The following is a 57,671-nucleotide window of genomic DNA, read 5'->3' on the forward strand; positions in this document are numbered from 1 at the left end:
GGGTTGACCAGCAATTCGTTCTCCGCGAGGCCCGCGTCATCCACGACCCTGAGGGCAAGCGCCTTGGATTTCAAGATTTCCACCGCACTCGACATGCGATTGTCGATCTGCTGGCTGGTCTGAGCGTTCTGCTCTTCCTCCGCATAGCGGGAAAGATCGTCGTCCACCAGGATCTGGGTCATGGCCGAGTACATCGGCTGCGCCATGAAGAGATAGAGACCGGCCAGAACCACCGCAGCTCCGACGCATGCCGCGATTACGCCGGCACGGCGCACTGCCGCAGCCCAGAGCTTGTCGAGATCAATGAAGGTATCGTTTTCCCGAGGTTCGCTCGGAAACACCGCTCTCGATCGGAAATTCACCTGGTCCATGGCCATTTTACCCTATGGGACTCTGTTTTGGGGATGACAGGTTATCCCTGTCATCCCCTTCGATTGCGGAATGCCGTCAGGCGGCCTGAACCCGCGTTTCGTGCGAAGCCAAAATCTCCGGAAGGGATACGGAAAGCTGATCCCTCATATCGGCGCGCAGCATGGAAAACGCGACATTCGCCTCGATGAAGCCGCGCTTGCTGCCGCAATCGAACGTACGGCCCTGATAGGGATGGGCGTGGAACGATTGCGTCTTTGCAAGACGCTGCATGCTGTCGGTCAGCTGGATCTCGTTGCCTGCGCCGCGCTCCTGTCCGGCAAGCAGTTCGAAAATCTCCGGCTGCAGGATGTAGCGTCCGTTGATGTAGTAATTCGATGGCGCTACGGAGGGGTCCGGCTTTTCAACCATGCCCGTTACCTCGAAACCGTGCTGTACCGACGTACCCATTGCGACGATGCCGTAGCTGGAGGTTTCCTCCGGCGCGCATTCTTCCACCGCGATGACATTGCCGCCGACTTCCTCGTAGAGCTCCATGAGACCTGCCATGCAGCCCTGGCGCCCATAGGAGACCATATCGGGAAGCAGAAGCGCGAAAGGTTCGTTGCCAACCAGCTCCCGCGCGCACCATACCGCATGTCCAAGCCCGAGCGGCACTTGCTGGCGCGTATAGCTGACGGTTCCTGCCACCGGCAGCATCTTTTCGAGCTGTGTGACCTGCGTAGTCTTGCCCGAACGGGTAAGCGTCGCGATCAGTTCGGGCGCGCTGTCGAAGTAGTCTTCGATTGCGGTTTTGTTGCGGCTCGTCACGAAGATGATGTGCTCGATACCGGCTTGCATCGCCTCATCGACCGCATATTGCACGACCGGACGATCGACGATCGTCAGCATCTCCTTGGGCATCGCCTTGGTGGCCGGCAGGAATCGGGTTCCGTTTCCGGCGACCGGAATGACGGCTTTCCGAACTGGTCTGTTCTGCTCCATTGCTTAGTCCTTTCTTGAAGGGCTGCCCTTTGTCCGGGTGGCAGTTCAGTGAGCGCCGGCCGCTCCTATCAACCGGCGCATGCGAATTGCGATCGGCATCCGCAAATGCCGGAGGGCACGCGGATTTTCGAGCGCGGTTTTCAAAAAGCCGCCGATGGACCGCTTCTTGATCTCGTTGACGAGCGTAAGGAAGGAGCTCGCCTCCACCAGGCTGCTGGTGCGTTGATATTGCGCCGCCATTGCCTCGGCATCCAGTTTGAAACGCGACAGGAACACCTTGTCCGCGGCGAGCATCGCCTCGACATGGCGGTGCTCGAGTACCCGCGAAATCGACCCTTGGCGGATATGGTAGATGTAGCCGACCTCCGGCTCGATGACGCAGAGTGCGCCGCTTGCAAGCGCCGAAGCGAAGAGAATGTAATCCTCGCCGATCCTCAAGGCCTCATCGAAGCCGAGGCCGTGCTCAACAAGGAAGCCCCTTTCGAAGATCGGCTTCATATAGCCGAAATTGAAGGTGGATTCGAAAATGACGTTCGAGCGAATGAAATCCGGAAGGGTCACCACCCCACGCCGTTCCAGATCGTCCGATGAGAACATCGTCGTCCTGGAGCCGTCCATGGAGACGACGTCGAGATTATCGACGACGATCTGAGCGCCTGCCGCCTCGGCCCGCGCGATCATGCACGCCAGGCGGTGGGGCAGCACGGCATCGTCGGAATCGAGGGTCGCTATCCATCGCCCGGATGCTGCGGCAATGCCGGCATTGCGCGCCGCGCCCGGCCCGCCGTTGCGAGCCTGTAAAATCAGCCGAACCCGCGGATCGGGATATCTGCGGACGAGATCGGCGGTGCCGTCCGTCGAGCAATCGTCCACGACGATAACTTCGACGGTCACCGCTTCCTGAGCGAGCGCGCTGTCGATCGCGCGCTTAAGCGTATCCTCCGAATTATAGGCGGCGATCACGAAGCTGACATCAGGGAAAACCGTGCTCGCCGTCATGCAGCCTCCGCAGTCCCGTATTGCCGAATTTCACGTATTCCAAGAACACCGCTCAGCGTACCCACATGCAGGACGCCCCGGAGAAAATTGCGGTTGCGGCGCACCGGCGAAAGGCAGGTCACCGCCATAAAGACCGCGCAATAGGCCGCTTTCAGCCCTGCCACGACCGCATGCTTCAGCACACCGAAGGAACTGCTCTTTTCCGCGAGAATGCGCCCATGCGTCTGGCCGAAGCGGAAGCGCCGTTTGACCAGCCAGTTCAGGCTCGCACGCGTAGCCGGCACAGGTTCGTAGACCAGCGCGCCCTCGGCAAAGGCGATCACACCGCCTGTTTCGAAAATATCGGAGAAGAACTGCGTGTCCTCTCCGCCGCTCTGACCGAGAGCCCGGGAGAACCGCCGCGCTTCGACATCCGGCGAGCGCATGTCGAGCAGGACATTGCAGGTATAGCCGGTCCTGATGGTCTTGCCGACCCAGACCGGCATGGTCGAATGGAAATCACCCTGACGCATCCAGTCGGGCGCTTCCGCATCATAGAGCGAGCGAACCGGTCCGAGCACGGCGGCGGCTCCGGTTTCCCTCGCGACCTTCAGAAGCTCGGCCAGCCATTGCGGCGACGCCGTCTCGTCGTCGTCTATGAAAACAAGATAGTCCGCATCGCATTCGGCAAGGCATGCATTGCGCGCGATCGAAATATTCGATTTCGGGCAATGGACATAGGCGATCTGGAAGGGCGACTGCTGCCGCAGGCCATCGACCAACGACCGGGCGCTCGGGCCGGCATCATTGTCCGCGACGATCAGGCGGATTCTGACGCCCTCCGGCACACGGAGCGCGAAAAGCGACAGGAGCGTGTCTTCGAGCCCCGGCCTCCGGAAAGTGCAGATGCCGATATCGATGCGGGTTGGCGCTTGCAGCTTGATCAGCTCGCCCATCCGGTCGTCCTCCGTGAGGGTATGCGCAGAGAAGGTATGCGCAGGAGTTCCAGCCAGAACCCGGCAGACCAGGCAAAGTGCATGATCATCGCCGAGATCGCGGCAAGCGGTCCGTAGGCATTCCTTTGGCCGATGGCGATCCAGAAGCCGTAACCGAGGCAGGCGGCCGCCCAGAGAAGAAAGGGTATGGCGGCCGACCAGTGCAGGACGGCAAGACAGGCGCCGATCGCGACCGGCACCACCGCCAGCGGCAACGCCTGCCTGAGCTTCGGGATCGCGCGATGCTTGATGAGGTTCCTGGCGCGCCCGCGCCCATAGCCGAGATATTGCCGGAAGAGCTTGCCCGCGCTCGAACGCGGGTAGTAGATCATGTAGGTCTTTCCGGTCATCCAGATCCGGAACCCTGCCTTTCGCAGCCGGAAATCCAGTTCCGCATCCTCGTTATGGCTGAAGCTCTCGTCATAGCCCGCAACCGTGCGGAACGCCGCGATGCGCATCAGCGCGTGATGGCCGTGGTCTACCCATTGGCCGGCTGCGCCGCTTCGATGTTTCGAGCCGCCATTGCCGAGCTTGGAGTTCTGGGCGACGGCGGTCGCCTTCTGGAAAGCGCCGAAGCCGATCGTATCCATCGCGACCACGATGGAATCGGCGCCCGTATCGACGGCTTCCTGGAGAAGGACCTGGCAGAAATCCGTCGGATAATCGCCATGCGCATCGATGCGGATCAGATAGTCCCTTCCCTCGCCATATCCCTCGACGGCCAGGTTGACCGCCGCACTTTGGAGGCGCTTCGGATTGTCCAGCAGAACGAGATCGGGAATTTCGCCCTTCAGGTCGCTGACGATCTCACGCGTGCCGTCCGTGCTCCCGCCATCGGCCACGACGATCAGGAAATTCATGTTGCCGCGGCTGTCGGTCAACTGTCGCAGGAGGCGAGCGATATTGGCCGCCTCATTGAGGCAGGGAATGACGATCAGCGCTTTCATATCGGGCAGAGGACGCGAGATCATGACTTCCACCTCAGGATTGGACGGTTGAGACGACCGGGCTGGTTGCCCGTGAGGATCGCCCGGAGCCGAGCGCCGCGAGCTTGCCGACAAGCGCGCGGCATTCCGCCGGTCCGGTTACCCATTGCGAACGCTCCACCGATGCGAGGCGGGTAAAGAGCGTTGCGTAACGGGCGGCATCCATCGTTTCAAAAAGTGTCACCAGTTCGTCAGGATCGGCACTTTTCAGTGTCAATCCTATGCCCCGCTCCTGAACGAAGCGTCCGGTTTCGGTCCGGGAGAGCGCAATCGGCACGGCGCCGTGCAGGCCGCCTTCGTAAAGCCTGTTCGGCAGAAGCCATTCGGAATTCAGCCCTTCCTCGAAGAAATCGATCGCCCAGGTGAACTGAACGTCGTCATAGATCGCCGCCAGATCCTCCGGGTTTCGATAGGCGCCATGGAATTCGACATGAGGCGCTGCCTTCACGATCGCGTCGAAATCGGAAAATTCACTGTAGGCGGGCCGACCGCGCAGAACGATCTCCACGCGGCCGTCCATCCGTCTTGCAAATTCCACGAGGCGTTCCAGCGACTTGCGGCAGCGAAGCGCTCCGAACCAGCCGATGCGCCACGGCTTTCCCGGAGCCGGCGGCCGGGCGGCCGGCGGGCTCGGCGCAGAAGAGGAATCGAGTTCGAGCACCTTGTTTTCAAGAAGCAGGACCGGCAGGTTCAGCGCGGAGCGAGGTTTAAAGTAGTTTTCGACGAAAGCCGGCGAACTGGTGATCAGCAGTCGCGCATGCCGCCCATAATACCATTCCGCCAGCCTCAGAATGCGGCCCTTTACACCTTCGTCGAGCAGCAGCCGGTGAATGTCGAGGCATTCGTAGACGATCGGAACGCCGCCACCGAAGAGCGAGGCGGCACTGCCGGCAAGCGCCAGCGTCTCGAGGTTTCGCGCGATGATGACATCCGGTTTCGGAACGCCCGCAAGAAGGGTTTTCAGCTTCGAACGGGCGGAGACCACCGCACCGATCCGCTGAGCGAAGCGGCCGTCGGCGGTCCTGCCGAGCTCGATGGTGGTGACATCCGGATCCTCCGCCAGCAGGCTCTCCCCCCGCACGAATCCGGCGATGGTGAGCGTCGCCCCTCCCGTCTTGAGAGTCAGCACGCGCCGCCGGATGGCCGCATCGGCGAGATCATGTGCCAGATAGAGGATATGCATGGTCACTCGTTCCAACTCCATTCTTCGTGGGGAGAGCCGACCCGTTCAGTCGAGCTTGCAGACTACGGATTCAGGAAAGTGGCAGTCTTCTCCGAGCGCCGTGAACGCCACGCGGTCGATGCTCATGGAAACCGGGCCGTTATAGGAGAACGGCCCCATCCAGCTCGTCAGCGTATCCGAACCCCATAGGCTCAGGAATATCTTCTGGGCGTTGGAGGGGATCTTCGCCGGATCCGTCACTTCCTGCACCAACTCGCCGTTCACGAAATAGCGCAGACGGTTCTCTTCCCAGATGAAGGCATAATCGTTGAAGTCCTTGTCGGCGCCGTTGGCGACAGGCACGAGCTTTTCATTGCCGCCCTTGCCGGAGATGTACTGATTGACCTGCACCTCACCGGTGTTCTTGCCGAGGACTTCGAAATCGATCTCGTCATGCGGCTTCTGGTCCACCGGACCGATATAACCGAAGAAGGCGGAGTTCAGGCCGGAGCCGGTGGCCGTCTTCATCCGCACCTCATAGGTGCCGTAGCCAAAGCGGGCTCGGGTCTGTATCTCGCCGCAAGCATAGTTTCGCTCGCCGGCAGCCGCCTCGACGAACCCGAGCTGAAGCACGCCGTTTTCGACGCTCACCTGCTTTTTCGACCAAGTGCAGTTCTGATGGCTGCCGTTGCTCCATCCATCGGAGACATACCAGAACGAGGTATCCAGCCGATCGAAATTCTCGACGAAGGACGTTCCGTTCGCGTCGTCTTGAGCGGACACAGCCGGAGCCGCAATGCCGAAGCTTAGAGCAAGAGCGAGGGCGCCCGATTTGCAGGTTCGTCGAAAATGCGGGGAGTTCATCATGGCGTTCACCTCTGCTGTTGTACTATTGCCTCGCCGGCCACGCTCGGGCCGACGGGTGTGCGTTCTTCGTCTGACCCCGGAGGCAAACGCTTGCGCCCCCGGCTACCCGTCAGCACCTGGTAGAGTGACGGCGCCATGCGCAGAACGAGGCGGTTCGAAACGATGAGAACGAGAAAGACGAGAGAGATCGCGCCGACATAGAAATAGGGATAGGCGTCTTCGCTGCCGACCCGGTTCCAGACCATCCAGAGAAGAACCAGCAGCGGATAATGGCCGCAGAACATCCAGAAGCTGAGACTTCCGGTGCCTGCGAGCTTCTTGCCGACCGAACTTCGAATGAGGAAGGAAGACATCAGCCAGAACCCGATGGCGCCGACGATCGCGAGTGTGTTGCGGCCAAGCTCGAGCCAGAAGGGGAAATCCGGACCGGTATGATATTGCCCGATGGCGAGCAGCATGGCCGCGGCCAGAACCGCGATGGAGCCCACGAGCGCGTATCCGTCCAATGCTTTCGGATCGAATTGCCGGAGGGCAAGGAAGATGCCGAAGGTGAAGCTGAACAGGATCGACTTCTTCAGCACGATACCCATGGTCACATCCGGCAGGATCGCCAGCAGGAACAGCACGGACAGGGTGATGGCCGCATAGCGGCGCACCAGAAACGCCAATATGGGAGAAAGCAGAATGCAGACCACCAGGTCACGCAGGAAATAGAGCGGCAGGTTGATCGGGAAACCTTCCGCTGCCACGGCATGGCTCGCGAATTCGCGGGGCGAGGCGCTCCACAGGTCCGGGAAATAGCCATCTCCGATTCCCACGTGTTGCATCGCCAGGACGGTGGCCAGAAGCACGCCGTTCCAAAGGAGAAACGGAAGCAGGACGGTCTTCGCCTTCGAACGCAAGACCTTTCCATAGTCGAACGCCTGCCGCCCCCGCTGGAACAGGAGATAGCCGGAAATTACGCTGAGGCACGGCACGCCGATGCGGAACAGGCTATCGCCGATGAAAACCCGCAACCAGTCGAACAGGCCATTCGCCCCCAGGAAGGGGCTCGTTGCCGGATTGTGAGGCACGTGTACGAAGACAATGCCCGAGATCAGGACGATCCGCATCAAATTGATACGGGAGGAGATGTTCTGATCGACAGTCAAAACGAGTCACTCCTTTTGGGGCTGTGCCTCCCGTCACCGCCATTTCAATCAGAGCAGACTTGAGCCCGCAACGAAAAGGATCATATCCAGTTTGGTACAAAATGTGGCGGTGCAGCAAAAATTGTAGGGGCTTACGAAAACGGCCGTCATGATAGTGTCACCTAACGCATCGACCGATGATCTAAATCGCTCCTCCAGTCGCATGAGAACGCTTGGAACCTCGATTAAATTCGAAAGTGCTTATTTTGCATTCTACCGCACTGCAGCATCACCAAAAATAAATTTCCGGTGATGTGGAAAAGTTCCGTTTCGAGCCCGCGGGAAGACGCGCACGCGCGCCATCGCGACTCAAATGTGGCGAAATGTGGGCAATTGAGAGGCAAACTCAAGCCGAAGAGATCGCGCTCTCCGGGGCAATTCCACGCCGGCGAACCATCTGGAAAATTTTTCGCAGCAGCGCCCGTTCGGTGACCAACACCAGCACCCCATAGAGCACGGCGCCGACGATCCCGCCCGCCGCCACCTGCAGATAGGGATTGGTTAACTGTGATTCGAAGGCATGCAGGAAGAACCGAACGCCAAGCCCCATCGCAAGCGCGGTCACCATGGAACGGCTGGTGGTCATCAGCCCCTTGAAGAATGGGATGTCGTCGACCCTGAAGACCGCCCAGGAATAACCGAAGAGGGTGATGGCGTTGACGACGCAGAGCGCGACCATGGCGTCGACGAGATCGCCCCAATAGGCGGCCCCGGCGATCGCCACCGTGGTCGCGATCGCGCGGATGACGGCCGACCAGAACAGGACCTGCCCGTGCCCCGTGCCCTTGAGATAGGGGATGAAGGTGCTGCAGGGCGTGACGATCGCCTTCGAAACCGCCAGCAAGCCGAGTACCGGCCAGGCATAAGCCCATTGGGGACCGAAAAGCACCAGCATGGCCGGTTCCGCGATGGCCCACAGACCGAACATCGCCGGCGCCAGCAGCACCGTCGTCACCTGCGTGCTCAGCATCAGGGCATCCGAGCGGCGCTTGCGGTCATCGCCCATGAGGCTGAATGCCGGAAAAAGCACGCCCATGACGGCCGAAAGAACGACCTGGTTGGGAATACTGGCGAACCGGTTCGCGGCGGAAAAAGCGCCAGCATCGCTGAGGCCGAGAAGACGCGCGATAACGATCATCGGCGACTGGAAAGTAACGAAATTGGCGATTTCGGAGCCCATGATACCCGAAGTGAAGGACAGCAGGGGAACGATCTTGCGCGGCTTCATGACGAAGCGCGGCACATAGCCCGAGACGAAATAAAGGCCGACGAGCCGGATCAGCGCGGAGGAGAAGAGTTGCACCACGAGCGCCCATACTCCGAAGCCGAAATAGGCGAGCGCCACGGCGAGGAGCGCGGCGGCGCATTCGGAAACCGTGCTGAGAACCGCATCCTTGCTGAAATTCATCTGCCGCGCGAGCAGCGAATAGGCGACATCACCGGCAAGCTGGAGCGGAATGAGCAGTGCCATGATCCGCAAAAGATAGGCGCTTTCGGCCGCTCCCATCAGCACAGCAAGCTCGTCGGACCACCAGAAAAGCGCAAGCGCCATCAGGCAGGCCATGGCCAGATTCGCCCAGAAGACCGTATGGACGGTCTCGTCATCCCCTTCCCTGTCGACCACCAGGGCGGACGTCAAACCCGCGCCGCCGATCATGGCCAGAAACTGCACCACGGTGAGCGCAACCGCGACCGCGCCAAAGTCCTCCGGCGTCAGCAGCCGCGCCAGAATAGGCACCGTGACAAATTTCAGCCCGAATGTCGCGGTCTTTGATAGCACGCTCCAGCCGACGTTGGTCGTGATCGTTTTCACGCCTTGCGTTGGAGGCATATCTAGATTCCTATAGCTGGAGTTTACCGGAATACGGCACGAACTGCCGCTTACCCAAGCCCGACGAGGTCCTCGGCGGGCAATTCTTTGAAGAAAGCAGGGGCGAAAGAATGGCGACGTTCACGGTTGTTATCCCATTTTACCAGAAAGAATCCGGAATATTGCGCCGCGCGCTGAAATCGGTCTTCGAGCAAAGCTTTCAGGATTTTGATATCATCGTCGTGGACGACGAGTCACCCCTCCCCGCGGATATCGAGCTTCAACCTCTTGAAGAAGAGCAGAAATCCCGCATCAAGGTGGTCAAGCAGGCGAATGCCGGCCCGGGCGGCGCGCGCAACACGGGCCTTGATAACGTGCCGGCCTCCACCCGTTTCGTGGCCCTTCTCGATTCCGACGATCTATGGCTGCCGCATCACCTGCAGAACGCTTACGACACCATGACCCGCTTCGATGCAGAGTGCTACTGGGCCTCGATGCAGGCAAGCGACGATTTCTACTACCACTTCGGCATGGCGGAACTCGAGCGGCAGGAAGGCGGCACACGTCTCAGCGAAGCCCCGCTGGTGATCGAGATGCCGGACCTCGCAAGCGTGATGCTGAAGAACTGGAGCTTCCTGCATCTCTCCTGCATGGTGATCGGACGCAAACTCTTTGAGAACGTCCGCTTCGAGCCGTCGCTGCGCCTTGCGGCCGAGGACGTGCTGTTCTTCTGCGATTGCATCCTCAAGGCGAACCGCACCCTGCTGTGCGACGAAGACGGTGCGACCCGCGGCAGGGGCCTCAACATCTTCCACAGCATCGACAACCAATCGCCCCAGTTCCTGCGCCAGCAATTCAATACCTGGGTCGCGCTCGACACCCTGGAACAACGTTTTGCGGCACGTCCGAAAGACGTCGCGTCGATCGCCTCCTACAAGAACACCACGAGGCGGCAGGCCCTGTGGAGCCAGGCGGGCCTCGTCAAGCGCCGTAGGGTGCCCGATTTGAGCCTGCTCGCACGCTGGGCCGTTCGCGATCCCGGCCTCTTGCGGGCCGCCTTCGAACTCGGCGCCGGAAAGTTCAGCCGCGCCGGGCGCTGACCGCATGGCGACATCCAGTCATCCATTCTTAGAAACCCTCCCGAGGAGGCCATCATGAAGCCCTACTACTGGGAATCGCATCACGGAAACTTCGGCGACGACCTCAATCTCTGGCTATGGGATTTCCTCCTGCCGGGGTTCCGGGAGGTGCAGCCAGATATGCTGCTTGTCGGGGTCGGAACCGTTCTTACCCCTGATCTTCTGCCGGCCGGCACCCGCAAGCTGGTGATCGGCAGCGGCACCGGCTACGGTGCGCAGCCGGATGTGAGCGACACGACGGAATGGGACGTCCGCTGCGTGCGCGGCCCGCTGACCGCCAGCAAGCTCGGGCTTCCGCCGGAGCGCGCGATCACCGATCCAGCGGTCATGATTTCCGACATGCCGGAATTCCAGAACCTGCCGAAGCTTCACCAGAAAACCTTCGTTCCCCACTGGGAATCGGCCGAATTCGGCATGTGGGAGGCGGTTTGCGAGCCAGCCGGCCTCACCTATCTCGATCCGCGCGGCGAAGCGAAATCCGTCATCCGCCACATTGCGCAATCGGAACTCGTGATCGCCGAATCCATGCACGGCGCGATCCTTGCCGACGCCTTCCGGGTGCCCTGGATTGCGGTCAGCACCTCGCGCGCGATCAACAGCTTCAAGTGGACCGATTGGGCAAGCACCGTTGGCGCGACCTATAGGCCCCGCCATGTCCCGGTTTCGACCCGCGCGGAAGCGATCGCCAAGCGTTCGCGTTTCTGGGGCATGCGCTTCGATGCCCAGGGAGCCGCAGCAGCCCCGAATACCGGCCACCAGCAAAGCGATGAAGTGCTGACGCGGCCTGCGCCATCCGGGCCCGGCCTCAAAGGCATGGCGAAGCAGCTGCTCGCAGCCCCTTCCGTGCTGGCGCTCTGGCAGGCGAGCCGCGCTGAACCGCAACTGAGCTCCGACGAGGCGCTGGAACGCCAGAAAGGGCGTTTCCGCGACGTCCTGGAAGGTATCCGGCGCGATTACTTCTGAGTCGCCGGAACCCCCGGCAGCAGATAGCGGAGGTTCTGTGTGGGAGCGGGTCTGTCGAGGCCCGATCTTTTGCGCAGAGCCTCCAGCTTGTCGGAGAGAATACCCGTCGCGATTGCCGGAACCGCCATCGGCCGACGCAATGTCCAGGCAATCGCCGCCGCCTTGCCGGACTGCGCCTTCGTGTCGAGAAATGCCCGCAATTCATAGCGTTCCCGGATATGCCGCTCATGGCGGGCGATCGCCGCCCTTCCCTCAGGCGATAGCAGGCCCGGTACCGCCTGCAGCGCGCGATCGGCCTCGTAGAGCCGTCTGAGGTCTTCGGTGCGATGGCGGCCGCTGAGCGAGTCGTGGCGGACGATCGCGCCATAGCCGCAGTGTTCGATCACCGTATAGCGCGCGCCTTTCGCCAGCGCCTGGACATAGAATTCGTAGTCCTCTCCAAGCCGCAGATCCTCGTTATACCGAAGGCCGTGCGCCTCGAGAAACGAGCGGCGGATTATCGGCTTCAGAAAGCCGATCTCACCGCGCTTGAGCCCACGCTTGGAAATGTTTCCCTCAATGAACTCGACCAGCGAGATCCGGCGAGGCCGGGGTTCGAAGCGGGCCGGCTCCACGGCCCCCGAGGAACCGTGGATGAAGGCGATATTGTCCGCAATCAGATCCCAGCCCTGCTCCTGCAGCATCGGCCTGAAGCGGCCCGGAAAGAAGAAATCGTCGGCGTCCAGAATGGCGATCAGGGGCGAGCGCGAGACCGAGATCGCGTGATTGCGCGCCGCCGAAGGCCCCCTGTTTTGGCTGAATGAGACGACGTTGAGCCGCCCCGATCGGTCATCCGCGCGGCTTGCCGCAAGGGCCGTGTCATCCGATGATCCATCGTCGACCACCACCACTTCGGCAACCTCCGGCTCCCGCAGCGCGGAACGAATGGCATCCCCGATAGTGCCTGCCGCGTTCTTCGCGGCGATGATGACGCAGATTGCTTCGGTCGAGGTGGCGTTCATGTCACTTCCCTTCGCTTTTGTCTCGCAGACTATGAAGTGAGGAAAATGACGACTGTATGGAGGAGACCGGGGTTATGTCCACCGGCTGGGAGATTCGCGTGCTTTGCTTCAGTGATCGCTGATCTCGAGCTTGGCGGCGGCTTTCGCCGGAAGCTCGTCGTGCCGGCTCGCATCCCCCTTGCGCCTGATTGCTGCCGAATCCGGGGCATTTTCCTGCCGCGACATCTTTTCGCGACGTACAAGATAGAGGACGCCAATAAAATACCCGATCTGCAACAGAACCGCACAGATCACGGTCTGTATAAAAGTCGTCAGGATGGACCCATTGATAAAATACGAGGCGATCGCGAAAGCGAGGAGTGCCACAGTCATGCTTACAAAAACACGTGGTGCGTACATGAACTTTCCTCCCAAACCGATATCTTCTCAGTTTGTCGGTCCTCTTGGCTCCTCTCATCGAGAACCATATTGGGATGACTGCGATGTTTCAAGGTTTTCGACCCATCTCATGCCACGCATTTCGTGAAACTTTCGTAAGCTTTCATCGCTTTCTTGGCTACGCGAAGAACATCACGATAAGATCTTCGCCGCATTTTTGCCATCTTATCGCCCCACTTGGCCGCATTGTTGGGGCTATCGCGGGCTCAGCCGCGGAGTTCGTCCGGAACTCCGATCAACTTTTGTTACAAACTTCTGAGCCGGCAAACTGCCTCTTTGCACTGCAGCATTGTATTGCAGTGCAAAAAACTTAGGCCTTAGGTCCTAGCGGGAAGATTCTTTGGTCGGAATTCCCTGCAACAAGCAAGCGATAAACTTGGCTTACCCATACAAGAAATCGGGGAAACACCCTTCGATCTCTCAAGACCGACCATGTTTTTCAGGAGCTTTACGCACCCACTCAAGTAATCATTTAGACGTAGGCGAGTTTTAATCGACCCGATACGGGTACAAATGCGTCTCTCGGAACCCTCCCATACCTCCAAGAGCACCTGCCCCGAAAAAAGAACATTCGCATCAAATTCAGAACACAGACATATTATCCCATCGTTACGGCATGATGCCAGCGACGGCACCGACTATCGCAAAACCTAAATGGAGTTTTCTCTATGAAGTCCGCGACACGTTCGGCAGATTCTCCGTTTTCGACCGACGGCGAGGTTGAACTCTCCTTACCCATTGGTGGTATCGCAAAACGCAGTTTCGATGTGACCATGGCCGTTCTGGCCCTGGTCCTACTCAGCCCCATCTTCCTGATGATCATGGGGCTGGTGAAGTTCACCGATGGAGGCAAGGTCTTTTACGGCCACCGCCGGATCGGTCATAACGGCAGGTATTTCAAATGCCTGAAATTCCGCACCATGGTCGTCAACGGCGACGAGGTCCTGCGGAACCATCTCGCGACCAATCCGCAGGCCGCGGAAGAGTGGCATGCGACCCGGAAACTGAAGAACGATCCACGCGTCACGGCGGTTGGAACCGTTCTGCGCAAATTGAGCCTCGATGAGCTTCCCCAGCTCATCAACATCATCCGGGGCGAGATGAGCGTTGTCGGCCCGCGGCCCGTGGTGGATGAGGAACTCGGCCTCTACGACTCCTCCGCCGTCTATTATCTGCGCACCCGCCCGGGGCTCACCGGTCTGTGGCAGATCAGCGGCCGCAACGACGTTTCCTATGAACGCCGCATCGCTTTCGACACGCACTATGTCGAGAACTGGTCGCTGCGGCGAGACGTCTGGATCATCGCCATGACCATACCTGCCGTTTGCCTCTCCCGCGGCAGTTACTGAACATCGGCCAGGCCGAAGCAGAATGCACAATTCAGATCAGGCTCACGGCCCCTTAGCGCGGGGCCATACCCGCGCTGAACGAAGGAATTCTTTCATGATACGCCACTTCACTACCGCCCGCAGTTCCGGACGATTGCGCATTGCAGCGGGCTTCCTTCTGCTTGCCTTCGCCTGCCCGGCTGCGGCAGCGGAGGATACTTCCTACAAGCTCGGCGTCATGGATAAGATCCGCGTCCGGGTTGCCGAATGGCAGCCTGCCGACGGTAGCGTCCGCAACTGGGATGTGATCGGCGGCGAATACACAGTAGGCCCTCAGGGCGCCGTCTCGCTTCCCTTTGTCGGCGACCTGGATACCGCCGGTAAAACGACTTCCGAAGTGGCGGCTGAGATCGGGAAACGGCTGCAGAGCGAGTTCGCCCTGCGCAATCTCCCCTCAGCCTCGGTGGAAGTAGCGGAGTTCCGGCCGATCTTCGTGGCGGGCGACGTCCATACTCCGGGGGAATACCCCTTCAAGCCTAACCTTACCGTGCTGAAGGCAGTGAGCCTTGCCGGAGGGCTGCGCAGATCCGATGCGGGCCAGCGGTTCGCCCGTGATTTCATCAATGCTCGCGGCGATGCCGCCGTATACGATTCCGAACGCAGCCGTCTTCTGGCGCGCCGCGCCCGGTTGCTTGCGGAGGTTTCAGGCGCCGGCGAACTGAATGTTCCCAAGGAACTCGAGAGTGCAGGTAACGCCAAGGAACTCATCGAGAGCGAAGCGGCGCTGATGAAATCCCGCCGGGAGCGCTATGAGGCGCAGCTCAAGGCACTCGCAGACCTGCGCGCTCTTCTCGAGACCGAGGTCGAATCGCTCGGCCGGAAGGCCGCGACCCAGAAGCAGCGGCTGGAACTGGTCACGCAAGACCGCGACAGGGTCAGCCGGCTCACCGAGCAGGGCCTCGCCACGAGCGCCCGGCGGCTCTCCGTCGAGGAGGATGCCGCGGATGTCGAATCGACGCTTCTCGATATCGATACCGCCACCCTGCGCGCCAAGCAGGATATAACCAAGGCGAACCAGGACGAGATCAACCTGCGCAACGACTGGGTGGCCCAGCGCGCCAAGGAGCTTCAGGACACCGAAGCCGAACTCGACAAGCTCGGTCTACAGATCACCACCAGCCGCGAACTGATGTCGGAAGCTCTGGCGCAATCGGCCGAGGCCCTGAAATTCGACCCGAACGGCCAGGCCGCGACGATAAAATACGTCGTTGTGCGCGACGAAGGACAGGGACCGAAAGAGGTCTCCGTCGATGAGCACGTGCAGCTTCGGCCCGGCGACGTCGTGAAGGTCAGCTCCGAACTGCTGATGCAATGAGGGTGGCATGAAGATCGCCAAGTCGGTTCTCATCGAACCTCAGCGTAACGATCTCTACGGGATGGCGGCAATCGCGCTGTCCTTCTTCGTCTTCGCCTATTCGAGCAACTTCGGAGCGGTTTCCATTCTGGCCTATTATGCCTTGTGGTTCCCCCTCCTCCTGGTCGATTATCGTCGCGTGGCGGGCAATTCCTTCCGCTATCTCTGGATCTTCGGCTTCGCGCTCTTCTGCTTCCTTTCGGTGTTCTGGTCTCTTGCGCCTTCGGTTTCGATGCGCGCGGCCATCCAGTATATGACACATCTCATCTGCGCGCTCATCGCCATGCGGACGATGTCTGTCGAGACCCTTTGCCGCGGAGCGATCCTCGGCTGCGGGCTCGTGCTCGTCTATTCGCTTCTGTTCGGCGGTTATCACTACGACGCACTGGACGGCACATACAGCTTCGTGGGCGCCTTCGCCTCGAAAAACCAGCTCGGCTTCTATGCCTCGCTCGGCGTTTTCTTCTCCTTCGCAACGGTAGCGGTTTTCCGCGCACGCAATCTCTGGCTCGCAGGCTGCGGGGTGGTCGGACTTCTCTCCGCCTATTCGCTTTTCGCCTCCCAATCGGCGACTTCCGTCATCACGACGCTGGCCGTCGTCGCCCTCTGCGCCGGCCTCTATGCCATCATGATGCTCGCTCCCCGCAACCGGCGGCTATTCTTCGGCGCAGCACTCGTGCTTGCGGCGGGCGCGGGCGCTGCCGCGCTGCAATTCGGGGCTATGGATGCGATCCTTGCCATCTTCGGCAAGGACTCCACCCTCACGGGCAGGACCTACCTCTGGCAGCAGGGTATTGCCGCCGCTGGCGAGACGCCGTTCTTCGGGGTCGGCTATCAGGGCTACTGGGTTCCGGGCTTTGCCGAGGCGGAGAGACTGTGGCAGGAGTTCTATATCGGATCGCGCAGCGGCTTCCATTTCCACAATACCTATATCGAGGCCATGGTGGAAACAGGTCTGGGCGGAACCCTTATCCTGTCATTCATCCTGCTTTCGACGCTCACCGGCCATCTGAGACGTTTCCTGACCGTGGAACGGAGCCCGGAATCGCTCGTCCTCCTCGGTGTGGCGAGCCTGCTTCTCGTCCGTTCCTTCGTGGAGGTGGATATCATCCACCCCTATCACATCGGCTCCTTCCTGTTCTATTTCGCTGCGGGAAAGCTCACGGTTCCCGAGCGCCGCACCGTCCGGACCCATTTCGAGCCCTTCGTTTCCGGCCCCAGCAGCGCGCAGCCTGGCTGAAGGATTTAGCCGCATGCCGACGCTCTATTCTATCCAATATCTCAGGGCATTCGCGGCAATCGCGGTGGTTGTCTTTCATGCCGCCCACCGCATGGGCCTGCCATTTACGATCGGTGCTGCCGGCGTCGATATCTTTTTCGTCGTCAGCGGCTTCATCATGATGGCGATCAGCGACAATCGCGCCTCATCTCCAGCCAGCTTCCTCCGCAACCGCGTTCTGCGCATCGCACCCACCTATTGGATAGCGACTGTGGTGATGGTCCTCGGCGCGATCCTCGGCCTCTTTCCCAACCTGAAGCTCGACCCGGCACACATCGCCGGATCATTCCTGTTCATCCCGGTCGCCTCGCCCAATTCCGGAAACCTCTGGCCGGTGCTTGTTCAGGGATGGACGCTGAACTACGAAATCTTCTTCTACGCCGTCTTCGCGCTCGTCCTTTTCCTGAAACCGGCATTGCGATTGCCGGCGCTGGCGCTTCTGTTCGGTCTGCTCGTCGTCGGCGGCGCCCTGCTGCAGCCGGCAAACCCGCTCGCCGGTTTCTATACCGCGCCGGTGATCCTGGAGTTCGTGGCAGGCGCGGCGATCGCGAAAGCCTGGCAGTCGGGACGCCTCCCTTCGCCCGGGATCGGCCTGCTTCTCGTTTGCCTATCGATAGCGGGCTTTGCCGCGATACACCTGCTGCGGCTGGAATTCGATGCCTGGACCTGCGGGCCATTGGCGATCATGCTCGTCACCGGAGCGCTCGCGGTGGAGGTCGGCGCCAAGCTCCCAAAGTTCCCGGCGCTCACCTATCTCGGCGACAGCTCCTATTCCATCTATCTCTGGCACACATTCGCGATCTCGGTCGTGGCCGAGATCGGGGCCGCGCTCGCGCTTTCCATCCCGGCCATTGTACTTACCGCCGTCGTTATCGGCACGATGGCCGGCATTGCCGCCTATGAGTGTCTGGAGCGGCCGATCCAGCTTCTCCTTAAAGGGAAACGCTCCGCGCTGTGGCGCCTGCCCCTGCGCAACCAAGCCGGGCGGACGCCTGCGCAATAGTTCCGGCCGTCAGGCGAGGAAATCGGCCCGATGCGGCGTGAAGCTGTCGATCAGCCTGCCGGCCTCCAGCGCCACGACGCCGTGCACCACGTTCGAAGGCACGATGAAGCTATCGCCGGCCGAAAGCGTCGCCTTCTCCTCACCCACGGTTACCTCGAACTGTCCCTCGGCGATATAGCTTGCCTGCACATGGGGATGCGAGTGCAATGCACCCACGCCGCCCTTTTCGAAGGTGAATTCCACCATCATGAGTTCATCGGTGTGAAGGAGGACGCGGCGCTTGTTGCCGCTTCCGAGATCGGTCGTCTCGCCTTCATTCTGCCGGGAGAATAACTTAGTCGCCATATCGTTTCTCACATCAAAAAGGATTGGAGCCGGGAAACCCGGCCCTACAAAAATCACCGCAGGACATCCATCGGCACGACCTCGACATCGGTGTAATCGACATTGTCTCCCGCCATGGCCCAGATGAATGCGTAATTGGCGGTACCGCAGCCGGAATGGATCGACCACGGCGGAGAGACCACCGCCTCCTCATTGGCCATCACGACATGGCGCGTTTCGGTCGGTTCTCCCATGAAATGGAATACCCTCGCCGTGTCCGGCAGGTCGAAATAGAGATAGGCTTCCATCCGCCGGTCGTGCACATGGCAGGGCATGGTGTTCCATACCGAGCCGGTGGCAAGCTGCGTCATGCCGACCACCAGCTGGCAGGTCTTGGCGCCTTCCGGATGGATGAACTGGAAGATCGAACGCTCGTTCGATGTCGCCTGGCTGCCGAGGTCGAGGCGCTTGGCATCCCCGATGCGGATGAGCTTGGTCGGGTGTTTTTGATGCGCCGGCGCGCTGAGGAGGTAGAATTTCGCCGGACTTGACGCATCGTCCGAAGAAAAGCTCATGTTACTGCCCATGCCGGCATAGAGCATGTCGCGCGGTCCGAGCGAAAACTTCTCGCCATCCACCTCGATCGATCCGGCCCCCCCGATATTGACGGCGATCAGCTCACGCCGTTCCAGGAAGCTCTTCGTGCCGAGCGGCCGGATCGTTTCCAGAGCCAGCGGCTCCCCAGCAGGCGTCGCCCCGCCAACCACCATCCGGTCGTAATGCGTATAGGTGAGGTTGATCTTTCCGGCTTCGAAGAGCCCGCCGATATGGAAGTTTTCACGCAGCTCGGCGCTTCCCATCCGCGCGGCGGTAGCCGGATCGAACGCATTGCGGGTGGTGTGTCGGATGTGGCTCTCGGTCATGGAATCCTTCTTCCTTCCTGGTATTATGATCGGTCAGCACGCGCATTCGCGCGGCCAAATCGGTATTCGGTCTGCTGGTCGTTCAAGCGCTCCCGATAGCGCTGCTGGCTCGCGGTCAGATGATGCCGCATGGCATTCCTGGCAGCTTCCGGGTCTCCGGCTGAAATGGCCTGGAGGATGCGAAGATGCTCCTGCTGGAGCCCTTCCTGATATTGCCGGCTCAAGGTGCTGTCGGTTCCCCAGGGCGAGGTGATGTCGCAGGGGATGGCTCGTATGCCGAGCGCGTCGAGAACTTCGACATAGAAGGGATTGTTGGTGGCTTCCGCGATTGCCTTGTGGAACATGAAATCACTTCTTCCGGTCGTCTTGCCCTTTTCAAGCAGCCGGTCGAATTCGAAAAAGGCTTCCTGGATCGCCGCTTCCTGCGCGGCATTGCGGCGGATGGCGGCGAGGCCGGCACTTTCGATCTCGAGCCCCATGCGCACCTCCAGGACGTTTATCGCATGGGATATCTTGCCTATGTCCTGGCTGATCGAGCTGAACGCCATGGCCGGCCGCTCGCAGACGAACATGCCGGCTCCCTGCCGTGATTCCACGAGCCCGTCGGCCGCGAGGCTGGCGATCGCCTCGCGCACGACGGTCCGGCTCACGCCGAACAGCTCCGTCAACCGGCTCTCGGTCGGCAGCCTCTCCGCCGGACCGATTTCCCCCGACAGGATTTTCGAGCGGAGAGCGGCGACGATCCGCTCGGAGAGCTTGGGCTTCCGCTCGGCCCTTGATGTCGCGGTCAGGTCGCTTGCCATGTCCATCCTTTACCGGAATACGCTCGGCAGCCACAGCGAGATGGCCGGTATATACGTGACCAGGCCGAGGACCACGATGCCGGCCAGATAGAAAGGCCAGATCGAGCGCATCGCCTGCCAGACGGTTATCTTGCCGACCGCGCAGGCCACGAACTGCACCGCCCCCACCGGCGGAGTGTTGAGCCCGATGCCGAGATTGAGGATCAGGATCACGCCGAAATGCACGGGATCGATGCCATAGGCGACCACGACCGGCAGGAAGATCGGGGTGCAGATGATGATCATCGGCCCCATGTCCATGAACGTGCCGAGCAGCAGCATGAGCAGGTTGAGCAGCAGCAGGATCATCAACGGGTCCTGCGAGATATTGTTCAGCACGTCGATGAGCTGCGCCGGCACCCGGAGATAAGCCATGAGCCAGGAGAAGGACGCCGCCGTGCCGATGATGAGGAGCACCATGGCGGTGGTACGCACGGCACCCAGCGTCGAATGCACGAAGTTCTTCCAGCTCAGCGAGCGGTAGACCAGCAGCGTCACGAGGAATGCATAGAAGACCGCGATGCACGAGCTTTCCGTCGCCGTGAAGATGCCCGAACGCACGCCGCCGAAAATGATGACGATCAGCATCAGGCCCGGCAGCGAGTTGAGGAAGAAATAGCCGACGCGGGCGAAACCGGGAAAGACCTCCGTTGGGTAGCCGCGGCTTCGGGCGACGAAATAGGCCGTCACCATCAGCGCAGCCGCAAACAGCAGCCCGGGCAGGATGCCGGCGGTGAAGAGATCGGCGATCGAGATCTTCCCGCCGGCCGCGATCGAATAGATGATCATGTTGTGCGACGGTGGGAGGAGAAGCGCGATGAGCGCCGCCATGGAGGTGACGTTGACCGCATAATCGGCGCCGTAGCCGCGCGCCTTCATCTGCGGGATCATCAGCCCGCCGACTGCAGCCGCTTCCGCAACTGCGGAGCCGGAAATGCCGCCGAAAAGCGTCGAGGCGGCGATGTTCACCTGCCCCAGGCCACCGCGCATATGCCCGACCAGCGAGCCGGCGAAGGCAACGATGCGCTGGGCAATACCGCCGCGCACCATCAGGTCGCCGGCATAGATGAAAAAGGGAATGGCAAGCAGCGTGAAGACGCTCATGCCGGAATTCATCTGCTGGAAAATGACGAGCGGCGGCAGGCCCATATAGAGGATGGTCGCGAAGCTCGCCACGCCGAGGCAGAAGGCGATCGGTGTGCCGATCAGCATCAGGAGCGTGAAGGTTCCGAACAGGATCCAGTTTTCCATGGTTCAGACCTCCTTGACCTGATCGAGTGCCGGGATCGGTTCTTCGGCCGTCGCATCGGCATCGACGTCGAAGCCGGAAAAGCGCAACACCAGCCGCTCCAAGGCGAAAAGGCTGATGAGCAGACCGCCTCCCACCAGCGGCAGATAGCGAATACCTTCCGGAATGCCGAGCGCCGGCAGGCGTGCCCGCCACTGGAGCTGAACCAGTTGCCAGCCGTAGACGATCATCCCGACGGCAAAGGCCAGAACCACCACATCGGAGATTGCGCGCAGATATTTCTTGCCGCCCGGAGGCAGGGCATAGAGTAGGACATCGAAGCCCAAGTGATAATTCTCGCGCACGCCGACGGCGGCGCCTAGGAATATGAACCAGCTCATCAGCATGACGGCCGTGAGCTCGGTCCAGGTATTCGTCCAGTTCAGCACGTAACGCACGAAAACCTGCCAGAACACGATACAGGTCATGAGGACCAGTCCCGCGCCCGCGATATAAAGTGCACCGTCGCAAATTCTGTTCAACAATCGGACGACGGCGTTCATGCGCGGCCTTTCGGCCGTATCATGCGCCTCCCCGATGCTTTTAGCTTCTGCCATCACCGTTCCCGCTTTTTTCATTGCCTTGTGGGAGACGGGCGGAACCCGTCTCCCGAGCATCGGAACCCGTTACTGGGTTTCCTGAATGCGCTTCACGAGATCCTGCAGCTTCGGATCTTTGACGTGCTTGTCGTAGACCGGCTTCATCGCATCGATGAAGGCCTGCTTGTCGAGCTCGTTGATCTTCGACCCGCCGGCTTCCACCGCGGAGCGCGACTTGGCGACCTGCGCATCCCAGAGCTCGTACTGCTTCGTAACGCTGTCCTTGGCCGCCTGCCTGAAGAGCGTCTGATCCTCCGGCGAGAGCTGGTCCCAGCTACGCTTGGACATCACCAGGACTTCCGGCACGATCAGATGCTCATCGAGCGAGAAGAACTTGGCGACTTCCGCATGCTTGGCGGTATCGTAGCTCGGGAAATTGTTCTCCGCGCCGTCGATGACGCCCGTCTCGATGCCGGTATAGACCTCGCCATAGGGCATCGGGGTCGCGCTGGCGCCGAGTGCCGCCACCATGTCAACGAAGATATCGGACTGCATGACGCGGAACTTCATACCCTTGAGATCGTCGATCGAGCTGATCGCCTTCTTGGAATTGTAGAAGGAGCGGGCGCCGCCGTCATAGAAGGCGAGGCCCACCACGCCATGCGGCTCGAAAGCGGCAAGGATCTCATCGCCGATCGGTCCATTCATCACCTTGCGAGCGTGTTCCACCGAGCGGAAGATGTAGGGAAGCGATGGGATAGTCGTCTCGGGAATCAGGCCGTTCCAAGGTCCCATCGAGACGCGGTTGAGGTCGATCACGCCCGTGCGGACCTGCTCGATCGTATCGGCTTCCTGGCCGAGCTGCGCGGAGTGATAGACCTCCACCGAATAGCGGCCGCCCGTGCGCTCCTTGATAAGCTCGCCGAAATACTTGACCGCTTCCACGGTCGGGTATCCGTCCGGATGGGTATCGGATGACCGAAGGACGGTCTGCGCTGCGGCTGTCCCCGCGAATGACAACGCCGCCACCGCGGCGACCATAGCTAGTTTCTTGAAATGCAACATGGTTTCCTCCCGTTTGCATGGCGCCCTCGCGCCTTCGAAGCCGACACACCTCCACGGCGGATCGGCAGTCTCCCTGATAAAGTCGAATTCCTCTTCACTCCCCTCCCTTCTCCCTGTGCTTGTGTTGCAAGGAGATTGGAGTGCCGGGTGAACGTCCGTTCGGTTCGCGTCGAAAAACGCATGGCGCCGCGGCCGGGCGCTTGCGCCCGTCCGAACCGGTCATGTCATTCAGATGCGAAACACGGTGCCGCCCTCCCTCGGCTCCTCATATGGCTAGGACACAACCGAGGGCGATGTCAACATACAAGATATCACAATTTGTATGATGACTTGTTTCGAGATGGTGGGGCGTTAGCCTAGGCCGGTTTCTGGATCGCCTCGGTCAGCTTCTTGCGCCGGAGCAGCATACCGTAGAGATCGCGCGGCTCGTCCGGATCGGCAAGCAGATCGAGGTTTTCGTAGAGGCTGGTGCCGGCAAGCTTGTCGCGGACGTAACGTAGCGCGGAGAAGTCCTCGGTCGCGAAACCAACGCTGTCGAACAACGTGACCTGGCTGGCGCCGTTTCGGCCCGTCGCCAGTCCTGTGATGACTTGCCAGAGCTCCGTCACCGGATGATCGGCCGGCATCTGTTGGATTTCGCCTTCGACGCGCGTCTGCGGCGGATACTCGACGAAGATATCGGAGCGGAGCAGGATATCGCGGTGCAGTTCCGTCTTGCCGGGGCAATCGCCGCCGACGGCATTGATGTGAACGCCCGGCCCGACCATGTTGTCAGTGAGGATGGTGGCGTTCTGCTTGTCGGCGGTCACCGTGGTGATGATCTGCGCGCCCTCGACCGCCTCCTCCGAGCTTCGGCAGGAGTGGATTTCGAAACCGAGCCCCTCCAGGTTGCGGGCGCAGCGTTCTGTGGCCTGCCGGTCGATATCGTAGAGACGCAGTTTTTGGACACCGAGAAGCGCCTTGAAAGCAATCGCCTGGAACTCACTCTGGGCGCCATTGCCGATGATCGCCATGCAATCAGCCGTCTTTGGCGCGAGATGCTTCGCTGCAACGGCCGAGGTCGCCGCGGTGCGGAGCGCCGTCAGGATGGTCATTTCCGAGATGAGCAGCGGATAGCCGCTGTCGACATCCGAGAGGACCCCGAAAGCGGTCACCGTCTGGCGTCCGCTGCGCGTATTCTTGGGATGGCCGTTGACATATTTGAAGCTGTAGAACCGGCCGTCGCTGGTCGGCATGAGCTCGATCACACCCTCATGCGAATGGGAGGCGACGCGCGGTACCTTGTCGAAGGACTCCCAGCGCCGGAAGTCGGCCTCGATATAAACGGCAAGCTCGGCGAGAAAGGTCTCGACCCCGATGCCGAGTACCAGGTCCATCATGTTCTCGACGCTGATGAACGGCACGATGTTCAAGTTGGGCAGGGCGGGCATATCGGCTCCTATCCTTGGCGCCGAGCGAACGGCGCTTCTCCGCGGCTGCGGCACGCGGTCATCCGGATTACGGAGAAGGACTATGCGGCCGACAGTCTTCCATGCGGTAAGCTGCCATGAATAGGCCGGCATGCCAATTGGATAAGTTGTACTGAGCTGCAGTCAGCCGAGCGCTACCCCATTGGTCGCGACATAGACCGAATAGAGCGAGGTCGTTGCTGTGATGAACAGCCGGTTCCTTCGCGGACCGCCGAAGGTGAGGTTCGCCACCGTCTGCGGTACCAGGATCTTGCCGAGAAGCGTTCCTTCGGGAGAGAAGCAGTGGACGCCGTCCCCCGCGCTCGTCCAGACATTGCCGTGGGCGTCCACGCGAAAGCCGTCGGGAAGCCCGTTGTCGAGGCTGCAGAAGACACGGCCGTCGGCAAGCTTCTTCCCTTCGACAATATCGAAGACGCGGATATGGCGCGGCGCGTTGATGTCGTGGCTGGAGGCGGAATCCGCGACATAGAGCTTGCTCTCGTCGGGCGAGAAGGCAAGCCCGTTCGGCTGACCGAAATCGGTGACGACCGCCTCCAGCCCACCGGTCTCGGGATCAAGGCGGTAGACATTGCGCGTCGGCTGCTCCGGCTCCGCCCTGAAGCCTTCGTAGTCGGATTTGATGCCATAGGTCGGGTCGGTGAACCAGATGCTGCCATCCGAGCGCACCACCACATCGTTGGGCGAGTTCAGCCGCTTGCCTTGGTAGCTATCCGCAAGCACGGTTAGCGAGCCGTCGATTTCCGTGCGCACCACCCGCCTGCCGCCATGCTCGCAGGAAATCAGCCTCCCCTGCCGGTCGCGGGTATTGCCATTGACGAAATTGGATGGCTCCCGGAAGACGGAAACACCGCCGTCCTGCACGAAGCGCAGCATCCGCTGGTTCGGAATATCACTCCAGATCAGGCAGTTGAGATCGGCAAACCAGACAGGCCCCTCTGCCCAGCGGCAGCCGGAATAGAGTTCTTCCAGCCTCGCGCTGCCGACGATCAGGTGCCGGAAGCGTTCGTCGTGGATTTCATAGATGGAAGGGGTCTGCGGCATGATTATTGTCCGATTGAAAGTGGCTCACCGGCCGGCCTGTCGCCCGCCGGCGACGAGGATGACCGCAATGATGATGAGGCCCGTCAGGATGAGGCGGAAGCCGGCGCCGAAACCATAGGTGTTGAGCATCGAAACCACCAGGAACATGAAGAGCGAGGCCCCCCATATGCCCGGAATATTGGAATTTCCGCCGGCGACCGCCGTACCGCCGATCACCACGACGGCTATCGACAGCAAGAGATATTCGCCCCCCATGTTGAGCGCGGCCCCGCCTGAGAAGCTTGCGAGCAGATAACCGCAGATGGAAGCGAGCGCTGCGCAGAGAATATAGGTGACGAGCCGTGTGCCATCGACCGGAATACCCGTCATCCGGGCCGCGAACATGCTCTGGCCGATCGCCGAGATCCAGCGACCGTAAATGCTCTTTTCCAGCAGAAGCCAGGCGACGGCGGAAAGGATCAGCGCCACGATCGCCACGTTCGGAATGCCGAACAGGGTGGAAGTGGTGAAATTCGCGAGGACTTCCGGCGGTTTGATCCGCAAGCCGCGGTTCGCCCAAATCGCCGTCGATTGCACGATGAAGCTCATGGAAAGCGTCGCGATGATGGGCGGTATCCGTAGAAGCTTGATGAGCGCATAGTTGCCGATGCCGATCGCAATCCCCAATAGGACCGAGACGAGCAGGCCGACGACGATCATGCTGTCCTGGACATCCATCAGTTTCAGCGCCAGCGTGCCGGAAAGCGTCATGGTCGCGGGTACGGAGAGATCGATATTGCCGGGACCAAGGGTGATGACGAACATCTGCCCTATGCCGACGATCACGTAGAAGGATGCGAAGGTGAGTGCCGCCTGCGACAGCCCGAAAGCGCTTGCGCCGCCGGTGAACAGCACCGTGACGATCCAGACGATGACGGTGGCGGCGAAGGACCATATCCACGGCTTGGAGGGGAGCGAGAAGAAATTCATCGGTTCTTCTCCCGCTTCTCGAGCCGGTTCAGAAAGAGCCGCAGCGCCAGCACCACGATCAGGATCGCGCCCTGTGCGCCGATCTGCCAGTCGGGCGATATGCGCATGAAGGAGAGGAACGAGCCGGCAAGCGTCAGTGTCAGCGCGCCGATGACGGCTCCTATCGGGGAGACCTTGCCGCCCACGAACTCGCCGCCGCCGAGGATGACGCCTGCGATTGAGAGCAGCGTGTAGCGCAATGCGATATTGGCGTCCGCCGATGTCGTAAGCCCCACGAGCGCGATGCCCGAGAGCACCGCGAAAAGGCCCGCCAGCGCATAAGCCCCGGCACGGATGCGGATCACCGACCAGCCAGCTCGCTCGACGGATCGGAAATTACCGCCGACGCCGCGGATCAGCACGCCGAAGGAAGAGCGCATGATGAGGAAATGCGTGACGACGGCTATGACGACGCTGGCCACGATCGCCATCGGAACGAACGGCGGCCTTGACGTCATTACCCAGCGCGCCCAGCCGGGAGCCTCGCCGCCGGGCGAAGGCAGCATCAGGACCGCAAGCCCGCCCCAGATGAAGCTCATGCCGAGTGTGACGACGATCGAGGGAAGCTCGCGCAGATGTATGATGACGCCCATCGCCGCATAGGCCGCGATGGCGCCAAGAAAGATCAGGATGCCGATCGCAGGCGAGGCCTGCAGGAAGGTGGCCGTCACGCAGGCGCAGAAGCTGACGAAAGTGCCCATCGAAAGATCGAGGTCATTGACCGCCATGATGAGCATCTGCGCGACCGTCGCGAGCGCGATCGGCACCGCCAGATTGAAGAGCAGGTTGAGCCCCGTATAGCTCATCGCCCGCGGCTGCATGTAGAAGACCGCGGCAAGCAGAACGGCAAGCGACAGCGCCGGAATGATGAGGCGGATAGTTCCCGAGGAAAGCTTCATGCCGCCTCACCTCCATGGAAGGATGCGGCAAGCACGTTCTTCTCGGTGATCTCGTCGCCTGTCAGTTCCGCGACGATCGCGCCTTCCCTGAACACGTAGACGCGGTCACAAAGGCGTATTTCGTCCATTTCGGTGGAATACCAGATGAAGGTTCGGCCGGATTTCGCCTCGGCGCGAAGGATTTCGTAGACTTCCTGCTTGGTGCCGACATCCACCCCGCGCATCGGATCGTCCATCAGCACGATCTTCGCGGTCGTGGCGAGCGCACGGGCAAACAGCACCTTCTGCTGATTACCCCCGGAAAGCGACAGGATACGGTTCTCCATGTCGGGCGTGCGTATTTCTATGCGCTTCTTCCAGCCTTCGCCGAGTAGATCCTCGCGGCTCTGATCGACCAGGCTGCGGGAAGAAAGCTGGCCGAGGGAGGCGATACTGAGGTTCTTCAATATGCTCCAGAGCGGAAATGTGCCGTTGAGGCTGCGATCGCCGGCAACGAAGGCGATCTCCCGCCGCCGCGCCGGCAACCAGTTGCTGTTGCCGGAAAGGTAGAGATGGAGAAGTGCATCGGTCTGGCCGTGCCCGCCAAGGCCCGCCAGCCCGATCATCTCACCGCGATGAGCCTCGAAGGGCAGGCCATGCCCCTTTCTCGGCGGCATCGTCAGGACCGCCGCACCGCTTCTCGTCGTCACAGACCGCTGCCATTCCAGCTCGCGCACCACATTGCCCATCGCCTCGACCAGGCTGCGTGTCGAAAATTCTTTTGCGGCGCGATCGGCGACGACGCGGCCATCCTTCATCACCACGATCCGGTCGGAAGTGGAAAGGATTTCGCCAAGAATATGGGAAATGAGGAGCACCGCTCCCCCTTCCGAGACGAAACGGCGGATATAGGCCATGAGCTGCGCTGCAAGTCCCGCATCGAGCGAGGAGGTCGGCTCGTCGAGAATGACCAGCTTCGGACGCTCGCCCGCACCGGAAAAACTGATGGCGATCTCCACCATCTGCCGCTCGGCGATCGAGAGATCGTCCACCGTGCTGTCGCAATCGATGCCGTGGCCGGGAAATATTTCCTCGAGCTGCCGCCTGACGAGTTCGAGTGCGCGGGCGCGCCAGTTCCAGCCCTTGAGTTCGCTATGCGTCACGCGGACGTTTTCGTTCACCGTCAGGTTCGGGCAGAGCGACAGTTCCTGGAAGACGCAGCGCACGCCATTGGCCCGCGCCACGGAAATTCCGTGCTGGCCGGAACCGCCGCCATAGCTGACCTCGCCCTCATGCGGGCTGAGGCCGCCATTGATGACATTGACGATGGTGGACTTGCCGGCGCCGTTATGACCCACCAGACCGACGCATTCGCCGGCATGGATGATAAGGTCCGCCCCGTCCAACGCCTTGACGGCGCCGAACGTCACCTTGATGCCGCGCGCGGCTGCCACCTCTTGTTTCAATACGGCTTCAGTCATGTGGGGATCATGGTCGGTATTCGGCCAGGTGAACATTAGAAATGGCGGGACGGTTTCGGAAAGAAACGCCGCCCCGCCGCACGAGAGTTTTCAGGCTGTCACTTGGCCGCCTCGATCACCTTCTGGGCGTCTTCGAGCGAATATTCCACATTCGCCACGCCGCCCTTCTGGGTGTTCGCCAGATTGGCTTCGAGATTGTCCTGATCGATGCGCAGGAACGGCACCACGAGGTCTTTCTTCACTTCCTTGCCGTCGAGGATCTGCTGGGCCACCCAGAAGGCAAGCGTCGAAACGCCCGGCGCGATGGAGACCGACATCGTCTCGTAACCATCCTTATCCTTCTGGCTCTTCCACCATACCAGCTCGTCTTCGCGATTGCCCATGACGATGGTCGGCGTTGGACGATTGGCGGCCGCGAATGCCTGGGCGGCGCCATATCCGTCGCCGCCTTGCGTCACGACCGCGGCGACTTCGGGAAGGCTCGGAAGAATGCCCGCGACAGCGCGCTGCGCGACGTCCTGGGCCCAGTCGCCGTTGACCGAGCCGACGATCTTGAACTGCGGGTTCTTCTCGACGCCGGCCTGGATGCCCGCATGGATTTCGTCATCCACCGAGACGCCGGCAAGTCCGCGGATTTCAAGCAGGTTGCCGCCGTTCGGCATCTTCTTGGCGAGATATTCGATCTGGCTTTCGCCCATGGCCTTGAAGTCCACGGCGATGCGCCATGCGCAAGGCTCGGTCACGATGCCGTCGAACGACACGACGGTAATGCCGGCGTCGCAGGCTTCCTTGATCGCGCCGTTCAGAGCGGTTGGGGATGCTGCGTTGACGACGATCGCGTCATAGCCCTGGAGGATGAGATTCTGAATCTGCGCGGCCTGCTCGGTCGCCTGGTTTTCGGCCGTGGTGAACGGATCGGCCGCAGCCACGACGCCCTTTTCCACCGCCTCCTTGGTGATCTTGTCCCAGCTTGTCAGCATCGCCTGTCGCCAGGAATTGCCGGCATAGTTGTTGGACAAGGCGATCTTCTTCTCGGCCGTATCCGCGAGCGCGGAAACCGGCCCTGCGATGCACGCGATGGCGACCGATGCAAACAGCATCTTCCCGATAGTCATGATTTCCTCCCTAAAGCTCTCTCGGGGGTCACTTCGGTCCGCTCCTCAACGGCCATCCGAAGATAATGATTGCGCTGAGCCCCCTATGCTCAGTAAAGCCAGCATGGAGGAGAAATCAGGTGCTGTATAGGCGCATACAAGCAAGCCGTTTGCGGGCTTTCGCGCAAAATCTGCGGGTTCCCGCAGGACAAGCGCTCAAAGCTGGCGCTTAATTGTATCCGAAGGACTTGGGAGGAGTCCGCCGATGCTCAATCCGGCGCAGAATTCGCTGTTCGACCGCTATCTCGGCATCTCCCGACTGCTGGCTGGCCAGCTCGATTTTCACTCCATCATCCAGGCCGTCGCCGCGGAGATCAGCCACATCATCCCGCATGAGCACCTCGACGTCTGCATCAAGATGCTGGATGGCAAATACCACATCGCCTACGAGAGCGGCCTGGAGACTGCCTGGAGCAAACATCCGCCGGCCCTCTTGACCGGCAGCCCGATCCGCACGCTTCTTACGGGCGAAGCCGATTTCCTCCTGTCGCCGGATGCCTGTTCCGATCCCCGCTTCCACTTCGAAGGCGCCTTTTCGAGCCCGATCATAGAGCTGTCGCTACACAGCCGACTGCATGTGCCGCTGAAAGCGCAAGGGAGCATCATCGGAGCGCTGAGCTGCTCCAGCCACCAGATCGACGCCTATACGATGGAAGACGTCGAGAATGCCCGCTCGATTGCCGATCTGCTGGCGCCGTATTTCTTCGCGCTGCGTGCGGCCGAACAGGCCAAGCTTTCGGCGATCGTGGAAGCAGAGGCCCGCGCCCGCGAGGAAGGACTGAGGCTTGGTGCGTTGAAGCTTACGGAAGCACTCGAGGCCGAGCGCCAGCGGATCGGCATGGATCTCCACGACCAGACGCTTGCCGACCTTACAAGGCTGACGCGGCGCATGGAGCGACTGACGCGCCTGCCGGACATGCCCGGCGAGACGCTGGAACCCCTGTGCCGCGCCATGCAGCAATGCATGCACGACCTGCGCCAGATCATCGAGGAGGCAAAACCCTCCGTCCTCCAGCTCTTCGGCGTCGCCGAGGCGATCGAAAACCATCTCGACCGTTCGGGCCGTGACAGCGGCCTGCCCATTGAATGGCGGATGATCGATGAAAGCGAAGGGGCGCTTCAGGGCCTCGACCAGACGGTTGCGACTGCCCTGTTCCGCATCGTCCAGGAGGCGGTCAACAACGCCATAAGGCATGCCCAGCCGCAAGACATCCTTGTCCGCCTCCGCAAGCTCGAACGATCCCTCCTGGTCGAGGTGATCGATGATGGCGACGGCATGCAGGACCCGCACGGCCAGAGGGGGCATGGGATCGACAATATGAAAACGCGTGCCCGCCTGATCTCCGCAAAATTCGAGATGGGCCGGAACAATGACGGCAAGGGCACTTTCGTCAGGGTCGCGCTGCCCGTCGAGCCGTAACCATTTCGGAGAATGACCATGAAAGTCCTGATCGTCGAGGATGATCCGCTGCACCGTTCCTACCTGCACGAGGCGGTGCGTGCCGCGCTTCCGGAATGCGATGCCGTGCTTGAGGCGGAAAACGGTGCGAGCGGTGAAATCCAGGCCAGAAAATCCCGTGCCGAGCACGTGGTGATGGATCTGCAGATGAGCGAGCGGAACGGCATCGAGGCGGCCCGCACGATCTGGCGCGAAAGGCCGGACACCAAGATTCTCTTCTGGTCGAACTACTCCGATGAAGCCTATGTCCGCGGTGTTTCCAGGATCGTCCCGGAAGGAGCGACCTACGGCTATGTGCTGAAATCGACCTCGGACGAACGGCTACGGCTGGCTCTCAGAAGCGTTTTCGTGGAGTCGCAATGCGTCATCGACCGCGAGGTTCGTGGCATTCAGCAGAAGAGCCTGGGAAATGCGCATGGCCTGAGCGATGCCGAATATGAGATCCTGGTGGACGTAGCCCTCGGCCTTACGGATAAGGCCATTGCGCAGAGGAAGAGGCTGTCGCTTCGAAGTGTCCAGAACCGGCTGCAGAGCCTCTATGAAAAGCTCGATATCTATCAGTTGCCCGGCGCAGAGGCAGAGGGCTGGTATAATCTCAGGATGCGCGCCGTCACCGTGGCGCTCCTGCGCAAAGTGTTGAACTCCAGCGCCCTGGAACGGGCCGAACGCGAACTGCGGGACAGTATTTCATCCTGAAGACTACACAGCCCTCGTTCTATGGACAGGGCCGCGGCATCATGCGTAGTATGGATTTTAGGCAGCTGCAAAACCTGCCGAATAATTGCACAAAATGGGGATCACCATGAAAAAGACCGCCGCCCTCATCGCCGCCACCTTCCTGATGTGCTCGGCAGCCCATGCTGAGACCGCCGTTTCCATCGGCATCTCGGGCTGGACCGGCTTTGCGCCGCTGACGCTTGCCAAGCAAGCTGGCATTTTCGAGAAGAACGGCCTCGACGTCACCATCAAGAAGATCCCCCAGGCAAGCCGCCATCTGGCGCTCGCCTCCGGCGATGTCCAGTGCGCCGCCACGACGGTGGAAACCTGGATCGTCTGGAATGCCAATGGGGTTCCGGCAATCCAGATCTTCCAGCTCGACAAGTCCCATGGAGCCGATGGCATCGCGGTGCGCAACGACGTTTCCAGCGTTGCCGATCTCAAGGGCAAGACGATCGCAGCCTCCGCGCCGGGCACCTCTCCCTATTTCTTCCTGGCCTATATCCTGAAGGAGAACGGCCTCACCATGAAGGACGTGAAGGTCGTCAACCTAGAACCCGGCCCGGCTGCCCAGGCCTTCGTGGCGGGACAGAACGATGCGGCCATGACCTATGAGCCCTACTTGTCCACAGTCCGGGCAGCACCCGATCAGGGCAAGATCCTTGCGACCACGCTCGAATATCCGGCGGTGATGGATACGTTCGGCTGCACGCCGGCCTTCCTGAAGGAGAACCCGGAAGCCGCCAAGGCTTTCGCAGACAGCTATTTCGAAGCTCTCGAGATGATCAGGGCGGAACCTGAAAAATCCTACGGCATTATGGGCGCCGACGTGAAACAATCGGCGGAAGCCTTTGCCGGCTCCGCCAAGTTCCTCGAATGGCAGGACAAGGCCGCCAACCAGACCTTCTTCGAAGGCGAGTTCAAGACCTTCTCCGCCAAAGCGGCCGATCTCTTGATGGAAATCGGCATCATCAAGACCAAGCCCGATCTTGCAACGATTGTGGATACCTCCTTCATCAAGTAAAGCAGCCGAGATCGGCGGGGCAGCGGCTGCTCCGCCAGCCATAGCACCGGGTAAACATGCGACCTCTCGAACCGATCGGCCCACAGGCGCGCGTCCTGCTGGGCATTCTCTTCTTCATTCTATTCTTCGCCGTCTGGGGTATCGCCACACTCGGCGGCTTCGTCTCGCCGACCTTCCTCGCCGATCCGATCACGATGGTGAAGGACGGCATCTATCTCCTGACCGAGCAGGGGTTTCTTGCCGATATCGGCGTGACGGTATGGCGGGTGGTCGGCGGTTTCGTGCTGGCGGCGGCCATTGCCGTGCCGGTCGGGGTCGCCATGGGCGCTTATAAGCCGATCGAGGCGCTGCTGGAGCCCTTCGTCTCCTTCGCGCGCTATCTGCCTGCTTCCGCTTTCGTGCCCCTTCTCATCCTCTGGGCCGGCATCGGCGAACTCCAGAAACTCCTGGTTATCTTCATCGGCGCCGTATTCCAGATCATCCTCATGGTGGCGGTTTCCGTGGCGGGAACCCGCCGCGATCTGGTCGAGGCGGCCTATACGCTTGGCGCGAAGGACAGAGGGATCGTCAGCCGCGTCCTGATCCCGGCCAATGCACCGGAGATCGCCGAGACGCTACGCCTGGTCCTTGGCTGGGCCTGGACCTACGTGATCGTCGCGGAACTGATCGGCGCTTCTTCCGGCATCGGCTACATGATTATCAACAGCCAAGCCTTGATGGCCACAGGCCAGATCATCTTCGGCATCATCGTCATCGGCCTGATCGGACTTATCTCCGATTTCGCCTTCAAGACCCTGAACCGCTGGCTGTTTGCCTGGAGGCTTGCATGAGCGAACTCGTCATCAAGGGCGTCAGCCGCACCTTTCCCGGTGTACGCGGCGGCAAACCCGTGCAGGCGCTGCAGCCGACCGACCTCGAGATCCAACGCAACGATTTCGTGACGATCCTTGGCCCCTCGGGCTGCGGCAAGTCCACCCTGCTGCGCATCATCGCCGGTCTCGACCGGCCGACGGCGGGTACGGTGACGCTTTCCGGCAGGCAAGTCGCCGGGCCGGGCGCAGACCGGGGAATGGTCTTCCAGTCCTACACACTCTTCCCCTGGCTGACGGTGCGCGAAAACGTTGCCTTCGGTTTGCGGGAGCGCGGCGTACCGGCAAAGGAAATAAGGGAGATCGTCGACAGCTATATCGACAAGGTCGGGCTGCGCGGCTTCGAAAACCATTGGCCGAAGCAGCTTTCGGGCGGCATGCAGCAGCGCACGGCGATCGCAAGGGCGCTTGCCAACGATCCGCGGATCCTCCTGCTGGATGAGCCCTTCGGTGCTCTCGACAACCAGACGCGCGGCCTCATGCAGGAACTGCTGCTCGGCATATGGGAGCGGGAGCAGAAGACGGTGATTTTTGTGACCCACGATATCGAGGAAGCCGTGTTCATGGCCTCCCGGGTGGTGACCATGACCGCTCGCCCCGGGCGGATCAAATCCATCACCGAGGTCAACCTGCCGCATCCTCGCCACTACACCATCAAGGTCAGCCCGGAATTCTCCGAATTGCGCCTGAAGCTTACCGACGAGATCCGTGACGAAGCGATCGCTGCGACACGCGATTGAGCGCGTCGCAGCCTGTTCGTTGAACCCCAGCCATTTAGCCGGTTGCTACCTAAGCCGCAGAATTTAGGTAGCAACCATGCAATCCTGTTCGTGTCCGCTCCTAATTCGTCATCCCCGAGGCGAACAGGTTGTTGAGCTTGTAGGCGACTTCGGTCCGGTTGGTGGCCTTCAGCTTTTTCATGATGTTTCGGATATGAACCTTCACCGTGCTTTCCCGCAGGTTGAGTTCATAAGCGATGATCTTGTTGGCCTTGCCCTTGCGAAGTGCTTCGACGACTTCCTCCTGCCGCAGCGTGAACATTCCCGATAGCGCGCGCGGCGCCCCCCCTGGAGCCTCGTTCACCAGATGCCGAACGGAAAGCACGCTGCTTGCAGGCACGAAAATGCCGCCCGCCACAGCCAGTCCGATCGCCTCCACACAGACGGCGATGCCGACCGAGGACGGAATGAACCCCCGCGCGCCGTATTCGAGCATCTTCACGACCTGCGTCAGGTCGTCCGCGTCCGAAAGAACGATGATCGGGATCGACTTAAACTCGGCGGCGAATCTGGAGAAATCGCTTGCCAGAGTGGCGTCGTCTGCCCGGCGGCTGCCGATGTTGAACAGAATGGCCTCGAGAGGCGGATGGATATCCTGTTCCCTCCTCCATTCTTCCACGGAGCCGACAGCACATACGTCCATCTTCAGCCCGCGCCCGATAAGCCCGCGCGCAAGGCATTCCCGATCCAACGCCCTTTGATCGATGATGAGAAGGCAACCCCTGTAGCCTGTCTCCATGTCCCCCTTGCCGGCTCTGTCGGCCGACTTGGAAATTTCATTCGGAATGCGAAAGGCCTCCGCGACAGCCGGAGTACGCCCATAACCGTTTATCGTCGAACTCATCTTACCCCCTTGCCTGAGCGCGGGCGTCATGCCCACGTTCAGGACCCTGACTTACGAGTGCCCAAACAGTCTGCCGTTTTTACCTGTCCATTATTAGTTAACCTCAATATACAACCTATACCTAATTTAGTCCATCTTCATGTAAATAAATATTGCAGAAACTCTCAATAAGTGGACATAGCAAGCGCTGATAGATACTTACATTTTCCTCGCTGGCTTACGTGAACGTCAAAAAATTGGCTTCGATCCCAAGGAAAGGACCCAGTTGTATACTTGAAGTATCTGATCCGCTTTTGCTTTCCAGGTGTATCGCTTTCTAACGCGCTGTCCCGCTTCGGTACTCATTGAGGCCAGCAGTTCGGGATTGCGCTCAAACATCGAGAACACGTCGCAAAAACCTGCAATCAGGCTTTCCCGGCTGGTAAAATCGACTGCCACCCCGCTTTGCCGGTCTATGAGTTCCGGCGGCCCGCCGTAATTCGCCACGATCGGAACGAGACCCATCGCCATGGCCTCCAGAACCACGCCGCCGCCGAATTCGCGAACGCTCGGCAAAGCCAGCGCCTGATATCGGGACAGGGTAGTCGCGAGGTCCTTCTGCTGCACCCAGCCCGCGAAACGAACGCACTCCTCCAGCCCGTGTCGCCGCACCGTCGCTTCCAGTTCGCCTCGCTGCGGTCCGTCGCCGATGATGAGGACTTCGATATCCAGCGTCCCGCGATAGGCCGCGACCGCCTCGATCAGCATGTCCGCGCCCTTGTAGGGAACCAATCTCCCGATGAAGGCGATTGCCAGTCTACCATCCACGAGCCTGCGGGGCTGAAATGGAAACCGGTCGGGGTCAGCGGCGTTTTCCGGAATGAGAAAAGCCCGATCTGCGCACTCGCTCGGGAATTCGCTCAACGTGTGACGGGATCCTGCGATGAGCGCAGCCGCGTTCGATCTCGTTACCCGATAAAACGGCATCAGGGCGTGGATATTCCTGACTTTGGAAAGCCACTCCCGCTCGCGGCTCTGGACATCCGCGAAACCCCGAGGCCACGGCACCCCACCGTTGAGCGGGCCGAGGACGAACGGAATCCCATGCTTTTTCAGCTTTCGCACGATCGGGCTCTGGCTTGTCGGGCTGAGCGGCGTAATTCTGTGCACGAGGTCAAATTCACCGGCCACCAGCCGCTTGCCCAGAAGTCTCCAGACCTGCCGTTCGAAGCTGTAGTAGGAAAGCGAGGAAAGCGCCGTCACCAAGGTCCAGCCCTTGTTATCGCCGCCCCTCAAGAGCTCACCGAACCGATAGAGCCTTCGCGCGGTGCGCTCGTTGTCGATGACGACAAAATCCTTCTCCTCGATCAGCCCGGCACGCAGCAAGGCTTCGCGGTTTCGGATTTGAGTCACGATAAGAGCGTCTGTCCGGTCCATGATGGCGCGCGCGAGATTCCAGCCGACCAGCGGCACACTCGTCCATTCCGGATTGGCGGCTTCCACGATCAGTAGCGGACGCACGCGTTCACCCTGCGCCATTGCCCGGCGCCGGGAAAGATCTGCATTTCGGATTTTCTCTGCGGAAGGCTTCCGCAAAGTCAGGCCGCGTAAAGCCCGGAGGAAGCCGCCGGTGTCCTGCCCCACGACAATCATCGGCAAGAGACCCTTTTCATGGGCTCGGCCACGAGCGCGAGACAAGCCTCCACATCTTGAAAAACCAACGATTTAAAACATGCCCACATGGAGTATTCCGAGCTTGATCTTCACGAGCATCGGCTAACTCCGCAGGAGTATGAAATTGCCGTCCTCACCCGTTAAAAGTAATTCCAGATGATGAAAGTTTATTACTGCCCATAGCTGCCTATCAATTTACCAGAAGTAGGAGAAGCTTACTACTTTCGGGGTAGGAAACCACAATTGAGAGCCCGCACCGATTGCATCGTCATCAGAATATCCTGCCGAAATGCTCGAAAACGATCGTGGCGATCCAGCCGGCGGCATAACCGGCGGGCCAGGCAAGTAGCACGGTGATCTCATAGAACGGGTTGTTCAGCCGATGGCGTCTGTTGAAATGGAAGATCACCGGCAGCGTCGGCAAGGCGTGCAGGGCGATCGCCCACAGGGCGCCGGAAAATCCGAATGCATAATAGGCGAGCGGAACACAGACGAAGACCGAAACCGCGCGGATGAAATTCAGAACGCTCTGGTTCCGAGGCTCGTCTATGGCCAGGTATACGGCCGACATGACGCCGAACCGTGTGACCAGTAGGCTGAAGGACAGTATTTCGATGATCGAGGCGGCGTTCAGGTAGCGATCGTCATAAAGCAGATCGATGATGACCTTGCCGGCGGCGTAGACGGCGCCGGCGCTGCCGATGAATACGAGATCGAACGGCAGCCGCACTTTTTGGTAGACGCTGCTCAAGTGTTCCGGCCGCTCGCGGGCAACCTTGCTGAGGGCCGGCATCGCCACGCTCGAGAACAAACGGCCGCCCGCCCCCTCCAGCATGGCGATCAGGTTGAACGCGAGAATGTAGAGACCGAGCATGGCCGGGCTCGTCCATCCCGCAAGCAGGATGCGGTCGCCGTTCGCGGCAATGACGGTCAGGATCGAGGACAGCATGATCCACCGGCCGAACCGGATGAGATCGTTGACGGCGGTCTTGTCCCAGCGCAGCCGGTTGCCGGCACCGGGAAGCCAGACATGGCTTAGGATCGTCGTCGCAGCGGAAGAGACCAGCGTGGAGAAGACGAAGGACCAGATCGAGCCGGTGTACCAGGCAAGCATAACCGCAACGGCGAGGCTTATGACCTGGGCCACGATCTCGATGACCGTGATCCTGCCGAGATCGAGGTGCCGATAGGCCGAAATCAGCTTCGTCGATTGCAGTCCCATAAGAACGGTCGAAAAACATGTCCCAATAATCACTGCCGGAAGTTCGGGAACGGTATAAACCGAGCCGGGAGGGAACCACCCTCGCCCGGCTCCCTGCCCGATGCAGACGGCAATGAGCACGCAAACGAGCCAGATGAAGCATCCATGGATAATCTGGAGCGTCCACGCCGTATCGAGATAGGATCGGCTATCCCCCATCCGGCTCTGGATCGCTGCGGGCCGCAAGCCGAGATCGGAAAGCATCGCCACGGAGACCTGCACCATGGTCGCAATGGCCATGATGCCGAACATTTCCGGGATCAAGAGCCGTGTCAGGATAAGGCTGCTGGCGATCCGCAGCACCTGCACGACGACATAGCCGACCATCGACCAGCCGGCGGCCCGCATGATGAGACCGCGGAACCCGCCCCCTTGCACCTGGGCCGGCATTTCGGCATTTGGAACCGCCGCCTCGCCTTCCGCAGCAGGAGGCTTCCGTTTCCAATCGGGAGAAGTCAGCGCTTCGGCCACTGCGGAACTCCTGCTTTCACGAGGTGCGTGTTCCAGCCCCGCCTCGAAATCGGAGACGTGGCGATCTGAAAGGCAACCTCGCCATCATGGGAGGACAGACGGCTTGGCAAGATATTCCTGCGGTGGTCGAAACCTTGTGTCGTCACGTCATGCGAGCTCGGCCGCCCTTGGGGAGACGGCAATTTGCGGGTGAGAAAGCGTTCCTTCGGCTTCACTCTGATGCCTTGCCCGGCTGCCAACGTCGGACGCGGCAATGACAGCGCGCATGCGCTCCGCAAGAACGCGGGCATAGGGATCGATCACCATGCTGTCGTGGTCGCCCGGCACTTCGTGAACCGAGAGATTTGCGACATGTTCGGCCCAGCCATTGTCCGCCAGGAGAATGTTCCGGCTTTCCTGCAGGCAACGCCCGCCGCTCAAGCGATAGAAGACCGCCGGCTTCGGCCGAAAGAGCGTTACCGTTCCGGCATAGGGCCGCACCTGATATTGCTGGGCGGCGCGCCTGAATGCCACCTCGATCTTCTCGTTGTTGAACTGCTCCGACGAGCCCGATTTGTGTTCGGCTTCCTGCCTGCTGCGGTTCTCGGCCTGGTGGCGGTTGCGGTCGCGCAGATATTTGCCGAAATAGTTGGCTTTGTGTCGCCGTATATCCTGCCATTTCATGGAAAGGCGGTCGCCGAAGGACAAAGGAGGCTGACGTGGTTGCGGGGTATCGAGCATTACGACCTGCGCCACCTCCTCTCCCGCCTCGACAAGCTGCCGGGCCATTTCGTAAGCGGTGATCCCGCCTCCCGAATATCCGGCGAGCAAATAAGGCCCGTGCGGCTGCACGGTCCGGATCTCGGCGATGTAGTCGGCGGCCATTTCCTCGAAACTGGCATGCGGCTCGTGATCTCCGTAGAGCCCGCGCGCCTGCAGCCCATAGACCGGCCGATCCGCTCCGATCGATATCGCCAGATGGCGGAGATTGAGCACGTTGCCGAACATGCCGGCGCAGATGAAGAGCGGCGTTGCCGCGGTATTCTTGCCGGGCTTCATGAGCACCAGGTGCATCGGCTTCGGCGCCTCTGCATCCGGCTTTGGCTGGGAACCTTCGCCTTCGAGAACATCCGGAAGCTCGGCCATGATCCGCTCCGCGCATTGCGCAATCGTCGGCGCATCGAACAGGGTCGATATCGGCAGATCGAGCCCGTATTGCTTCTTGATCATCCGGAAAAGTCGGACGGCTATCAGCGAATGCCCGCCCATGTCGAAGAACCCATCATGAAGGCCGCCCTTGCCGATGCCGAGGAGCTCCCGCCAATAACCGGCGAGCACCTCTTCCACCGGATTGCGCGGGGCGACGAACTCGTTTTCCAGCTCCGGCCGTTCGAATTCCTCACCCGCCGGGGCCGCGGTTTCTGGCGAGACGGAGACCCAATCTTTCAGCAGGTCGAGATCGATCGAGCTGACGATCGGCTGAGGCTCGGATGTGCCGAGAGCCCGCACCAGCGCCTCGAACCCTTCCAGGGGCAGGATGCCGTTGCGCAATTGCGCGCCGAGCTTCAGCATTGCCGGCGAAGGGGCCGTCCGCCTTGTCGTCTGACTTGCGGGCGTATTCGTGTCCCCGGCAGTTCCGAGCACGAGATCGTTTTCGAGACGCCGCATGACGAAGCCCGGGGCTTCGAAGAGCACCTGACCGCTCCGGTCCGTGATGGTCACATCAAAGGCGGCATAGCCTTCACCGAAATCGCTGCTGTCCGCGAGGCGGACCACACTGACGATTTCCGCCGGAAGCGGCTCGTAGAGGAACACCCGGCCATAGGTCGCCGGCGCCCAAAGCGAGGCGTCGGGATCGTAGTCTTCGGCCAGTTGCATGGCAAAGCCGGTGGCAATGTCGAGCAGGCCCGGATGCAGCAGGACACCCGACGCGAGATCGCGAGTGAACTCCGGATTGAGGCGCAATTCGGCCATGGCCTCGCCGGCTCTCACCGCCATGGAGCGCAGCACACCCCAGCGGGGGCCGAAACGGATATGCTTTTCCTGAACCGCCCGAAGAGCGCCGTTCCCCTCAGCCACCTGCTTCTTCTCATAGCAGGAAAGAAGCGTGGCGGTGTCGATCGGCTCCGGTTGTTCCCCCGCCAGAGGCTTCAGCATGGCTTCCGCATGTTTCGTGAAAGCCATGCTTTCACCATCCGGATCGCCGGCAAGCAGCGTCACCCGGTAGTATTCGCCTTCGGGTTCAAGGCGAAGGCGTAGCGCCTTGGCCTCACCATTCTTGAAGGCCATCGGCTTCAGGAAGACGAGGTCGCTCACCTCCAACCGGAAGGATAGCCCATATTCGCGAACCGCCTGCGCAATGAGTTCGAGATAGCCGGTGCCGGGCATCACAGCCTGGCCGGAGACCAGCCTATGCTCGTTCAGCATCCACTCGGTCTCGGGGCTGACGATTGCTTCCAGCCAGGGGATGCCCGCCTCGTCCTCCTTCCAGTGCTGGAAGAAGGGGCCGATGGCTTGTCCCTCGACAGACTTCAGCCAAGCCGCACTCTGCGGCGCCCCCAGCGCCCGAGCGGCGAGACCGACCTCGTTCCAGATGCCCCAGTGAAGCGCGACCGTCCTGCGATCGGATCGCTGAGAACAACTTTGCGCATAGGCATTCAGATAGGCGTTCGCCGCAACATAATCGACCTGGCCGGCACGCACGACATCCGTGCTGGTGGAGGAGAAGAGGACGAGGAAATCGAGCGCCACATCCTTCAAGGCTGCATCCAGCACGGCCGTGCCGAGCACCTTGGGCGTCATCACATGATCGATGCTTTCCCGCGTTTTCGTCTGGATCAGGCCATCATCGACCGCGCCCGCGGCGTGAAAGACGCCGTTGATCTCCCCGAACCGGGAAAGCGTTTCGGCCACGGCACGGTCCATCTGTTCGGAATTGCCGGCATCGCCGTTGAGGTAGAGCACCTCGGCTCCATTTTCCTCCAGCATGAGGATGGCGGAGATCGCGCGGCGAATGCCATCACGGCCGTGGGTGCGGCTGTAGAAATCCCACTCTTCGCGCGGCGGCAGGGCCGTGCGGCCGACAAGAGCTATCCTTGCCCGGAATCGGCGTGCGAGTTCGCCGCCAAGCGCCAGTGCGATATCGCTGAGCCCGCCGATCAAAAGATAGACCCCGTTTTGACGGAGCTTCACATCCTCGTCGGTAATCTCGTTGAGAGCGAGGCGCTGATGGACCTGCGTCCAGCGCCGCCCGTTGCGGAAGGCGATGACTTCGGAGATCGGGGCCGCATTCAGGTCTTCCCAAAGCTGCTCGTGAAGCGGCGCGCTACCCGGAGCGTCTTCCGTGCCGCGCCGCTTGATCCCCCGCAGGGAAAACCCTTTCTTCCGCTCGCTGCTTCGGTGCGGCAGATCGATATCGATCAGCTTCACGGTCGCGCCGGCCATCTCCTTGGGTAATACGAGGCCAGGCCCCAGCACCGTCGCCTTCTCCGGATAGGGCAGCGCTTCTCCCGCGACCTGCTGCATCCCGTTGGAGACGATCGTGACGTGGATGTCGGCGGCGCTGCCCGCATCGCCGAGCGCCTGCGCGAGATGCAACATGCTGTCGAAACCGCATTCCTGGTTTCGGTGGAAGAAGTTCGAACCAGGCCTGAAGATCTCGTCCTGCGTCAGAAGCCACATATGCACGATGCGTGTCGGCAGGCCGCCATCGGCGAGAAGCCCCGCGATCAACGCATCGTATCCGGCACGCCCGAATTCGGGGCAGAGCACGTATTCCTCCGCGCTGCGGCGGATGAAAGCGTCACCCAACGATACCGTCACAACGCGATGGCCGCAGGCTTTGAGGCGCGCCGCCAATTGCTGTCCGATGCCGGCCTCATCGAGGAAGAAGAGCCAGGATTGCGGCTCCCTCTCCGCACCCGCCTCGTAGCCCGCAAGCGTCTGTTTCCAGGCGGGACAATATCCCCAGCGCGCGATGTCAGGCTCCTTGGCCAAGGTCCGCTCGCGATCGTTGCGCCTGTCGCCGATTGTGAACGGCTCGATGAAATAGCGGCGATGCTGGAAGGGATAGGTCGGCAGCCTCACCTTTTTCGGCGAGCGCGCCCGCCAGAGCCGATCGATATCGACCTCGAGACCCAGCGAATGGGCGCGCCCTACCGCCGAGAGGAAGTAGAGCCGGTCGTCGCCCGCCTCATCCGGATGCGGCAGGCTGTTGATGACCTGGTTGCCGGGGATTGCCCCTTGCGCCTTTGCAAGCGACGACAATACCCGCCCCGGGCCCACCTCGATATAGATGCGCCCGGGATCAGCGAAAAGCGTCGCCATTCCGTCCGAGAAATGCACGGTGGAACGAAGGTGACCGACCCAGTACATCGGATCGGTCGCCTCTTCGGCACTGAGCGACAAGCCCGTACGATTCGATAGGATCGGTATTGCCGGAGCGCGAAGAGGAATGCTGCGGAGAAAAGCCTCGAATGCCTTGAGGATCGGATCGACCAGCCGCGAATGGGCGGCAATGTCGATAGGAACACGGGTCGCGTCGATACCCTTTTCGGAAAGAAGCTTTCGGAAAGCCTCGAGATCCTCGTTGAGGCCCGAGACGACACAGAGCGAGGGCGCGTTGACGGATGCGATATCGAGAGACCGAGGCAGAAGCTCCAGAAGCGCCTTATGATCCAATGGCACGCTGAGCATCCCGCCGGGGCGAACCGTTTCGAACAGCTTGCCGCGCAGATGCACGAGGTTCACCGCATCCTTGAACGACATCACGCCCGCGAGGCAGGCAGCGGCATTCTCGCCCATGGAATGGCCGATAAGAGCCTTCGGCTTCACGCCCCAGACGATCCAGAGCCGCGCCAGCGCAATCTCGGTGATGAGAATGGCGGGAAGCTGAAGAGAGGGACGCAGAAACGCCTTCTGGGCGGCCGCCCCACCCTCACCCAGCCAGGTCGAGCGGATTTCCCGAGCGGCATCGGGCGGCAAATAGGAAAGGCCTTCCTCGATACTCGCGCGGAAACCGTCGTCTTCCGCATGAAGCCGCTTGGCCATTCCCACATATTGAACACCGCCTCCCGGAAAGAGGAAGACCGCACCGGAATTCTCTGGGACGGCTGTATGGACATATCCCCGGCTCGCCGCATTCGAAAGGGCCTCGGCGGCATCCTCGCGCCCGCGGACGGCAAGCACCATGCGATGTTCGAAATGCTTGCGGCCGTGCTGCAGCGTATAGCCGATGTCGGCAAGCGAGAGCCCCGGTTGATCGGCAATCGTCGAAGCGAGCTGACCGGAGGCCTGGTCCAGTGCCTTGCGCTGCCGCGCCGAAAGGAAGAGCAACATAGGATCGTCATCCGTTCCGGCGGCCGCCCCGTCTACGGCAATATCCGGCAGATAGCGGGAAGGCGCCTGTTCGATGATGGCATGCGCATTGGTCCCGCCGACCCCGAGCGAGTTCACCGCCGCCCGACGAGGACCGGCGACATGCGGCCATTTCGTCAGCTTTCCGGCAACTCGAAAGGGGCTCTTCTCGAAATCGATCGCCGGATTCGGGCGTTCGAAGCCGAGCGTCGGCGGTATCTCCCCATGGCCGATGGCAAGCGCAGCCTTGATGAGGCCGACGACGCCGGCGGCGGTATCCAGATGGCCGATATTGGACTTGACCGATCCCACATGGCAGAATCCGCTCCGGTCCGTGCTCTGCCGGAAAGCTGCGGTCAGAGCCTCGATCTCGATCGGATCGCCCAGGAACGTGCCGGTCCCGTGGCACTCCACATATTGGATCGTGTCGGCGGCGACGCCGGCGAGCCCTTGAGCCTCGATGATCGCTTCTGCCTGACCGCTGACGCTCGGCGCCAGATAGCCGGCCTTGCTGTTGCCGTCGTTGTTGACTGCAGTACCCTTGATGACCGCATGAATGACATCGCCGTCGCGCAGGGCGTCCGAGAGCCGCCGCAAGGCGACCACGCCGACACCGCTGCCGAAGACCGTTCCGGCTGCCCGATGATCGAAAGTCCGACAATGCCCATCCGGCGAGAGTATCTCTCCTTCTTGGAACATGTAGCCGCGCCGGTGCGGGAACTCGATGGTGACCCCACCCGCAAGCGCCATGTCGCACTCGCCCGAAAGCAGGCTTTGGCAGGCATAGTGCACCGCCACCAGCGAGGTGGAGCAGGCTGTCTGGACGTTCACGCTCGGCCCGCGCAGGTCGAACGTGAAGGAGGCCCGTGTCGCCAGGAAATCCTTGTCGTTGCCGGTATGGCGCAGCAGGAACATGCCGACCTGATCGACAAGGTTCCGGTTGCTGCAGACATTGAAATAGAAATAGCTTCCCATGCCGCAACCGGCAAAAACGCCGACCGGCCCGGAATGGGTGTGAGGCAGCCGGCCGGCGTCTTCCATGGCCTCCCAGGCGCATTCCAGGAAATGCCTGTGCTGGGGGTCCATGATCGCAGCTTCTTTCGGGTTGAGCCCGAAGAATTCCGCATCGAACATTTCCATATCGGGGAGTTCCGCGCTGCGAGGCACGTAATTCGGATGGTGGATGCGCTCGGGGTCCTCGCCTTCGGCCAGCAGCTCTTCCGGCGAAAACGTGCGGATGGATTCCACACCGTCGCGAAGGTTTTTCCAGAATTCCTCGAGGTTTCGGGCACCCGGCACCCGCAATGCCATGCCTACAATGGCGATATCGCTCGCGCAGACCTGGTTCGACCCTTCAAGCATCAATTCCGCCCCAGTCTGAAGTGAAACTTCGACCAGGACATCATGCTGGATGAGCCATGGGCATCGTTCCGCTTCCCCCACTGATCCTGCCGCCAGAATTCGCGGCACCTTCAATGTGCTGTCAGCGCCGAGGCAATCGCAATTACTCCTTTCGGAGCCGTCATCATCCGTTCGGCGGGGGCATTGGCCCTGCCCGCGCTTCAGGCTTAGGCGCAATCATCCCCATGGGTGATCCAGCGCATGTTGATCTTCACAGTGCCCCCAGTTTCTATCGAAGTGCCTGGAAATAACGAGGAATGGGGACGACTTTCATGGGCGAGCTGAAGTGTGTTCTGATCGGGGGCGGGCTGCTGCTCGTCCAATGCGCGGAAATTCTGAAGGCACGCGGGCACGGTATTCAGGCCGTCGTCACCTCGAATGGTCCGGTGAAGAACTGGGCCTCGGCTCTGGGCGTTCCGGTCGTCGCACAGGACGGCGATTATGCCGCGGAGCTGACCCGGCATGACTATGATTGGCTCTTCAGCATCGCCAATCTCAGGATCGTTCCCCAGGCAGCCTGGCGGCATGCCCGCCTCGGCGCGGTCAATTTCCACGACGGCCTACTGCCCGCAATCGCTGGCCTCAACACGCCGGCATGGGCGATTCTCGAAGGCCGGGATCGGCATGGGGTGACATGGCACGCGATCAACGACGGGATCGACGAGGGCGACATCTATGCCCAGCAGGATTTCGAAATCAGCCCGGACGAGACCGCGCTCACGCTCAACACGAAATGCTTCGAGGCCGGCATGGCGACTTTCTCCGCTCTGCTGGATGATATCGAACGCGGCGCGCTGCGGCCGCGGCGGCAGGACTTTTCCGCGAGAACCTATTACGAGCGCCTGAAGCGCCCGGAGGCTGCCGGCACGCTCGATTTCACCCGTCCTGCGGCCGAGCTTTCCCGTCTCGTGCGCGGCCTGGACTTTGGCGCCACCTATCTCAACCCGCTCGCTACGGCCAAGGTGCGGTTCGGCGCGAATGTCTTCACCGTCACCAGCTTGCGCATTCTCGATGGAGAACTGAGGAGCGATCCCGGCCTTGTCCTGTCGGTCGGCGCCGATGGTTTGACAGTCGGAACCGCCGACAAGCCGGTCCTTCTCGAAGCCGTGCTGAAGAACAATGGGGCGGAGGTCCTGCTCTCCTCCGTCCTGCACGCAGGCGACCGCTTGCCGATCCTCAACGAGGTGAAGCGGATTTCCCTGTCCGAGGCCCTCGCGACCATTACGCCGAATGAGGCATTCTTTCGCCGCAAGCTGGAGAATGCAGCCGACATTTCCCTTCTCTACGTCAAGGGCCGGGAGGCAAGTGCTGCTCCGGATATCGCGGCGATTCCGCTTTCCCTTGCCGAAGGCTTTACGCGGCAGGAGCGGATTGTGCTCGTCACCGCCTTTCTCATGCGCCTTTCGGGAGAGGCTGCATTCGATATCGCCTATGCAAGCGATGGTCTTGCGGATTTCTGTGCCCGCCATCCCGGCTATTTCGCCGAATCCCTGCCGCTTCACGTAGATCCCGCGAAACATGCTTCGGTCGATGACCTGATCGCGGCGATCAGTCAATCTTTGAAAGACCTGGACGAGCGGCAAACCTATCCGCTCGATCTCATTGAACGCTATCCGGGCCTCCATGCGCCGCAACTGACGGTCGGCATCGTGGACACGAAAAATCCGGCAAACGCGGATGCCCTGCCGGGCTGTGCCCTCACATTCCGGCTCGGCGAAACGAAAGCCGACTTGCTCTACGACCGCACGCGTATCGATGAAGCACAAGCGAGGGATTTGGCGGCAAGATTCACCGTGCTTGCGGCAGCCTTCGAAAAGCGATCCACTCCGCTTCATGAGCTGCCGTTGATGTCGGACACCGAGCGCGGCAAAGTCCTCTACGACTGGAACCGCACGGAACGGGAATATGACAGGCTCTCCTGCGTCCACGAACTCATCGAACGGCAGGTAGACCTGACCCCCGATGCCGAAGCGCTCGCCTTCCATGGCCACTCCCTCACCTATCGCCAGATGGACGAGCGCGCCAACCGCATCGCCCAGGCGCTTCGCGCGGAGGGCGTGGGGCCGGATACGACGGTCGGGCTCTACCTTCCGCGATCGCTCGATCTGGTCGTCGGCGCGCTCGCCATCATGAAGGCGGGCGGCGCCTATATCCCGCTCGATCCGCATTTTCCGGCAGACCGCCTCGCCTTCATGATCAAGGACAGCAAGGCAAGGCTGGTGCTGACGGAACGGCGTATGGCAAGCGCTGCGACACTGGCGGGCACCAACTTCCTGTGCATCGAGGATATCCTGAAAGGCGCACCGTCGGCGGACCGCCCATCGAGCGGCGTCGCACCCGATAATCTCGCCTATGTCATATACACGTCGGGTTCCACAGGACTGCCGAAAGGCGTCATGATCGAGCACCGCAATGTCGTGAACTTCTTCTCCGGCATGGACGAACGCGTCCCGCTCGATACCGATCGGCGCAATGTCTGGCTGGCGGTAACCAGCCTCTCCTTCGACATTTCCGTGCTCGAACTTTTCTGGACGCTGGCGCGCGGCTTCAAGGTCGTCATCCACTCCTCGGAAGTGCTCGAAGCCAAGGCGAAGGGCACATCTTCCGCGGGCGGAGGCACAAACCTTGATTTCGGCCTCTTCTATTGGGGTAACGATGGCGGCGCAGGCGCGGAAAAATACCGCCTGCTGATCGAGGGCGCGAAATTTGCGGATGCGAACGACTTCGACGCCATCTGGACGCCCGAACGTCATTTCCACGCTTTCGGCGGCCCCTATCCCAATCCGGCGGTCACCGGGGCCGCGATCGCCGCGGTTACGAAAAATCTTTCGATCCGCGCCGGCAGCTGCGTCCTGCCGCTTCACCACCCTGCGCGCGTGGCCGAGGAATGGGCCGTCATCGACAACCTGAGCAACGGGCGAGTGGCGCTCGCCTTCGCCTCGGGCTGGATGCCGGAGGATTTCGTGCTGCGCCCGGAAAACGCACCACCGAAGAACAAGGCAGGCCTCATCCGCGACATCGAAACGGTCCGCAAACTATGGCGCGGCGAACACGTCGACTTCGATTTCGGCGCCGGCACTGTCAGCGTCCTCACCCAGCCCCGTCCGGTTCAGAAGGAACTGCCCGTCTGGCTGACCACCGCTGGCAATCCCGAGAGCTATCGTGAAGCGGCAAGAGTGGGCGCCAATGTGCTGACCCACCTGCTGGGGCAGTCGGTCGAGGAGCTTGCCGAAAAGATCGCGATCTACAGGCAGACCTTGGCCGAAACCGGCCGCAACCCCGCCGACCACAAAGTCACGCTGATGCTGCACACCCTTCTCGGCGCGGACCGAGAGGAGGTTCGCGATCTCGCACGTGAGCCGATGAAGGAATACCTGCGCAGCGCGGCTGCGCTCATCAAGCAATATGCCTGGGCTTTCCCGGCCTTCAAGAAGCCGCAAGGCATCTCCCAGCCGATGGATATCGATCTCCAGTCGCTCTCACCGGAAGAGATGGACGCAATCCTGGAATTCGCCTTCCTGCGCTATTTCGAGGATAGCGGCCTGTTCGGCACCATCGAGGATGCCATGGCGCGGCTCGATCAGGTCAAGGCCGCCGGCGTCGACGAAATCGCCTGCCTGATCGATTTCGGATTGCCCGACCGCATCGTGCTGGAACGGCTCGAACTGTTGGCCGACGTGGTTCGGTTGAACCGCGGCCCGGCAGGTGACGAACCGGCGGAAAGCTTCGCGGACGAAATCCGCAAGCATGCCGTCACCCATCTGCAATGCACGCCCTCCATGGCACGAATGTTCATGATGGTGGACGAGGATCGCGCGGCACTTGCCCATATCCGGCACCTGTTCCTGGGTGGCGAGGCGCTGCAGGGGTCCCAGCTTGCCGCGTTGAGAACGGTGACGGACGCAACGATCGAGAACATGTATGGCCCGACGGAGACGACCATCTGGTCCTCGACATTCGCCGCCACGTCCTCGACCGGGATCGTTCCGATCGGCCGGCCGATCGCCAATACCCAGCTCTACGTGCTCGACGGCGCCTTGAACCCCGTACCGCCCGGAGAAATCGGAGAGCTCTATATCGGCGGCGAAGGCGTGGCGCGCGGCTACTTCAATCGCGAACAGCTCACGAGCGAGCGCTTCCTGCCCAACCCGTTTGCCGGAGGCCGGATCTATCGTACCGGCGATCTCGCCCGCTTCGAGCAGAACGGCATCCTGCATTTCCTCGGCCGGACGGACCATCAGGTCAAGATACGCGGCTACCGTATCGAGCTTGGGGAGATCGAGGCCCGGATCGGCTCCTTCGCCGGCATCCGCGAGGTGGTGGTGGTCGCCCGCAAGGATGCGCCGGGAGATCCACGCTTGGTTGCCTATATCCGGACGGACGGCACGCCCGTCAGCGAGCAGGCTCTGCGCGCGCATATCGCCGAGGCTCTGCCGGATGCCATGGTGCCCTCGTATTTCGTGACGATGGAAGCTTTCCCGCTGACACCGAATGCCAAGGTGGATCGCAATCGGCTGCCCGCGCCGGCCGAAAAGACGCAGCCGGCGGCAATCACCCTCACCGAGCCCGCCAACAGCCTCCAGCAGGAGATCGGCGACGTGTTCAGCCGAGCGCTCGGACTGGACCGGGTCGGCATTTTCGACAACTTCTTCTCGCTCGGTGGTCACTCGCTCCTGGCGGTCCAGATTCACCGCGAGATAAAGACGAAGCTCGCGCCGGACCTGACGATAACCGATATCTTCCGTTTCCCGACGGTCGCTCTGCTTGCCGATCATATCTCCGGCAAGGGCAAGGCGGATGCTCAATTGGAAAGGGCTGCGGAGCGGGCTGCAATGCGGCGGAGCGCGCTGGAGCGGCGGCCGGTGCTGGTCCGCGCGGAAACCAAGGTCTAGCCGGCCATGCTGCTTGCGAACCTGTTCGATCCCTGGGTGGCGGTGAGCGAGGCGGCTCTCCCCCGAAGCATCGGCATGCTCTATCCGGAAGAGCGGGCGGCGATCGCCGGTGCGGTCTATCGCCGGCGCCTGGAATTTTCCGCCGGGCGTGCTTGCGCCAGGCAGGCCATGGATGCGCTCGGCCTGCCGGCTGCGGCAATCCCGGTCAGCACCGACAGGACGCCGATCTGGCCGGAGGGCGTCATCGGAAGCATCAGCCATTCGACCAAAAAATGCGCTGCCGCCGTTGCTCTCCATTCGGACGGAATAACGGCGATCGGGCTCGATATCGAAGAGGCCTCACCCCTGGAAGAGGAATTCTCGGAGGAGATATGCACGACCGGCGAGCGCGACTGGCTCGCCTCTCGACCTGTCGGAGAGCGGGGTCTGCTGCTGAAGGCGATCTTCTGCGCCAAGGAAAGTGCCTATAAATGTCAGTACACGCTTACGAGAACGATCTTCGACTTCGACGTGTTGCGGATCGAAATGAACCTGCCGGAGGGCCAATTCTCGGCATATTTCGAGGCGGATGTTCTACCGTTCAAACGCGGTGACCGGCTGAATGGCAGGATAAGGTTCTTCGGGGATCACATCGCTGCCGGCGCGATGCTCCGCTGACCAGACTTCGGCACTGCTATCCGATCCGCTGTCTGCGGCCGAAGAGTTCGTGCGAGAAAAGCCGGGCCAGGGGGAGAACCGCATAGACATATCGCCGCCAGAGTCTCTTCGGGTCGGATGCGAGCCTGTGCAGCCACTCTAGCCCGGAATGGCGCATCCAGATCGGAGCCCGCTTCTTGGCGCCGACGAGGAATTCCAGCGATGCGCCGATGCAGAGGCCAATTCCTTTTGCATCGGGCCGGAGCGATAGTTCATAAGCGATCTTTTCCGATTGAGGAGACCCGATCGCGATGAAGACAAACCGGGCTTCGGCGGCGGCTGCGAATTCCACACAGGCCCGCAAGGCCTCGGTATTATGTAACACCCCCTGAGGCGGCAGGTGCGCGCGAAATCTCACTTTCGGATAAGCGACTCGGAGGTCGCGGACGATGCCGTCACTGGCCGCGATGAGGGTAACCGGATCGCCGTCGCGTAGGATCGTTCTGAAAATGCGGGCAGTGAGATCGGAACCGGTGACCACAGGTAACCGGAAGCGAAGTAGCCAGGCCAAGCCCGAAATCGGGCGGCTGTCGCAAAGCGATAGCCAGGCTCGGCTGTAATAATGCCGGATTTCGTTATTGCCCTGCAGGCGAACGACATGATCGACATTCGGCGTGACGACGTAGCGGAACGGCATCTGCGGCTCCGCCTGACGCAGGAGCGCAAGAACAGCATCGGCCGTGAGGCAATCGAACGGCGCGTCCATGAAATGCCGCCGGCCCTCACGGTCGAGAGAATCCAGGTTCGGTGACGGAACATCGATGACAGCCATGTACCCTGCCTCCGCTTCTGCACAACGCTTCCGCACGGCAGCCGTCGGGGACGAGCACCGTTTCACTAAAACATTGCTTTGATTGGCTTTATTCTAGTGAGATCACGTATGGCGCCTCAATTCTCCGGCGCATATCAAAAGGGTGTAGCAGGACGCTGCCTCTCCTCGACCGGTTCAAAAAGGATGAGCCGCCGATCACTCGAACGGCGTAGCGCAGCTAGCTAAGAAAGCTGCATCCTTCGACTATGATGACCGCATGGGAAATCTCAGCCCGAAAGCGATCCGGGATGCTGCATTACATTCTAAGTTCCACGGCTATGCTGCTGTCGGTCACATTGTTCATTCCGACCGCCATTTTTGCCGCGGAGTGTATCGCGGGGAGTTTTAGTAAGCGTAATCAAACAAACTCCACAGTTCATCACCGGCCGGCAGCCGCGATCCTCGTGCCCGCTCACAACGAAGAACTGAATATCACTGATACCGTGCTCGATATTCAGAGCCGGATGCGGGAAGGCGATCGGCTCATTGTGATTGCGGACAACTGCACGGATTACACCGCCGCTCTTGCCCGCAGCGCCGGCGCCGAGGTCGTCGAGCGCGACGATATGATGCGCCGCGGCAAGGGATATGCTCTGGATGCCGGCATGAATTATCTTGCGGCAACGCCAGCGGAAGTCGTGGTCATCGTCGATGCCGACTGCCGGCTGCAGCCCGATGCTCTCGACCACCTCGTTTCCATGGCTCACGCAACCGGCAAGCCGATCCAATCGCGTTATCTGCTGACCGCCCCTCCCGGCGCTAGGCCTGGTCTTGCGGTGTCGGAATTCGCCGTCCTCCTCAAGAACCGGATCAGGCTTCACGGATTGTCGATGCTCGGACTTCCAGCGCAACTGACCGGCTCTGGTATGGCATTTCCCTGGCAGGTCCTGCGGAAGGCGGAGCTGGCCAGCGGGAACCTGGTGGAGGACATGAAGCTCGGGCTGGACCTCGCACGCGCCGGCCACGAACCTCGCTACTGCGATGCGGCGGTGGTCACCAGCGAATTCCCCTGCACGAAGAAGGGGCTGGAAACGCAGGCTTCCCGCTGGGAAGCAGGCCGTTTCGCGCTCGTGAAGCCCCTGCTTTCGGCCCTCCTCGACCCCGATACCTTCCGCAGGCCGAACTATTTTTTCCTGGTTCTGGATGCCCTCGTCCCGCCCGTGACGCTGCTGGCCGCCCTTCTTCTACTGTCGCTGGCCCCGGCAGTCCTGCTTGCGGCAATTGGCGGCGCGACTTTGCCTCTCCTGATCTCGGCCGTCAGCCTCATGATGTTCAGCGCCGCCTTGATGATCGCGTGGTGGATTTGGGGAAGGGATGTGCTCCCCTTGAATGCGCTCGGCAAGCTACCGGGTTTTGCGCTGACGAAGCTGAAGCTCTATCCACGCCAGGTCATCGCAGCCCGAAATGCGACCTGGGTCAGGACCGACCGCGAGAGGTCTCCCGGCGCTTGAGGCACAGTCACGAACAGGACGTCGGGCACGATGCCGCTGCCGAAATCGCGCCGGTTCTCGGTCCGCTCTTGATGGCGGTGAGCTCGGCACCGATATGGGCTCCCACCCGCAGGGCGTTGGCAGCGATCGTCAGGCTGGGATTGACGCCGCCGCTCGTGGGGAAGAAAGAAGCATCCACGACGTAGAGGTTCTGCAGATCATGGGCGCGGTTGTTGGCATCCAGAACCGCGGTTGCGGGATCGGAGCCGAAGCGGCATGTACCGCAGGGATGGCCGTAGTTCAGGTTGATGTCGCTGTTCAGTACCACCAGCTTGTGCCGCTCGAAAGCCCGCCGGTAAAGGCGCCGGAATGCCCGGATCCGTTCGCGCAGCTCTTCATGAACCGTATATTCGAAGTAGATCGCGCCGGGCTCCTGAACATTGGGGCGCACACGGTTTTCCGGATAGGGCAGATCCTCCATGATAGAAGCGAATATCGTCGCCTTGCCGAAGATCAGGGCGCCGATCATTGCCGGCGCGCGCATGAAGGGCATGAGCGGCTTGAACCAGTGCCAGCCGCGGCGGTCGATCACGGATTTCAGGAAATGCAGGACATTGCTGGTCGTCGCGGTCAGCCCGGTCGATTGAATGACGCCGAATCTGGAACCCTCATGCTCATAAAAATCGCGCAGGCCAATCGACTTTCCGGGCTCCGACACGCGCGTCCGCCCCCTGGGCCAAACGGCAAAGAAATCGGAAATATGGAACATCAGATTGCGCCCCACGAGATCGGAGGAATTGGCGAGCCCTTTCGGCCAGAACCCGTTTGCGGAATTGAGAAGCAGCAACGGCGTAGACAGGGCTCCGGCAGCCAGGACATATAGCTTCGCCGCCACCGAAAACGTCTCTCCGTCCCTCCGGCATGAGAGTGCCCTGACTGCCTTGTCGTCGGCCTCGACGCGCTCCACGACGCATCGATCGAGGATCATCGCGTTTCCGGTTGCCAGCGCAGGCTCGATGAAGGCGCTGCGGGCATCCTGCTTGCAGGCCTTGTGGCAGACGATGCCGCCGCACTGGTCGCATCCATCCACATAGCGGCAGGCCGTATGGACCCGGTACGGATGCATGCCGTTCGACCGGGTGGAGTGGAAGAAATGCTGGTCGCAAGCGGTCATCGCGGGTGGATCGATCAGTTCAGCGAGCGGCTCGAGCGGATCCTGGCTGCCTCTCACCTGCAGTAGTCTCTCCGCCATGCGGTAATAGGGATCGAGGCTCTCGTAGCCGATCGGCCAAGCCGGCTCGCCTTGACTGTCGATGATGTCGAAGTCGCTTGGCGAGAAGCGTTCGAGCGCCGCCGCATAGAGAAGAGTCGATCCGCCGGCGCCGCATCCGAGTGCGGGAAAGAAGCGTACCGGACGGGCATCCACCATGCCGGAGATCTGCTGCGGCCAGCGCCCGTTTTTCAGGCGAGCCTCCTGATCGAACGTGTCGGGATCGTCCTCGAGATCCTGCGAAAAACTGGAGAGACCCTTTTCTATGAAAAGCACCCGATGCCCGGCCTTTGCCAACGAGTAACCGAGCGCCGCACCGCCCATGCCGGCGCCGACTATGGCGACGTCCCACTCGAACTCCATATACGCCTCCCTTGCAGGATAGAGGCTTCAGAGCCTTGGTGTTGCCCTCTCTTCGGACGACCCGGCCCCTTGATCGTCTTTGGAACAGTCGTGACCCGACTTGGACGATCTGAAGGATTTCACCTGAACGTGGTTATAAAAAACATTGCAATTTGTGTCCACTTATCACGATTTAAAACTAAATACCGATCACCCTATAAGCCGTTTAGCTCCAACCTCCGGAAAAAGAACGTCGGAGACAAAGGTTTATCCCAAAACTATACTTCCTAAGGTGTAGCTCGGATACGTTGTTTCCGCTTCGTAGACAATGGTACTTCTATTCCCGTTAAGGGATTGTTTACGATGTTGACGCCGATCGAGCCCAAAAACGAAGTGCTCCATTCCCTGCCTGAACAGGTGCCGCAGCGCGGAGGCCTCGACTATGGCGTCATCCCCTATGTCGCCGCCGCCGTCGATTTTCTTTATCTCCTCGGAGCAAGCGCGATCGGCTTCACAGGCTACGATTACCTCGTCTTCCGGTCCACTCCGGACCCTTCCCTCTTCATCGGCACCGGGCTTGTCCTGTCGATGATCTTCGTGCTCGCCATGCACAGCAGCCAGGCCTACAGCCCGGAAAGCATCCAGCTTCGCAGGCAGCAGATCGGCCTGATATGCGTGCTGATCCCGAGTGTGCTGGCCTTTCTTCTGACCGTCATCTTCTTCCTGAAGATCGGCACGATGTTCTCGCGAGGAGCAACCCTGGTGACGGCCGCCGTTTCCATCGCCGGCCTCATCTGCACACGCTATTTCTGGCATTGGTACCTGCCCTCGGCAGCCACCTCCGCCTCCTTCCGCTTGAAGCGCGTGCTGCTGATCTGCCCCGCGGATTTTTCGGCCGAGCAATGGCAGATCGGCGCCAAGGCAAGCGGCATGACTGTCGCCCAGATCCTGCGCCTTTCCGAGGACAACCTGCTGGCGGCAGATTCCATCGAGAGATTGAAGCGGGGTCTCGCCGAGCATCTGGACGAGGTCTTCATCATATGGCGCGATCCGAACGTCGCCGATCTGGAACTCTATCTCGGCGAACTCAGGCGCTCCGCCTTGCCCGTGAACGTCACTTTCGATGGCGTCGTGGGCCGCCTCACCAGCGCCCCTTCCCGCAAAATCGGGGGGATGACGGCATTCCAGACGCAGCGCCCGCCGCTGAATTTCTACGAGCGCGGCACGAAGCGCATATTCGACATCGTCTTTTCGCTTACGTCACTTCTGGTCCTGCTGCCGCTGCTGGCCGCCGTCGCCATCGCCATCAAGCTGGAAAGCAAGGGGCCGGTTCTGTTCAGGCAATACCGCAAGGGATATGGCGGCCGTCCCTTCCGCATTCTGAAGTTCCGCAGCATGACCGTCATGGAGGACGGCGGCGACATCCGCCAGGCCACCCGGAACGACCCGCGCGTGACGCGGCTCGGAAAGGTGCTCCGCGCCTCCAGCATCGATGAACTGCCGCAGCTATGGAATGTTCTTCGCGGGGAAATGTCGATCGTCGGTCCTCGTCCCCATGCGCTCGCCCATGACGATCTCTACGATGCCCAGATCGTCAAATACGCCTTCCGGCGGCACGTGAAGCCGGGGCTCACCGGATGGGCGCAGATCAACAATTGCCGCGGGGAAACGCCGAACATCGAGAAGATGGAAGAACGCGTGTTCCACGATCTCTGGTATATCAACAACTGGTCCTTCTGGCTGGACATGAAGATCATCGCGCGAACGACGGTCCAGGTCTGCCACTCCGGCAAGGCCTATTGAGCGCCCGTGAACTCTGAAAGGGGTCAACCATCAAAACCGGGTGACGTCCCGCATCCCCGAAGCCTCGATCAGGATTTCCCGCGGTGGCGTATGACTGATGAAGTGGATGGGGCTTGCCGTCAGGCCGTAGGCGCCGCTGTTGTGAACGGCGATCAGATCGCCCTCCTCCAGCCGCGGAAGCTCGACGCCGATGGCCAGCCTGTCGATGGACGTGCAGAGTGGGCCCACCAGATTAACCTTCTCGGTCTCCCCCTGCCCTCCGACCTTGTGCATCGAATAGTTTCTGTGCATCACCATTCCGAAATGGCCGGATGCCGGCAAGTGATTGTTCATTCCGCCATCGCAGACGCCGATCTTCACACCGCGGGACTCCTTGATGGAGACGACGCGCGTCAGAAAATACCCGGCTTCGCCGACGAGATACCGCCCCAGTTCCAGGATCAGGCGCGTATCGGTGAATTGCGGCTCGGCCTTGAGGGCGTCGAGCTCGGCTGCGATACCGTCTGCAACAACCGCAAGATCGAGCGGGCTGTCACCATCATGATAGGGAATGCCGAGGCCGGAACCGAAAACCAGTTTCGCCGGGCGCGGGATATAGCGGCCGCAAACCTCCCGGAAGATAGTGAGGAAATTCCGGTAATTCTCGCAGATCGCCTCCGGCTTCAGGCATTGCGTGCCGGCATAGATATGCAGGCCG

45 protein-coding genes (2 of these 45 cut by a window edge) are annotated in these 57,671 nt (G+C 61.0%); 15 read left to right on the plus strand and 30 right to left on the minus strand.

All coding sequences use genetic code 11. From position 1 onward, the window contains the following. The 9 genes from YH62_RS14785 to YH62_RS14825 all read right to left on the minus strand — a co-directional run. Window positions 1-371 carry the beginning of a polysaccharide biosynthesis tyrosine autokinase gene (locus YH62_RS14785; protein ID WP_046794960.1) on the minus strand. It extends 1,966 nt beyond the left edge of the window, so only the first 371 of its 2,337 coding nucleotides appear in the window; it begins with the start codon at window positions 369-371; its stop codon lies off the left edge, out of view. A 76-nt stretch (window positions 372-447) separates the two neighbouring features. Further along, window positions 448-1,353, minus strand: coding sequence for a UTP--glucose-1-phosphate uridylyltransferase GalU (galU, locus tag YH62_RS14790; protein WP_046794961.1), 906 nt, complete (start codon window positions 1,351-1,353; stop codon window positions 448-450). Between the two features lie 45 nt (window positions 1,354-1,398). Beyond that, window positions 1,399-2,352 (minus strand): glycosyltransferase family 2 protein, encoded by a 954-nt coding sequence (locus YH62_RS14795; RefSeq protein WP_046794962.1) that lies wholly within the window; start codon window positions 2,350-2,352, stop codon window positions 1,399-1,401. Continuing rightward, a complete protein-coding gene (locus YH62_RS14800; RefSeq protein ID WP_046794963.1) occupies window positions 2,349-3,287 on the minus strand; it encodes a glycosyltransferase in 939 nt (312 codons plus the stop codon). Before YH62_RS14800 ends, YH62_RS14795 begins: the two co-directional genes overlap by 4 nt. Further along, window positions 3,275-4,297, minus strand: a complete 1,023-nt coding sequence (locus tag YH62_RS14805; protein ID WP_046794964.1) for a glycosyltransferase family 2 protein — start codon at window positions 4,295-4,297, stop codon at window positions 3,275-3,277. Before YH62_RS14805 ends, YH62_RS14800 begins: the two co-directional genes overlap by 13 nt. A 10-nt stretch (window positions 4,298-4,307) precedes the next feature. Next, window positions 4,308-5,495 carry a glycosyltransferase gene (locus YH62_RS14810; protein WP_046794965.1) on the minus strand — a complete coding sequence of 396 codons (1,188 nt, stop codon included), beginning with the start codon at window positions 5,493-5,495 and terminating at the stop codon, window positions 4,308-4,310. A gap of 45 nt (window positions 5,496-5,540) precedes the next feature. Then, window positions 5,541-6,338: a glycoside hydrolase family 16 protein gene (locus YH62_RS14815; RefSeq protein WP_046795112.1), complete on the minus strand. Its 798-nt coding sequence runs from the start codon at window positions 6,336-6,338 to the stop codon at window positions 5,541-5,543. Window positions 6,339-6,346: 8 nt separating this feature from the next. After that, on the minus strand, window positions 6,347-7,492 hold the full coding sequence (locus tag YH62_RS14820) for an acyltransferase (RefSeq protein WP_046794966.1): 1,146 nt from the start codon (window positions 7,490-7,492) through the stop codon (window positions 6,347-6,349). Window positions 7,493-7,877: 385 nt separating this feature from the next. Further along, window positions 7,878-9,362, minus strand: coding sequence for a lipopolysaccharide biosynthesis protein (locus tag YH62_RS14825; protein ID WP_046794967.1), 1,485 nt, complete (start codon window positions 9,360-9,362; stop codon window positions 7,878-7,880). Between the two features lie 110 nt (window positions 9,363-9,472). Here YH62_RS14825 and YH62_RS14830 point away from each other — a divergent pair, with 110 nt between their 5' ends. Both YH62_RS14830 and YH62_RS14835 read left to right on the plus strand, forming a co-directional pair. After that, complete coding sequence (locus YH62_RS14830) at window positions 9,473-10,441, plus strand: glycosyltransferase family 2 protein (protein ID WP_046794968.1); 969 nt, start codon at window positions 9,473-9,475, stop codon at window positions 10,439-10,441. Window positions 10,442-10,495: 54 nt separating this feature from the next. Beyond that, entirely contained in the window at window positions 10,496-11,443 is a 948-nt protein-coding gene (locus tag YH62_RS14835; protein WP_046794969.1) for a polysaccharide pyruvyl transferase family protein, read from the plus strand. Here YH62_RS14835 and YH62_RS14840 read toward each other — a convergent pair. Beyond that, the gene (locus YH62_RS14840) at window positions 11,434-12,444 is read right to left on the minus strand and encodes a glycosyltransferase family 2 protein (protein WP_046794970.1); all 1,011 of its coding nucleotides are present in this window, start codon (window positions 12,442-12,444) and stop codon (window positions 11,434-11,436) included. The genes YH62_RS14835 and YH62_RS14840 overlap by 10 nt on opposite strands. A gap of 108 nt (window positions 12,445-12,552) precedes the next feature. Next, window positions 12,553-12,843 carry an exopolysaccharide production repressor protein gene (locus tag YH62_RS31010; protein ID WP_046794971.1) on the minus strand — a complete coding sequence of 97 codons (291 nt, stop codon included), beginning with the start codon at window positions 12,841-12,843 and terminating at the stop codon, window positions 12,553-12,555. 707 nt (window positions 12,844-13,550) lie between these two features. Here YH62_RS31010 and YH62_RS14850 point away from each other — a divergent pair. The 4 genes from YH62_RS14850 (at window position 13,551) to YH62_RS14865 (ending at window position 17,906) form a co-directional block, all read left to right on the plus strand. Beyond that, window positions 13,551-14,231, plus strand: a complete 681-nt coding sequence (locus tag YH62_RS14850; protein ID WP_046794972.1) for a sugar transferase — start codon at window positions 13,551-13,553, stop codon at window positions 14,229-14,231. 94 nt (window positions 14,232-14,325) lie between these two features. Continuing rightward, window positions 14,326-15,585: a polysaccharide biosynthesis/export family protein gene (locus tag YH62_RS14855; protein ID WP_046794973.1), complete on the plus strand. Its 1,260-nt coding sequence runs from the start codon at window positions 14,326-14,328 to the stop codon at window positions 15,583-15,585. 7 nt (window positions 15,586-15,592) lie between these two features. Then, a complete protein-coding gene (locus tag YH62_RS14860; RefSeq protein WP_046794974.1) occupies window positions 15,593-16,864 on the plus strand; it encodes an O-antigen ligase in 1,272 nt (423 codons plus the stop codon). A 13-nt stretch (window positions 16,865-16,877) separates the two neighbouring features. Next, complete coding sequence (locus YH62_RS14865) at window positions 16,878-17,906, plus strand: acyltransferase (RefSeq protein WP_046794975.1); 1,029 nt, start codon at window positions 16,878-16,880, stop codon at window positions 17,904-17,906. A gap of 9 nt (window positions 17,907-17,915) precedes the next feature. On the opposite strand, the gene YH62_RS14870 is transcribed toward YH62_RS14865, so the two are convergent. From YH62_RS14870 to YH62_RS14925, 12 genes are all read right to left on the minus strand, one after another. After that, a complete protein-coding gene (locus YH62_RS14870; protein ID WP_046794976.1) occupies window positions 17,916-18,251 on the minus strand; it encodes a cupin domain-containing protein in 336 nt (111 codons plus the stop codon). A 53-nt stretch (window positions 18,252-18,304) separates the two neighbouring features. Continuing rightward, window positions 18,305-19,153 carry a 5-dehydro-4-deoxy-D-glucuronate isomerase gene (gene kduI, locus YH62_RS14875; protein ID WP_046794977.1) on the minus strand — a complete coding sequence of 283 codons (849 nt, stop codon included), beginning with the start codon at window positions 19,151-19,153 and terminating at the stop codon, window positions 18,305-18,307. Window positions 19,154-19,176: 23 nt separating this feature from the next. Beyond that, the gene (locus tag YH62_RS14880; RefSeq protein WP_046795113.1) at window positions 19,177-19,956 is read right to left on the minus strand and encodes a FadR/GntR family transcriptional regulator; all 780 of its coding nucleotides are present in this window, start codon (window positions 19,954-19,956) and stop codon (window positions 19,177-19,179) included. 9 nt (window positions 19,957-19,965) lie between these two features. Beyond that, a complete protein-coding gene (locus YH62_RS14885) occupies window positions 19,966-21,246 on the minus strand; it encodes a TRAP transporter large permease (protein ID WP_046794978.1) in 1,281 nt (426 codons plus the stop codon). 3 nt (window positions 21,247-21,249) lie between these two features. Beyond that, on the minus strand, window positions 21,250-21,786 hold the full coding sequence (locus YH62_RS14890; RefSeq protein WP_046795114.1) for a TRAP transporter small permease: 537 nt from the start codon (window positions 21,784-21,786) through the stop codon (window positions 21,250-21,252). 123 nt (window positions 21,787-21,909) lie between these two features. Beyond that, window positions 21,910-22,887 carry a TRAP transporter substrate-binding protein gene (locus YH62_RS14895; protein WP_046794979.1) on the minus strand — a complete coding sequence of 326 codons (978 nt, stop codon included), beginning with the start codon at window positions 22,885-22,887 and terminating at the stop codon, window positions 21,910-21,912. 356 nt (window positions 22,888-23,243) lie between these two features. Further along, a complete protein-coding gene (locus YH62_RS14900) occupies window positions 23,244-24,317 on the minus strand; it encodes an ornithine cyclodeaminase (protein ID WP_046794980.1) in 1,074 nt (357 codons plus the stop codon). Between the two features lie 162 nt (window positions 24,318-24,479). Next, complete coding sequence (locus YH62_RS14905; RefSeq protein WP_046794981.1) at window positions 24,480-25,397, minus strand: SMP-30/gluconolactonase/LRE family protein; 918 nt, start codon at window positions 25,395-25,397, stop codon at window positions 24,480-24,482. 24 nt (window positions 25,398-25,421) lie between these two features. Beyond that, window positions 25,422-26,366, minus strand: coding sequence for an ABC transporter permease (locus YH62_RS14910; protein ID WP_046794982.1), 945 nt, complete (start codon window positions 26,364-26,366; stop codon window positions 25,422-25,424). Beyond that, window positions 26,363-27,304: an ABC transporter permease gene (locus YH62_RS14915; protein WP_046794983.1), complete on the minus strand. Its 942-nt coding sequence runs from the start codon at window positions 27,302-27,304 to the stop codon at window positions 26,363-26,365. Before YH62_RS14915 ends, YH62_RS14910 begins: the two co-directional genes overlap by 4 nt. Beyond that, the gene (locus tag YH62_RS14920) at window positions 27,301-28,764 is read right to left on the minus strand and encodes a sugar ABC transporter ATP-binding protein (RefSeq protein WP_046795115.1); all 1,464 of its coding nucleotides are present in this window, start codon (window positions 28,762-28,764) and stop codon (window positions 27,301-27,303) included. Before YH62_RS14920 ends, YH62_RS14915 begins: the two co-directional genes overlap by 4 nt. A 98-nt stretch (window positions 28,765-28,862) precedes the next feature. Beyond that, window positions 28,863-29,879, minus strand: a complete 1,017-nt coding sequence (locus YH62_RS14925) for an ABC transporter substrate-binding protein (protein ID WP_046794984.1) — start codon at window positions 29,877-29,879, stop codon at window positions 28,863-28,865. 244 nt (window positions 29,880-30,123) lie between these two features. Between YH62_RS14925 and YH62_RS14930 the strand changes: the two genes are divergently transcribed. From YH62_RS14930 to YH62_RS14950, 5 genes are all read left to right on the plus strand, one after another. Beyond that, window positions 30,124-31,338, plus strand: coding sequence for a sensor histidine kinase (locus tag YH62_RS14930; protein WP_046794985.1), 1,215 nt, complete (start codon window positions 30,124-30,126; stop codon window positions 31,336-31,338). Between the two features lie 18 nt (window positions 31,339-31,356). Next, the gene (locus YH62_RS14935) at window positions 31,357-32,073 is read left to right on the plus strand and encodes a response regulator transcription factor (protein ID WP_046794986.1); all 717 of its coding nucleotides are present in this window, start codon (window positions 31,357-31,359) and stop codon (window positions 32,071-32,073) included. Window positions 32,074-32,179: 106 nt separating this feature from the next. Beyond that, entirely contained in the window at window positions 32,180-33,118 is a 939-nt protein-coding gene (locus YH62_RS14940) for an ABC transporter substrate-binding protein (protein WP_046795116.1), read from the plus strand. Window positions 33,119-33,174: 56 nt separating this feature from the next. Further along, window positions 33,175-33,948 (plus strand): ABC transporter permease, encoded by a 774-nt coding sequence (locus YH62_RS14945; protein WP_046794987.1) that lies wholly within the window; start codon window positions 33,175-33,177, stop codon window positions 33,946-33,948. Then, entirely contained in the window at window positions 33,945-34,727 is a 783-nt protein-coding gene (locus YH62_RS14950; RefSeq protein WP_046794988.1) for an ABC transporter ATP-binding protein, read from the plus strand. The genes YH62_RS14945 and YH62_RS14950 overlap by 4 nt, the downstream gene beginning before the upstream one ends. A 100-nt stretch (window positions 34,728-34,827) precedes the next feature. Here the strand turns inward: YH62_RS14950 and YH62_RS14955 are convergent, their stop codons facing one another. The 4 genes from YH62_RS14955 to YH62_RS14970 all read right to left on the minus strand — a co-directional run bounded on the left by YH62_RS14955 (window position 34,828) and on the right by YH62_RS14970 (window position 45,691). Then, window positions 34,828-35,505, minus strand: coding sequence for a response regulator transcription factor (locus YH62_RS14955; RefSeq protein ID WP_245282104.1), 678 nt, complete (start codon window positions 35,503-35,505; stop codon window positions 34,828-34,830). Window positions 35,506-35,838: 333 nt separating this feature from the next. Further along, complete coding sequence (locus tag YH62_RS14960) at window positions 35,839-37,128, minus strand: glycosyltransferase family 4 protein (RefSeq protein WP_046795117.1); 1,290 nt, start codon at window positions 37,126-37,128, stop codon at window positions 35,839-35,841. Between the two features lie 406 nt (window positions 37,129-37,534). Further along, the gene (locus YH62_RS14965; protein ID WP_046794990.1) at window positions 37,535-38,995 is read right to left on the minus strand and encodes an oligosaccharide flippase family protein; all 1,461 of its coding nucleotides are present in this window, start codon (window positions 38,993-38,995) and stop codon (window positions 37,535-37,537) included. 147 nt (window positions 38,996-39,142) lie between these two features. Continuing rightward, on the minus strand, window positions 39,143-45,691 hold the full coding sequence (locus tag YH62_RS14970) for a type I polyketide synthase (RefSeq protein WP_046794991.1): 6,549 nt from the start codon (window positions 45,689-45,691) through the stop codon (window positions 39,143-39,145). A gap of 296 nt (window positions 45,692-45,987) precedes the next feature. Between YH62_RS14970 and YH62_RS14975 the strand changes: the two genes are divergently transcribed. Together YH62_RS14975 and YH62_RS14980 are read left to right on the plus strand one after the other, a co-directional pair. Beyond that, on the plus strand, window positions 45,988-50,622 hold the full coding sequence (locus tag YH62_RS14975; RefSeq protein WP_245282094.1) for a MupA/Atu3671 family FMN-dependent luciferase-like monooxygenase: 4,635 nt from the start codon (window positions 45,988-45,990) through the stop codon (window positions 50,620-50,622). 6 nt (window positions 50,623-50,628) lie between these two features. Continuing rightward, complete coding sequence (locus YH62_RS14980) at window positions 50,629-51,279, plus strand: 4'-phosphopantetheinyl transferase superfamily protein (RefSeq protein ID WP_052760414.1); 651 nt, start codon at window positions 50,629-50,631, stop codon at window positions 51,277-51,279. A gap of 16 nt (window positions 51,280-51,295) precedes the next feature. Here YH62_RS14980 and YH62_RS14985 read toward each other — a convergent pair whose 3' ends face one another. After that, on the minus strand, window positions 51,296-52,090 hold the full coding sequence (locus YH62_RS14985) for a WecB/TagA/CpsF family glycosyltransferase (RefSeq protein ID WP_046794992.1): 795 nt from the start codon (window positions 52,088-52,090) through the stop codon (window positions 51,296-51,298). 317 nt (window positions 52,091-52,407) lie between these two features. Here YH62_RS14985 and YH62_RS14990 point away from each other — a divergent pair, with 317 nt between their 5' ends. Then, window positions 52,408-53,580: a glycosyltransferase family 2 protein gene (locus tag YH62_RS14990; protein ID WP_348625762.1), complete on the plus strand. Its 1,173-nt coding sequence runs from the start codon at window positions 52,408-52,410 to the stop codon at window positions 53,578-53,580. A 7-nt stretch (window positions 53,581-53,587) separates the two neighbouring features. Here the strand turns inward: YH62_RS14990 and YH62_RS14995 are convergent, their stop codons facing one another. Then, on the minus strand, window positions 53,588-55,192 hold the full coding sequence (locus YH62_RS14995; protein ID WP_046794994.1) for a GMC family oxidoreductase: 1,605 nt from the start codon (window positions 55,190-55,192) through the stop codon (window positions 53,588-53,590). 342 nt (window positions 55,193-55,534) lie between these two features. On the opposite strand from YH62_RS14995, the gene YH62_RS15000 reads away from it, so the two are divergent. Further along, window positions 55,535-56,974: an exopolysaccharide biosynthesis polyprenyl glycosylphosphotransferase gene (locus YH62_RS15000; RefSeq protein WP_052760416.1), complete on the plus strand. Its 1,440-nt coding sequence runs from the start codon at window positions 55,535-55,537 to the stop codon at window positions 56,972-56,974. A gap of 30 nt (window positions 56,975-57,004) precedes the next feature. On the opposite strand, the gene YH62_RS15005 is transcribed toward YH62_RS15000, so the two are convergent. Beyond that, window positions 57,005-57,671 carry the 3' portion of a decarboxylase gene (locus tag YH62_RS15005; RefSeq protein ID WP_046794995.1) on the minus strand. 554 nt of this gene lie beyond the right edge of the window, so the window shows 667 of its 1,221 coding nt (coding positions 555-1,221); the start codon falls outside the window, past its right edge; it ends in the stop codon at window positions 57,005-57,007.

Origin of the sequence: Rhizobium sp. LC145 (assembly GCF_001005825.1) — a bacterium.
GTDB lineage: Bacteria > Pseudomonadota > Alphaproteobacteria > Rhizobiales > Rhizobiaceae > Neorhizobium.

Excerpts from the sequence above, each read along its gene's own strand:
- galU (WP_046794961.1), bottom strand. The coding sequence starts at position 1,353 with ATGGAGCAGAACAGACCAGTTCGGAAAGCCGTCATTCCGGTCGCCGGA.
- YH62_RS14795 (WP_046794962.1), bottom strand. The coding sequence starts at position 2,352 with ATGACGGCGAGCACGGTTTTCCCTGATGTCAGCTTCGTGATCGCCGCC.
- YH62_RS14800 (WP_046794963.1), bottom strand. The coding sequence starts at position 3,287 with ATGGGCGAGCTGATCAAGCTGCAAGCGCCAACCCGCATCGATATCGGC.
- YH62_RS14805 (WP_046794964.1), bottom strand. The coding sequence starts at position 4,297 with ATGATCTCGCGTCCTCTGCCCGATATGAAAGCGCTGATCGTCATTCCC.
- YH62_RS14810 (WP_046794965.1), bottom strand. The coding sequence starts at position 5,495 with ATGCATATCCTCTATCTGGCACATGATCTCGCCGATGCGGCCATCCGG.
- YH62_RS14815 (WP_046795112.1), bottom strand. The coding sequence starts at position 6,338 with ATGAACTCCCCGCATTTTCGACGAACCTGCAAATCGGGCGCCCTCGCT.
- YH62_RS14825 (WP_046794967.1), bottom strand. The coding sequence starts at position 9,362 with ATGCCTCCAACGCAAGGCGTGAAAACGATCACGACCAACGTCGGCTGG.
- YH62_RS14830 (WP_046794968.1), top strand. The coding sequence starts at position 9,473 with ATGGCGACGTTCACGGTTGTTATCCCATTTTACCAGAAAGAATCCGGA.
- YH62_RS14835 (WP_046794969.1), top strand. The coding sequence starts at position 10,496 with ATGAAGCCCTACTACTGGGAATCGCATCACGGAAACTTCGGCGACGAC.
- YH62_RS14840 (WP_046794970.1), bottom strand. The coding sequence starts at position 12,444 with ATGAACGCCACCTCGACCGAAGCAATCTGCGTCATCATCGCCGCGAAG.
- YH62_RS31010 (WP_046794971.1), bottom strand. The coding sequence starts at position 12,843 with ATGTACGCACCACGTGTTTTTGTAAGCATGACTGTGGCACTCCTCGCT.
- YH62_RS14850 (WP_046794972.1), top strand. The coding sequence starts at position 13,551 with ATGAAGTCCGCGACACGTTCGGCAGATTCTCCGTTTTCGACCGACGGC.
- YH62_RS14855 (WP_046794973.1), top strand. The coding sequence starts at position 14,326 with ATGATACGCCACTTCACTACCGCCCGCAGTTCCGGACGATTGCGCATT.
- YH62_RS14860 (WP_046794974.1), top strand. The coding sequence starts at position 15,593 with ATGAAGATCGCCAAGTCGGTTCTCATCGAACCTCAGCGTAACGATCTC.
- YH62_RS14865 (WP_046794975.1), top strand. The coding sequence starts at position 16,878 with ATGCCGACGCTCTATTCTATCCAATATCTCAGGGCATTCGCGGCAATC.
- YH62_RS14870 (WP_046794976.1), bottom strand. The coding sequence starts at position 18,251 with ATGGCGACTAAGTTATTCTCCCGGCAGAATGAAGGCGAGACGACCGAT.
- kduI (WP_046794977.1), bottom strand. The coding sequence starts at position 19,153 with ATGACCGAGAGCCACATCCGACACACCACCCGCAATGCGTTCGATCCG.
- YH62_RS14880 (WP_046795113.1), bottom strand. The coding sequence starts at position 19,956 with ATGGCAAGCGACCTGACCGCGACATCAAGGGCCGAGCGGAAGCCCAAG.
- YH62_RS14885 (WP_046794978.1), bottom strand. The coding sequence starts at position 21,246 with ATGGAAAACTGGATCCTGTTCGGAACCTTCACGCTCCTGATGCTGATC.
- YH62_RS14890 (WP_046795114.1), bottom strand. The coding sequence starts at position 21,786 with ATGAACGCCGTCGTCCGATTGTTGAACAGAATTTGCGACGGTGCACTT.
- YH62_RS14895 (WP_046794979.1), bottom strand. The coding sequence starts at position 22,887 with ATGTTGCATTTCAAGAAACTAGCTATGGTCGCCGCGGTGGCGGCGTTG.
- YH62_RS14900 (WP_046794980.1), bottom strand. The coding sequence starts at position 24,317 with ATGCCCGCCCTGCCCAACTTGAACATCGTGCCGTTCATCAGCGTCGAG.
- YH62_RS14905 (WP_046794981.1), bottom strand. The coding sequence starts at position 25,397 with ATGCCGCAGACCCCTTCCATCTATGAAATCCACGACGAACGCTTCCGG.
- YH62_RS14910 (WP_046794982.1), bottom strand. The coding sequence starts at position 26,366 with ATGAATTTCTTCTCGCTCCCCTCCAAGCCGTGGATATGGTCCTTCGCC.
- YH62_RS14915 (WP_046794983.1), bottom strand. The coding sequence starts at position 27,304 with ATGAAGCTTTCCTCGGGAACTATCCGCCTCATCATTCCGGCGCTGTCG.
- YH62_RS14920 (WP_046795115.1), bottom strand. The coding sequence starts at position 28,764 with ATGACTGAAGCCGTATTGAAACAAGAGGTGGCAGCCGCGCGCGGCATC.
- YH62_RS14925 (WP_046794984.1), bottom strand. The coding sequence starts at position 29,879 with ATGACTATCGGGAAGATGCTGTTTGCATCGGTCGCCATCGCGTGCATC.
- YH62_RS14930 (WP_046794985.1), top strand. The coding sequence starts at position 30,124 with ATGCTCAATCCGGCGCAGAATTCGCTGTTCGACCGCTATCTCGGCATC.
- YH62_RS14935 (WP_046794986.1), top strand. The coding sequence starts at position 31,357 with ATGAAAGTCCTGATCGTCGAGGATGATCCGCTGCACCGTTCCTACCTG.
- YH62_RS14940 (WP_046795116.1), top strand. The coding sequence starts at position 32,180 with ATGAAAAAGACCGCCGCCCTCATCGCCGCCACCTTCCTGATGTGCTCG.
- YH62_RS14945 (WP_046794987.1), top strand. The coding sequence starts at position 33,175 with ATGCGACCTCTCGAACCGATCGGCCCACAGGCGCGCGTCCTGCTGGGC.
- YH62_RS14950 (WP_046794988.1), top strand. The coding sequence starts at position 33,945 with ATGAGCGAACTCGTCATCAAGGGCGTCAGCCGCACCTTTCCCGGTGTA.
- YH62_RS14955 (WP_245282104.1), bottom strand. The coding sequence starts at position 35,505 with ATGGAGACAGGCTACAGGGGTTGCCTTCTCATCATCGATCAAAGGGCG.
- YH62_RS14960 (WP_046795117.1), bottom strand. The coding sequence starts at position 37,128 with ATGGCGCAGGGTGAACGCGTGCGTCCGCTACTGATCGTGGAAGCCGCC.
- YH62_RS14970 (WP_046794991.1), bottom strand. The coding sequence starts at position 45,691 with ATGCTTGAAGGGTCGAACCAGGTCTGCGCGAGCGATATCGCCATTGTA.
- YH62_RS14975 (WP_245282094.1), top strand. The coding sequence starts at position 45,988 with ATGGGGACGACTTTCATGGGCGAGCTGAAGTGTGTTCTGATCGGGGGC.
- YH62_RS14980 (WP_052760414.1), top strand. The coding sequence starts at position 50,629 with ATGCTGCTTGCGAACCTGTTCGATCCCTGGGTGGCGGTGAGCGAGGCG.
- YH62_RS14985 (WP_046794992.1), bottom strand. The coding sequence starts at position 52,090 with ATGGCTGTCATCGATGTTCCGTCACCGAACCTGGATTCTCTCGACCGT.
- YH62_RS14990 (WP_348625762.1), top strand. The coding sequence starts at position 52,408 with ATGCTGCTGTCGGTCACATTGTTCATTCCGACCGCCATTTTTGCCGCG.
- YH62_RS14995 (WP_046794994.1), bottom strand. The coding sequence starts at position 55,192 with ATGGAGTTCGAGTGGGACGTCGCCATAGTCGGCGCCGGCATGGGCGGT.
- YH62_RS15000 (WP_052760416.1), top strand. The coding sequence starts at position 55,535 with ATGTTGACGCCGATCGAGCCCAAAAACGAAGTGCTCCATTCCCTGCCT.